Source organism: Ruegeria sp. CDSB136, assembly GCF_059610965.1.
Genome location: NZ_JBXWOP010000014.1, coordinates 1 through 55,828 on the forward strand (window position 1 = coordinate 1; position 55,828 = coordinate 55,828).

General features: G+C 58.1%; 57 protein-coding genes and 1 pseudogene (1 of these 58 cut by a window edge). 34 read left to right on the plus strand and 24 right to left on the minus strand.

Features of this window, described 5'->3' with window-relative positions; all coding sequences use genetic code 11:
• Together AC2FIR_RS15155 and AC2FIR_RS15160 are read right to left on the minus strand one after the other, a co-directional pair.
• Positions 1–219: pseudogene (locus tag AC2FIR_RS15155) on the minus strand (hypothetical protein); the annotation flags it as partial.
• A 54-nt stretch (positions 220–273) separates the two neighbouring features.
• Positions 274–915, minus strand: coding sequence for a uroporphyrinogen-III synthase (locus AC2FIR_RS15160; protein ID WP_496746955.1), 642 nt, complete (start codon positions 913–915; stop codon positions 274–276).
• Positions 916–1,084: 169 nt separating this feature from the next.
• On the opposite strand from AC2FIR_RS15160, the gene tsaD reads away from it, so the two are divergent.
• The 5 genes from tsaD (at position 1,085) to AC2FIR_RS15185 (ending at position 5,318) form a co-directional block, all read left to right on the plus strand.
• A complete protein-coding gene (gene tsaD / locus AC2FIR_RS15165) occupies positions 1,085–2,182 on the plus strand; it encodes a tRNA (adenosine(37)-N6)-threonylcarbamoyltransferase complex transferase subunit TsaD (RefSeq protein WP_496746957.1) in 1,098 nt (365 codons plus the stop codon).
• Entirely contained in the window at positions 2,179–3,141 is a 963-nt protein-coding gene (locus AC2FIR_RS15170; protein ID WP_496746958.1) for an NAD(P)H-dependent glycerol-3-phosphate dehydrogenase, read from the plus strand. Before tsaD ends, AC2FIR_RS15170 begins: the two co-directional genes overlap by 4 nt.
• Before the next feature lies 1 nt (position 3,142).
• Positions 3,143–3,412 (plus strand): YciI family protein, encoded by a 270-nt coding sequence (locus AC2FIR_RS15175; RefSeq protein WP_496746960.1) that lies wholly within the window; start codon positions 3,143–3,145, stop codon positions 3,410–3,412.
• Positions 3,412–3,834 carry an EVE domain-containing protein gene (locus tag AC2FIR_RS15180; protein ID WP_496746961.1) on the plus strand — a complete coding sequence of 141 codons (423 nt, stop codon included), beginning with the start codon at positions 3,412–3,414 and terminating at the stop codon, positions 3,832–3,834. The genes AC2FIR_RS15175 and AC2FIR_RS15180 overlap by 1 nt, the downstream gene beginning before the upstream one ends.
• Before the next feature lie 440 nt (positions 3,835–4,274).
• Positions 4,275–5,318 (plus strand): hypothetical protein, encoded by a 1,044-nt coding sequence (locus AC2FIR_RS15185; RefSeq protein ID WP_496746962.1) that lies wholly within the window; start codon positions 4,275–4,277, stop codon positions 5,316–5,318.
• Positions 5,319–5,559: 241 nt separating this feature from the next.
• Here AC2FIR_RS15185 and AC2FIR_RS15190 read toward each other — a convergent pair whose 3' ends face one another.
• Positions 5,560–5,901 carry a DUF2853 family protein gene (locus tag AC2FIR_RS15190; RefSeq protein ID WP_170807098.1) on the minus strand — a complete coding sequence of 114 codons (342 nt, stop codon included), beginning with the start codon at positions 5,899–5,901 and terminating at the stop codon, positions 5,560–5,562.
• A 191-nt stretch (positions 5,902–6,092) separates the two neighbouring features.
• Between AC2FIR_RS15190 and AC2FIR_RS15195 the strand changes: the two genes are divergently transcribed.
• Positions 6,093–6,740, plus strand: coding sequence for a DUF899 family protein (locus tag AC2FIR_RS15195; RefSeq protein ID WP_496746964.1), 648 nt, complete (start codon positions 6,093–6,095; stop codon positions 6,738–6,740).
• Positions 6,741–6,791: 51 nt separating this feature from the next.
• Here the strand turns inward: AC2FIR_RS15195 and ahcY are convergent, their stop codons facing one another.
• Both ahcY and AC2FIR_RS15205 read right to left on the minus strand, forming a co-directional pair.
• On the minus strand, positions 6,792–8,180 hold the full coding sequence (gene ahcY, locus AC2FIR_RS15200; protein ID WP_496746965.1) for an adenosylhomocysteinase: 1,389 nt from the start codon (positions 8,178–8,180) through the stop codon (positions 6,792–6,794).
• A gap of 101 nt (positions 8,181–8,281) precedes the next feature.
• A complete protein-coding gene (locus AC2FIR_RS15205) occupies positions 8,282–8,596 on the minus strand; it encodes a hypothetical protein (RefSeq protein ID WP_170612824.1) in 315 nt (104 codons plus the stop codon).
• 206 nt (positions 8,597–8,802) lie between these two features.
• Between AC2FIR_RS15205 and AC2FIR_RS15210 the strand changes: the two genes are divergently transcribed.
• A complete protein-coding gene (locus AC2FIR_RS15210; RefSeq protein WP_496746966.1) occupies positions 8,803–9,396 on the plus strand; it encodes an HD domain-containing protein in 594 nt (197 codons plus the stop codon).
• Between the two features lie 28 nt (positions 9,397–9,424).
• On the opposite strand, the gene AC2FIR_RS15215 is transcribed toward AC2FIR_RS15210, so the two are convergent.
• From AC2FIR_RS15215 to AC2FIR_RS15230, 4 genes are all read right to left on the minus strand, one after another.
• Positions 9,425–9,820: a DUF805 domain-containing protein gene (locus tag AC2FIR_RS15215; protein ID WP_170612820.1), complete on the minus strand. Its 396-nt coding sequence runs from the start codon at positions 9,818–9,820 to the stop codon at positions 9,425–9,427.
• Between the two features lie 84 nt (positions 9,821–9,904).
• On the minus strand, positions 9,905–10,399 hold the full coding sequence (locus tag AC2FIR_RS15220) for a lactoylglutathione lyase family protein (RefSeq protein ID WP_170612818.1): 495 nt from the start codon (positions 10,397–10,399) through the stop codon (positions 9,905–9,907).
• A gap of 131 nt (positions 10,400–10,530) precedes the next feature.
• Positions 10,531–11,085 carry an ActR/PrrA/RegA family redox response regulator transcription factor gene (locus tag AC2FIR_RS15225; RefSeq protein WP_170612816.1) on the minus strand — a complete coding sequence of 185 codons (555 nt, stop codon included), beginning with the start codon at positions 11,083–11,085 and terminating at the stop codon, positions 10,531–10,533.
• A 76-nt stretch (positions 11,086–11,161) separates the two neighbouring features.
• Positions 11,162–11,782, minus strand: a complete 621-nt coding sequence (locus AC2FIR_RS15230; RefSeq protein WP_496746968.1) for an SCO family protein — start codon at positions 11,780–11,782, stop codon at positions 11,162–11,164.
• Between the two features lie 91 nt (positions 11,783–11,873).
• Between AC2FIR_RS15230 and regB the strand changes: the two genes are divergently transcribed.
• From regB to AC2FIR_RS15280, 10 genes are all read left to right on the plus strand, one after another.
• The gene (gene regB / locus AC2FIR_RS15235) at positions 11,874–13,271 is read left to right on the plus strand and encodes a sensor histidine kinase RegB (protein WP_170612813.1); all 1,398 of its coding nucleotides are present in this window, start codon (positions 11,874–11,876) and stop codon (positions 13,269–13,271) included.
• 64 nt (positions 13,272–13,335) lie between these two features.
• The gene (locus AC2FIR_RS15240) at positions 13,336–14,844 is read left to right on the plus strand and encodes a PAS-domain containing protein (RefSeq protein WP_170619066.1); all 1,509 of its coding nucleotides are present in this window, start codon (positions 13,336–13,338) and stop codon (positions 14,842–14,844) included.
• Positions 14,845–14,885: 41 nt separating this feature from the next.
• Positions 14,886–15,359: a tRNA (adenosine(37)-N6)-threonylcarbamoyltransferase complex ATPase subunit type 1 TsaE gene (gene tsaE, locus AC2FIR_RS15245; RefSeq protein WP_170612809.1), complete on the plus strand. Its 474-nt coding sequence runs from the start codon at positions 14,886–14,888 to the stop codon at positions 15,357–15,359.
• Positions 15,356–16,360, plus strand: coding sequence for an aminoglycoside phosphotransferase family protein (locus tag AC2FIR_RS15250; RefSeq protein WP_480912198.1), 1,005 nt, complete (start codon positions 15,356–15,358; stop codon positions 16,358–16,360). The genes tsaE and AC2FIR_RS15250 overlap by 4 nt, the downstream gene beginning before the upstream one ends.
• Complete coding sequence (locus tag AC2FIR_RS15255) at positions 16,357–17,043, plus strand: nucleotidyltransferase family protein (protein ID WP_170612805.1); 687 nt, start codon at positions 16,357–16,359, stop codon at positions 17,041–17,043. Before AC2FIR_RS15250 ends, AC2FIR_RS15255 begins: the two co-directional genes overlap by 4 nt.
• Positions 17,036–19,963: a double-strand break repair protein AddB gene (gene addB / locus AC2FIR_RS15260; protein WP_496762626.1), complete on the plus strand. Its 2,928-nt coding sequence runs from the start codon at positions 17,036–17,038 to the stop codon at positions 19,961–19,963. The genes AC2FIR_RS15255 and addB overlap by 8 nt, the downstream gene beginning before the upstream one ends.
• Positions 19,960–23,319, plus strand: coding sequence for a double-strand break repair helicase AddA (gene addA / locus AC2FIR_RS15265; protein ID WP_496746972.1), 3,360 nt, complete (start codon positions 19,960–19,962; stop codon positions 23,317–23,319). Before addB ends, addA begins: the two co-directional genes overlap by 4 nt.
• 60 nt (positions 23,320–23,379) lie before the next feature.
• Positions 23,380–23,700: a thioredoxin gene (trxA, locus tag AC2FIR_RS15270; RefSeq protein WP_170612799.1), complete on the plus strand. Its 321-nt coding sequence runs from the start codon at positions 23,380–23,382 to the stop codon at positions 23,698–23,700.
• Positions 23,701–23,969: 269 nt separating this feature from the next.
• Positions 23,970–24,320, plus strand: a complete 351-nt coding sequence (locus AC2FIR_RS15275; protein ID WP_496762631.1) for a Lin0512 family protein — start codon at positions 23,970–23,972, stop codon at positions 24,318–24,320.
• Positions 24,317–24,679: a Lin0512 family protein gene (locus tag AC2FIR_RS15280; protein WP_170612795.1), complete on the plus strand. Its 363-nt coding sequence runs from the start codon at positions 24,317–24,319 to the stop codon at positions 24,677–24,679. The genes AC2FIR_RS15275 and AC2FIR_RS15280 overlap by 4 nt, the downstream gene beginning before the upstream one ends.
• A gap of 57 nt (positions 24,680–24,736) precedes the next feature.
• Here AC2FIR_RS15280 and AC2FIR_RS15285 read toward each other — a convergent pair whose 3' ends face one another.
• Positions 24,737–24,931 (minus strand): DUF1127 domain-containing protein, encoded by a 195-nt coding sequence (locus tag AC2FIR_RS15285; RefSeq protein ID WP_170612793.1) that lies wholly within the window; start codon positions 24,929–24,931, stop codon positions 24,737–24,739.
• Positions 24,932–25,130: 199 nt separating this feature from the next.
• Between AC2FIR_RS15285 and hslV the strand changes: the two genes are divergently transcribed.
• A complete protein-coding gene (hslV, locus tag AC2FIR_RS15290; RefSeq protein ID WP_170612791.1) occupies positions 25,131–25,688 on the plus strand; it encodes an ATP-dependent protease subunit HslV in 558 nt (185 codons plus the stop codon).
• Here hslV and AC2FIR_RS15295 read toward each other — a convergent pair.
• Together AC2FIR_RS15295 and AC2FIR_RS15300 are read right to left on the minus strand one after the other, a co-directional pair.
• Positions 25,680–26,921 carry an MFS transporter gene (locus AC2FIR_RS15295; protein WP_170612789.1) on the minus strand — a complete coding sequence of 414 codons (1,242 nt, stop codon included), beginning with the start codon at positions 26,919–26,921 and terminating at the stop codon, positions 25,680–25,682. The genes hslV and AC2FIR_RS15295 overlap by 9 nt on opposite strands.
• 116 nt (positions 26,922–27,037) lie before the next feature.
• Entirely contained in the window at positions 27,038–27,439 is a 402-nt protein-coding gene (locus tag AC2FIR_RS15300; RefSeq protein ID WP_170612787.1) for a DM13 domain-containing protein, read from the minus strand.
• Between the two features lie 199 nt (positions 27,440–27,638).
• Between AC2FIR_RS15300 and hslU the strand changes: the two genes are divergently transcribed.
• The 3 genes from hslU (at position 27,639) to AC2FIR_RS15315 (ending at position 31,360) form a co-directional block, all read left to right on the plus strand.
• Positions 27,639–28,946: an ATP-dependent protease ATPase subunit HslU gene (gene hslU / locus AC2FIR_RS15305; protein ID WP_170612785.1), complete on the plus strand. Its 1,308-nt coding sequence runs from the start codon at positions 27,639–27,641 to the stop codon at positions 28,944–28,946.
• Positions 28,947–29,042: 96 nt separating this feature from the next.
• Positions 29,043–30,143 carry an alpha/beta hydrolase gene (locus tag AC2FIR_RS15310; RefSeq protein WP_496762635.1) on the plus strand — a complete coding sequence of 367 codons (1,101 nt, stop codon included), beginning with the start codon at positions 29,043–29,045 and terminating at the stop codon, positions 30,141–30,143.
• Positions 30,140–31,360 (plus strand): MFS transporter, encoded by a 1,221-nt coding sequence (locus AC2FIR_RS15315; protein WP_496746974.1) that lies wholly within the window; start codon positions 30,140–30,142, stop codon positions 31,358–31,360. Before AC2FIR_RS15310 ends, AC2FIR_RS15315 begins: the two co-directional genes overlap by 4 nt.
• On the opposite strand, the gene AC2FIR_RS15320 is transcribed toward AC2FIR_RS15315, so the two are convergent.
• Genes AC2FIR_RS15320 through AC2FIR_RS15330 form a run of 3 tightly spaced genes read right to left on the minus strand, consistent with a single transcriptional unit; the run spans position 31,357 to position 33,637 of the window.
• Positions 31,357–31,944, minus strand: a complete 588-nt coding sequence (locus AC2FIR_RS15320; RefSeq protein WP_480907324.1) for a Smr/MutS family protein — start codon at positions 31,942–31,944, stop codon at positions 31,357–31,359. The two genes, AC2FIR_RS15315 and AC2FIR_RS15320, sit on opposite strands and share 4 nt — an antisense overlap.
• The gene (gene mltA / locus AC2FIR_RS15325; RefSeq protein WP_496746975.1) at positions 31,944–32,984 is read right to left on the minus strand and encodes a murein transglycosylase A; all 1,041 of its coding nucleotides are present in this window, start codon (positions 32,982–32,984) and stop codon (positions 31,944–31,946) included. The genes AC2FIR_RS15320 and mltA overlap by 1 nt, the downstream gene beginning before the upstream one ends.
• Positions 32,981–33,637 (minus strand): Tim44/TimA family putative adaptor protein, encoded by a 657-nt coding sequence (locus tag AC2FIR_RS15330; RefSeq protein ID WP_170612777.1) that lies wholly within the window; start codon positions 33,635–33,637, stop codon positions 32,981–32,983. The genes mltA and AC2FIR_RS15330 overlap by 4 nt, the downstream gene beginning before the upstream one ends.
• Before the next feature lie 108 nt (positions 33,638–33,745).
• On the opposite strand from AC2FIR_RS15330, the gene AC2FIR_RS15335 reads away from it, so the two are divergent.
• Together AC2FIR_RS15335 and secB are read left to right on the plus strand one after the other, a co-directional pair.
• The gene (locus AC2FIR_RS15335) at positions 33,746–34,246 is read left to right on the plus strand and encodes an FxsA family protein (RefSeq protein WP_496746976.1); all 501 of its coding nucleotides are present in this window, start codon (positions 33,746–33,748) and stop codon (positions 34,244–34,246) included.
• A gap of 54 nt (positions 34,247–34,300) precedes the next feature.
• The gene (gene secB / locus AC2FIR_RS15340) at positions 34,301–34,798 is read left to right on the plus strand and encodes a protein-export chaperone SecB (protein WP_170680123.1); all 498 of its coding nucleotides are present in this window, start codon (positions 34,301–34,303) and stop codon (positions 34,796–34,798) included.
• A 27-nt stretch (positions 34,799–34,825) separates the two neighbouring features.
• On the opposite strand, the gene dnaQ is transcribed toward secB, so the two are convergent.
• Genes dnaQ through AC2FIR_RS15360 form a run of 4 tightly spaced genes read right to left on the minus strand, consistent with a single transcriptional unit; the run spans position 34,826 to position 37,560 of the window.
• Positions 34,826–35,548, minus strand: coding sequence for a DNA polymerase III subunit epsilon (gene dnaQ, locus AC2FIR_RS15345; protein WP_496746978.1), 723 nt, complete (start codon positions 35,546–35,548; stop codon positions 34,826–34,828).
• The gene (gene coaE, locus AC2FIR_RS15350; RefSeq protein WP_496746980.1) at positions 35,541–36,134 is read right to left on the minus strand and encodes a dephospho-CoA kinase; all 594 of its coding nucleotides are present in this window, start codon (positions 36,132–36,134) and stop codon (positions 35,541–35,543) included. Before coaE ends, dnaQ begins: the two co-directional genes overlap by 8 nt.
• The gene (locus AC2FIR_RS15355; RefSeq protein WP_496746981.1) at positions 36,131–36,964 is read right to left on the minus strand and encodes a shikimate dehydrogenase; all 834 of its coding nucleotides are present in this window, start codon (positions 36,962–36,964) and stop codon (positions 36,131–36,133) included. The genes coaE and AC2FIR_RS15355 overlap by 4 nt, the downstream gene beginning before the upstream one ends.
• Positions 36,961–37,560: a Maf family protein gene (locus AC2FIR_RS15360; protein ID WP_496746982.1), complete on the minus strand. Its 600-nt coding sequence runs from the start codon at positions 37,558–37,560 to the stop codon at positions 36,961–36,963. The genes AC2FIR_RS15355 and AC2FIR_RS15360 overlap by 4 nt, the downstream gene beginning before the upstream one ends.
• Before the next feature lie 403 nt (positions 37,561–37,963).
• Here AC2FIR_RS15360 and AC2FIR_RS15365 point away from each other — a divergent pair, with 403 nt between their 5' ends.
• The 7 genes from AC2FIR_RS15365 (at position 37,964) to AC2FIR_RS15395 (ending at position 45,332) form a co-directional block, all read left to right on the plus strand.
• A complete protein-coding gene (locus AC2FIR_RS15365; RefSeq protein ID WP_496746983.1) occupies positions 37,964–38,413 on the plus strand; it encodes a CopD family protein in 450 nt (149 codons plus the stop codon).
• A gap of 122 nt (positions 38,414–38,535) precedes the next feature.
• Positions 38,536–39,807, plus strand: a complete 1,272-nt coding sequence (rho, locus tag AC2FIR_RS15370; RefSeq protein ID WP_170619061.1) for a transcription termination factor Rho — start codon at positions 38,536–38,538, stop codon at positions 39,805–39,807.
• A gap of 30 nt (positions 39,808–39,837) precedes the next feature.
• Positions 39,838–41,124, plus strand: coding sequence for a tRNA uridine-5-carboxymethylaminomethyl(34) synthesis GTPase MnmE (gene mnmE / locus AC2FIR_RS15375; protein WP_496746984.1), 1,287 nt, complete (start codon positions 39,838–39,840; stop codon positions 41,122–41,124).
• Positions 41,125–41,136: 12 nt separating this feature from the next.
• On the plus strand, positions 41,137–43,005 hold the full coding sequence (mnmG, locus tag AC2FIR_RS15380) for a tRNA uridine-5-carboxymethylaminomethyl(34) synthesis enzyme MnmG (RefSeq protein WP_496762640.1): 1,869 nt from the start codon (positions 41,137–41,139) through the stop codon (positions 43,003–43,005).
• Positions 43,002–43,622, plus strand: coding sequence for a 16S rRNA (guanine(527)-N(7))-methyltransferase RsmG (rsmG, locus tag AC2FIR_RS15385; protein ID WP_496746988.1), 621 nt, complete (start codon positions 43,002–43,004; stop codon positions 43,620–43,622). The genes mnmG and rsmG overlap by 4 nt, the downstream gene beginning before the upstream one ends.
• Positions 43,615–44,418, plus strand: a complete 804-nt coding sequence (locus AC2FIR_RS15390; protein WP_321249902.1) for a ParA family protein — start codon at positions 43,615–43,617, stop codon at positions 44,416–44,418. Before rsmG ends, AC2FIR_RS15390 begins: the two co-directional genes overlap by 8 nt.
• A gap of 20 nt (positions 44,419–44,438) precedes the next feature.
• Positions 44,439–45,332: a ParB/RepB/Spo0J family partition protein gene (locus tag AC2FIR_RS15395; protein WP_480912234.1), complete on the plus strand. Its 894-nt coding sequence runs from the start codon at positions 44,439–44,441 to the stop codon at positions 45,330–45,332.
• On the opposite strand, the gene AC2FIR_RS15400 is transcribed toward AC2FIR_RS15395, so the two are convergent.
• Genes AC2FIR_RS15400 through rph form a run of 4 tightly spaced genes read right to left on the minus strand, consistent with a single transcriptional unit; the run spans position 45,322 to position 48,147 of the window.
• Positions 45,322–45,675 carry a YbaN family protein gene (locus tag AC2FIR_RS15400; RefSeq protein WP_170612749.1) on the minus strand — a complete coding sequence of 118 codons (354 nt, stop codon included), beginning with the start codon at positions 45,673–45,675 and terminating at the stop codon, positions 45,322–45,324. The genes AC2FIR_RS15395 and AC2FIR_RS15400 overlap by 11 nt on opposite strands.
• Before the next feature lie 3 nt (positions 45,676–45,678).
• Positions 45,679–46,833 carry a radical SAM family heme chaperone HemW gene (hemW, locus tag AC2FIR_RS15405; RefSeq protein ID WP_496762642.1) on the minus strand — a complete coding sequence of 385 codons (1,155 nt, stop codon included), beginning with the start codon at positions 46,831–46,833 and terminating at the stop codon, positions 45,679–45,681.
• A complete protein-coding gene (gene rdgB, locus AC2FIR_RS15410; RefSeq protein ID WP_480912240.1) occupies positions 46,823–47,437 on the minus strand; it encodes an RdgB/HAM1 family non-canonical purine NTP pyrophosphatase in 615 nt (204 codons plus the stop codon). The genes hemW and rdgB overlap by 11 nt, the downstream gene beginning before the upstream one ends.
• Positions 47,434–48,147 carry a ribonuclease PH gene (rph, locus tag AC2FIR_RS15415; RefSeq protein ID WP_496746990.1) on the minus strand — a complete coding sequence of 238 codons (714 nt, stop codon included), beginning with the start codon at positions 48,145–48,147 and terminating at the stop codon, positions 47,434–47,436. The genes rdgB and rph overlap by 4 nt, the downstream gene beginning before the upstream one ends.
• A 112-nt stretch (positions 48,148–48,259) precedes the next feature.
• On the opposite strand from rph, the gene hrcA reads away from it, so the two are divergent.
• A complete protein-coding gene (gene hrcA / locus AC2FIR_RS15420; protein WP_170612741.1) occupies positions 48,260–49,324 on the plus strand; it encodes a heat-inducible transcriptional repressor HrcA in 1,065 nt (354 codons plus the stop codon).
• Between the two features lie 10 nt (positions 49,325–49,334).
• A complete protein-coding gene (locus AC2FIR_RS15425; protein WP_480912243.1) occupies positions 49,335–49,898 on the plus strand; it encodes a nucleotide exchange factor GrpE in 564 nt (187 codons plus the stop codon).
• A 57-nt stretch (positions 49,899–49,955) separates the two neighbouring features.
• Here the strand turns inward: AC2FIR_RS15425 and mutS are convergent, their stop codons facing one another.
• A complete protein-coding gene (mutS, locus tag AC2FIR_RS15430) occupies positions 49,956–52,571 on the minus strand; it encodes a DNA mismatch repair protein MutS (protein ID WP_496747048.1) in 2,616 nt (871 codons plus the stop codon).
• 162 nt (positions 52,572–52,733) lie between these two features.
• On the opposite strand from mutS, the gene AC2FIR_RS15435 reads away from it, so the two are divergent.
• Both AC2FIR_RS15435 and AC2FIR_RS15440 read left to right on the plus strand, forming a co-directional pair.
• Positions 52,734–54,989 carry an NADP-dependent malic enzyme gene (locus AC2FIR_RS15435; protein WP_170680152.1) on the plus strand — a complete coding sequence of 752 codons (2,256 nt, stop codon included), beginning with the start codon at positions 52,734–52,736 and terminating at the stop codon, positions 54,987–54,989.
• 3 nt (positions 54,990–54,992) lie between these two features.
• Positions 54,993–55,828, plus strand: partial view of a ribokinase gene (locus AC2FIR_RS15440; RefSeq protein ID WP_496746991.1) — the 5' portion only. It continues 37 nt past the right edge of the window; only the first 836 of its 873 coding nucleotides appear in the window; it begins with the start codon at positions 54,993–54,995; its stop codon lies beyond the right edge, outside the window.

Below are 55,828 nucleotides of genomic sequence, written 5' to 3' on the forward strand. Positions count from 1 at the left end.
TTCGGCTTCGGCTTCGGCTTCGGCTTCGGCTTCGGCTTCGGCTTCGGCTTCGGCTTCGGCTTCGGCTTCGGCTTCGGAAACTACGTCGTTCGGCTGGTCAGCCGCGTCAAGGGGCTTACTGTCCGGTTGATCTGTGGCTTCAGTTTCGACGCTGTCGGCAATATCTTCCGACTTAGGGTCTTTCTCCGGCTCCTGATCGGATTTCTTTTTACCAGCCACCGTCACATTCCCCTTATCGATTCCAAAAAATCCTGAACAACAGACCTGACCAAGTTAATCCGTGCTCTCTTTTCCCTCAACCCGCATCGCGTGTTTCACAAGCTTTTTCACGGCTTTCCGCATTTTCCCGGGCGTCGGTTGTTTCGCAACCTTCAGCCGGGCATAGTCCAATGCATAAAGCGGTTCAGCCGTCGCTTCGCTGATTGCCGCCAGCCATAAAGGGGCAGAACCGGACCAGATATCGGCAAATTGTCGCGCCGAGCGGGGGGAAAACAACGGCGCAATGATCGGATCATCGTTGTGCACCATTTCCTCGGCCTCGGACGACAGCGGCAGCAGCTTTTGCTGATAGACCGGCTGCTCATGCACGGTCAGGCCGGATTCGGTCAGCCGCTCGGCGATATTGCCCCGGCTGTGTTCCCCTCGAAGGTGCAGCAATGGGGTCTGCGGCCTGATTTGCAGCAGATATCCCATCAATTCCTCTGCCGTCTGCCCCGCCATCCGGGCAGTCCATCCTGCGGACAGGGCCGCGGACGTTGTTGCGGGACCGATGCAAAAGGCGGGAAGGTTCCGCGTTACGCCCAGCGACGCCGCAGCATTGACCCCGTTTGCGGAGGTGAAGATCAACCCGCGCATTCCCTTTGTGTTAACCTGAACGGCAAGCGGCCTGATATCCAGAATCGGGGAGTAAATCACTTGAACCCGCGATCTGACGCGGTTTGGCAACTGCGCAACAAACCTTTCGGATGCGGCGTGAGGGCGGGTCATCAACAAATACAACTATCGGCGCCTTCGGCCTTGGGATTGTTTGCGTCCGCGCAGGGTGATACCCCGCTTTGCAATCATGATGCAACGGATCAGGCCAATGGTGCAAACACTTACCGTTCTGGGGCTGGAAAGCAGCTGCGACGATACGGCCGCCGCCGTGGTGCGCCAGACGGAGGGTGCGCGGGCCGAAATCCTGTCCTCTGTCGTGCATGGCCAGACAGAGCTTCACAGCGCCTTTGGCGGCGTCGTGCCGGAAATCGCCGCGCGGGCCCATGCTGAAAAGCTGGATGTTTGCGTGGCGCAGGCCCTGAACGAATCCGGCCTGAACCTTCGCGATATGGACGCGATTGCGGTGACGGCCGGCCCGGGACTGATTGGCGGGGTAATCTCGGGTGTCATGTGCGCCAAGGGGTTGAGTGCTGCAACCGGCATACCCCTGGTTGGGGTCAACCACCTTGCCGGGCATGCTCTGACACCGCGCCTGACCGACGGCATTGCATTTCCCTACCTGATGCTGCTGGTGTCGGGCGGGCATTGCCAATATTTGATCGCCCATGGCCCTGACCAATTCACCCGTTTGGGCGGCACGATCGATGATGCGCCAGGGGAAGCGTTCGACAAGACCGCCCGATTGCTGGGACTGCCGCAACCCGGCGGCCCCTCGGTCGAGGCTGAAGCCCGTATGGGCAACCCGGACCGGTTCCGCTTTCCCCGGCCCTTGCTGGATCGTCCGGGCTGTGATCTGTCATTCTCGGGCCTGAAAACCGCATTGATGCGCATGCGGGACCAGATCGTAAGTGAAAAAGGCGGCCTGACCCGTCAGGATCGCGCCGACCTGTGCGCGGGCTTCCAAGAGGCCGTCGTCGATACTCTGGCGGAAAAGACCCGTCGGGCGATTACCCACTATCTCGACGAAAAGCCATCTGAACCTGTCATTGCAGTGGCAGGGGGTGTGGCGGCCAACAGGGCAATTCGGGCAACGTTAGAGACTGTTTCCGCGGAAACCGGCGCCCGGTTCACGGCACCCCCAATGAACCTGTGCACGGACAACGCGGCCATGATCGCCTATGCCGGGCTGGAACGGTTCCGCAGTGGCGCACTTGACGGAATGGACCTGACCGCCCGCCCGCGGTGGCCATTGGACCAAACCAGCCCGGCCATGCTGGGAAGCGGCAAGAAAGGCGCCAAGGCATGAGCGTTTCAGTCCTTGGATCGGGCGCGTTTGGTACAGCGCTGGCCGTGTCACTTGCCGGGAATGGCCCTGTGACGCTCTGGTCGCACTCGCAGGATCAGGCGCGGGCCATGCAGGACGGGCGCGAGAACGCGAAACGCCTTCCCGGCATTCAGCTCGGCCCGAATATCGCCGTGACGTCGGATATCAAAGTCGCTGCCGGCAACGATGTTCTGTTGCTGGCCGTACCCATGCAGCAGCTTCGCGCAGTCATCACGGAACATGCACCTTTGTTGCGGCACAAGACGCTTGTGGCCTGCTGCAAGGGGATTGAACTGACAACCGGACTTGGACCGGTTTCGGTCACCCGCCAGACCGCCCGCGATGCAAGACCCGCTTTGCTGACTGGTCCCAGCTTTGCCGACGACATCGCGCGCGGCTTGCCCACCGCGCTGACGCTGGCCTGCGATGAGGATGAACCGGGCCAGCACCTGCAACACGCGCTTACAACGACCAACCTGCGCCTGTATCGGACAACTGATCTGATCGGCGCCGAATTGGGTGGGGCGCTAAAGAACGTGATGGCCATCGGTTGCGGGGCCTGTATCGGCGCCGGTCTTGGCGACAGTGCTCGCGCGGCGCTGATGACACGGGGGTTCGCGGAAATGCAGCGCTTCGCGGCCATGCGCGGCGCACGGCCCGAGACCTTGATGGGCCTGTCGGGATTGGGGGATCTGGTCCTGACATGTTCATCCGAGTTGTCGCGAAACTATCGTTTTGGCCTTAGTTTGGGCCGAAACGACAGTTTCGACCCCGGAACAACCGTGGAAGGTGTGGCCACTGCAAAAGCCATGTCCGGCATTGCCCAGGCCGAGGGGCTGGACATGCCCATCAGTACAACAGTGGCGGAACTCAGCCATGGTGAATACAGTGTAACCAAGGCGATTCAATCGCTGCTCAATCGCCCTTTGAAGGAGGAATAATATGCTGATCGCTCTGATCGCCCGCGACAAGGACGGGGCGCTGCAAACGCGACTGGACAATCGTGCTGCGCACCTGGCCTATATCGAAGAAACCGGCGTTGTGGCCCAGGCCGGTCCGCTTATGAACGGCGACGCGATGATTGGTTCGCTGATCATTCTGGAAGTTGAAGATCTGGCGGCCGCGCAAAGCTGGGCCGACAACGATCCCTATGCCAAAGCCGGGTTGTTCAAATCGGTCGAACTGGTTCCCTGGAAGAAGGTAATCGGCTGATGGCGTATTGGCTGTTCAAATCCGAACCTTCCACCTGGAGCTGGGATCAACAGGTCGGCAAGGGCGAGACCGGCGAGGAATGGGACGGCGTGCGCAACTACCAGGCCCGCAATTTCATGCGTCAGATGGCCTTAGGCGATCGCGGCTTTTTCTATCATTCGCAGAAAGACAAGGCCATTGTCGGCATCGTCGAAGTCTGTGCCGAGGCGCACCCCGATAGCACGACGGATGACGACCGTTGGGATTGCGTAGATATCAAAGCCGTTCGCCCTTTCGAGACTGCAGTCACACTGGATCAGATCAAGTCGGATGAGCGTCTGGCCGAAATGGTTTTGGTCAAAAACTCCCGACTTTCCGTGCAACCGGTCACGGAATCGGAATGGGACGCCATTTGCGCGTTGGGGCAAACCCGCCCTGATTGAAACGCTTCTTGGGCCTAAACCTTCTCAAGCGACCTCCAAAATGCTATAACCCAATGGAATTCGCCTGTTGGGGGCATCTCGGTTGTGGTTTTGGCGATACCTTAATTTCTGGTGTTGTTTGTTCATAGTTTGATCTTGTTCGAAAGTCTGAGCCCATGTCTGACGCCAGAGGCAGTACTGGGAAGTCCAAGCCGCGAAACCCAAAAAATTGGGAGGCGCGACTTGAAGAGGCGCGAAAGCAGCGGCGGAAGGCGCTGGCGCGTACGAATGGGTCAGCCCCCAGGAATGGCGTAGCCAAAATTCCAACTGTCGCACGATCAAAGGATATTGCGCAGGCAATCCCGGAACCTGCGCCCGATCCAGCGGTTTCGGAACCTGTCCATCCGGAAGTTCGACCAAATAAGAAACGCAATCGCGGCACGACAAGGCTCCTGCTTGTTGTGCTTATCGCAATGACATGCGGCGCGGCCCTGCAATGGGGCGGCGCCAAGGTCACCACCAAATGGTCTCAGGCTGCTGAAGATGAAGCCATTCTGGACGCGGCGCTGGGCGATCCCGATTTGCCCGCTGAGGTTGCTGCCCCCGAGAATGAGCCTCCGGTCAGGATTGCCGCACCGGACACTATTGCAACTGAACCGCCGGCCTCCCGAAAAAAGGTGTACCCGCGAAGCCAAGTGGCCAGCATCAACCTTCCCGGAGCGGAACTGATGCCCCTTCAACGAGGGAGCCCTGCCTTTTCCAACAGTGTTGCACAGCTGGATCCCAAGTTGTCTGCCCTGTCTGAAGAAGCGCAAAGCGTGCCTGCGCCTCAGGAAGACCAGAGTCCCCCGACCGATCAAGTCGAAGCAGTCGTGGTCGAAACCCCGGTCGTCGAAGACGCCATTGTAGAAGCCGCAGTTATCCAAGACGCAGTTGTTGAAGACCCAGTGGTTCAAGACGCAGTTGCCGAAGATGCAGTTACCCCAGACGCAGTTATCGATGATGCTGAAATTGCAAAAGCAGAGGTTGAAAGCCTGCCCGATGAACCGCAGGTCAGCTTGGTGGCGTTGAACCCTGATCCGCCAGTCAGCACGATTGCCGAGCCTGCATTGCCCGATGAAGTACTGCCTGATTCAAGACCTGAACTGGATATCGAGGTCGCGCTGATTGTGCCGACCCGAGTGTCAGAGGATGCGCGAAACGTGGCGCTGAAAGTTCTGGCCGACGGTGAAGCCAATGTGGTGGCGTCCGCCCGGGTGGGATATTCTGTCAAGGAAACCCAGGTTCGGTTCTATCACCCGAACGATGCGGAAATGGCGGCACTGACTGCGAAAGCCTTGGGTGCAATTTCCCGAGACTTTACGGATTCCAACGTTAAAACCAGGCCCGGACGCATTGAGGTGTATCTGGCTGGACGTGGCGGCGGCAGCAGTAAAAGCGACGGCGACGAAAAACAAACCAGATTTGACCAGTTCATCGCCCGCCTGTTGGGCGGCGCAAACTAAAATATGCGGGAAGGTTCCGACGATGCAGAACCTTCCCTACCCCACGTGCTCCCAACTCACCACACGTGTATAGAATTCTTGGCTCTGACCGTCCTGGTCCTGAACTGAACTGAACCTACTCGGTTTCTTGCAGGTCGTTCAACAATCAAGTGTTTAGAATATAAGTAAAACTAAGCACACCCGCCGTAAGATCAGCGGGTGTCGATTCCCGTTCAGGCGCAATCAGATTCGGAATCCGGGATCAGCCGTAGACCGACTCTTTGCCGAAATGCTTGGTCAGCATGTAATAGACGACGGCTCGGTATTTGTTGCGCTCGGACATGCCATAGGTTTCCATGGCCTTGTTGATCGCTTCCATCAGTTCCGGACCATCGGACAGGCCAAGTTTCTTGATCAGGAAATTGTTCTTGACTGTTTCCAACTCGCTTTCCTGGCTGGCAGCCACGGTCGCGGCGTCTGCGTCATAAATGGCGGGACCACATCCAATCGTAACCTTGGTCAGCAGGTCCATGTCCGGGTCCATGCCGCATTTGGATTTCAGGTCATCGGCATACTTGGCGATCAGGTCGTCGCGTTTTCCCATTTTCGTCTCCTGTTAGATGTTCATGTCCTGTCCATTCAGCACAGCACATACGGTAGCGGGCGTGGAGATTTGCACAAAGGGAAAAAAACCGCGCTTTCCCCCCTAAGGTAAACGCCGTTGGATGAGCAGGGGTTGATCGAAACGCGGCTTTTATTTAACATGTCTGTTAAATAATGAAAGCGGAGGTAGCAATGACCGTATCCCTGCCAAACGAAAGTTCCGAATATCGCAATGCCAGGAATGCTTTGTTGACGGCTGAAACCGAGCTAAGAGCGCAGATCGAATCCGTCGCCGCCATGCGACGCGGCCTGCCAAAAGGCGGGCAAGTTCCAGACGACTATGCGTTCAGGTCGTTGGACGGTGAAGCCACGAAGATGTCTTCATTGTTTGGCGAACATGACACACTTGCCATCTATTCTCTGATGTACGGGCCGAATGCCACCAGCCCTTGCCCGATGTGCTCGGCATTTCTGGATGGGCTGAACGGGCAAGTCGCCCATATCCGAAGGAAAATATCGATTCTGGTCGTAGCCGAGAATACGCCTCAGAAGCTGGCAGCGTTAAAGACGCAGATGGGCTGGAATGACCTGCCCTTGTTTTCAGCGCTTGGTACGGGATACCAGCGTGACTATCTGGCTGAAACGGAAGACGGTAATCAACTGCCGATCCTGAACGTGTTTCAACGGGATCAGGACGGAATTCATCATTTTTGGGGATCCGAGCTGTTCTTTGAGCCCAGCGACTGGCATCCGCGGCACATAGATGCGGCATGGCCGCTTTGGAACATCCTGGATTTCACACCGCAGGGTCGCGGAGATTTCATGCCGCCACTACGCTGAAACAAAAGACGGCGGCCGGATCGACCGCCGTTTTCCTGAGTTTCGCCGCAATCAGTAGCGGTAATGCTCGGGCTTGTAGGGGCCTTCCGGCTTTACGCCGATATACGCCGCCTGCTCGCTGTCCATCTGGGTCAGCTTCACACCGATCCGGTCCAGATGCAGGCGCGCAACTTTCTCGTCCAGATGCTTGGGCAGGATGTAGACTTCGTTTTTGTATTGGTCACCCTTGGTGAACAGTTCGATCTGCGCCAGAACCTGGTTGGTGAACGAGGCCGACATCACGAAAGACGGGTGGCCGGTGGCGTTGCCGAGGTTCAGCAGGCGACCTTCGGACAGCAGGATGAGACGGTTGCCCGAGGGCATCTCGATCATGTCCACCTGTTCTTTGATGTTGGTCCACTTGTGGTTTTTCAGGCTGGCCACCTGAATTTCGTTGTCGAAGTGGCCGATGTTGCCGACGATGGCCATGTCCTTCATCTCGCGCATATGCTCGATGCGGATCACGTCCTTGTTGCCGGTGGTGGTGATGAAAATATCTGCCGATGCAACTTCGTCTTCCAGCAGGGTCACTTCGAACCCGTCCATGGCGGCCTGCAGCGCGCAGATCGGATCAACTTCGGTGACTTTCACACGGGCGCCTGCACCGCGCAGCGAAGCCGCCGAACCTTTGCCTACGTCGCCATATCCGCAGACCACGGCGACCTTGCCGGCCATCATGGTGTCGGTGGCGCGGCGAATGCCGTCGACCAGCGATTCCTTGCAGCCGTATTTGTTGTCGAACTTCGACTTGGTGACCGAGTCGTTCACGTTGATCGCCGGGAACGGCAGATGGCCGTCTTTCACCAGCTGATACAGGCGGTTCACACCAGTGGTGGTTTCTTCGGACACGCCCTGGATCTGGTCGCGCATCTTGGTGAACCAGCCCGGGCTTGCCGCCATACGCTTGGCAATCTGCGCCTTGATGACTGCTTCCTCTTCCGAACCCGGAACCGGGATGATGTCCTCTCCCGCTTCGGCACGGGCGCCCAGCAGGATGTACAGCGTCGCATCGCCGCCGTCATCCAGGATCATGTTGGGGCCGTCTTCGAACAGGAAGGATTTGTCCAGATAATCCCAGTGCTCCTCCAACGTCTGACCTTTGATGGCGAAGACGGGGATGCCCGCCTCGGCAATCGCGGCGGCCGCGTGATCCTGGGTCGAGAAGATGTTGCACGATGCCCAGCGCACATCGGCGCCCAGCGCAACCAGCGTTTCGATCAGAACGCCGGTCTGAATGGTCATGTGCAGCGAACCGACAATGCGCGCACCGTTTAGCGGCTTGGCTTCGCCATATTCCGCACGCAAGGCCATCAGGCCCGGCATCTCGGTTTCGGCAATATCCAGCTCCTTGCGGCCAAACCCGGCCAATGAAATGTCTTTGACGATATAGTCCCCGGCCATCAGGTGCTCCACTCCGGTAAATCACGAACCGGAGTGCCCTAGCATTCCTTTATGCAGGTGGCAACTTGGATAGCCGGAAACAGGGAGTTATGCCGTCAAAATCAGCTTGGCGTACCCTCAGGCTTGATAATCGGGATCGCCTCGAAGAAATCTGTGCCAACGGCGACAATACAGGTAATGCCATTGGCCTGTGTCACCAGAACGGTATAGCTGCCTGTTTCCTTTGAGGTCCAGACCTCCATGACCGATTGCGCACCGCGCGATTTCTGCAAACCGCCAAAGGCGAGTTCCTCGGCATATTTGTCCTGCAGATTGGAAATCACGTGTTCGCGCACTGCGCAGCTTTGGGCCAACACCGGCGGCGCTGTCGCGGCCATGCCGAATGTCAGGGCTATTGAGAACAATCGCTTGAACATGACAAGCTCCTTTCGTTACGGGTTTCGTTACGAGAGGGGCACACCGGGAGGAGCGCGTGCCCCCCTCAGTTCTTTATGTCGGGATTGACTGTCATTCCTTCAAAGCACGAATGCTCAAGAAAACGTTGGCAGCCAGTGATCCAGACAGGTACATCATACCCTAAAAATGAGGCGCAATCGCGGCGGGTCGCGAGAGGTATGGTATAATGGCAACACAACCCCGGGCATGGCAGAGGATGCTGTCAGGTCGGCGTCTGGATCTGTTGGATCCGACGCCCGTGGACATCGAAATCGAAGATATCGCCCACGGACTTGCGTTTGTGGCCCGCTGGAACGGGCAGACGGACGGAGATTTCGCTTATTCCGTGGCCGAACATTCGCTGTTGGTCGAAGAGTTATTCGGCCGGATTGTCCCCAAGGCACCGGCAAAATGGCGGCTGGCTGCTTTGTTACATGATGCGCCCGAATACGTGATAGGAGACATGATTTCCCCGGTGAAATCTGCCGTAGGGCCGGATTACGGCGCGCTGGATGATCGACTGGCTGCTGCCATCCACATCCGGTTCGGCCTGCCTGCCGAGGTGCCGAAAACAGTGAAACGGCAGATCAAACGGGCGGATAAGATCAGCGCCTGGATGGAGGCAACGCAGATCGCGGGATTTTCCGAGGCTGAGGCGACGAAGTTCTTTGGACGACCGGACAGGGCGGTCATAGAAGGTTTGGAAATCCGGTTGCGCCCGCCGGTTGAGGTTCGGCGGGCGTATTCTGCGCGTCACGAGGAACTTTTAAAGAAACTGTAGCCCAAATCCCCGTATTCCACCTGGAACTTCAAGGGAAAGTGTCAGGTTCTCCAAACTGGTTTAAACCACTCTCGCTTGGCTGAATGTAGAAGTAGATCAAAACCAAGGTTCCGATTAGCGGAATGAAGGCAATCAATAACCACCAAGCGGTTCGCCCGATGTCGTGCAAACGTCTGGCCCCGATCGCCACATTGGGAAGCAACAGCCCAAGTGACACCAAAACTGAGAGCGGCTGGCCCGCGCTCGGTTCAAACGCGCCAAATCCAAGCATCGGCGCGATCAATGCACCATCGACAATTCGCGTCACCAAAAGAACAAGAAATACGGCCAGGACCCACCACCAAAAGGTCGCGCGCGAAGCGCGACCGTGGAAGTTGGCGTAATTTGACAGTGCCCGCCGAAATGCCGTCGAAAGATTATTCATGCCGCCCTCCGCAATTGGACGGTATTCACATATCACTTTTTCTTGTTATTTGATATGCAGACGTCTGTGCGGCCGCCGACAAACCTATACGTACGCGCCCGCCGAATAAGTCAGTTCGTACGAGTGGCTATAAAGTTCAAATACGTTCCCAAACGGGTCTTCCATGTAGACCATTCGATAAGGCTTTTCGCCAGGATAGTATTTTCGGATCTGGCTCATGCGTTGTTTTCCGCCTAACTCTTCTATGATCTTAACCCGCTCTTCCAGATTGGCGTCTTGCACGCAGAAATGAAAAAGACCGCGACGCCAATACTCAAACGGCCGTTCCTCTTCGATCGTGTTCGGAAACTCAAAGAGTTCAATGCCGGTTCCATCCCCCATCGACAGGTGGGCAATGCGGAATGAACCCCAGCCTTCACCAAAAACATCGTCACACATCTGGCCTATGGCGCTGTCGTCATGCAGCACTTCGGTGGGTTCCATGAGGACATAAAGCCCAAAGGCCTTGGAGTAGAACTCGACCGCTTTTTCAAGGTCCGGAACGGTTATTCCGATGTGGGAAAATGTTAGTGCAGACATCTTTGGAAACTCCTCGTTCAACAGCAAACAAGAGGAAGGGTATCAGCAGCCCTTGCCAATACCTTCCGAAATAGTGCGCTTGTTTGAATTTCCACATCCAGAGAAGGGCGAATGCCAGCTTAGGTTCGATCTTAACGCGGGCTGCGCTTCGCCAAAATCCGCTGCAACGTTCGGCGGTGCATGTTCAGCCGCCGTGCTGTCTCGGAAACGTTCCGGTCGCACAGTTCATACACCCGCTGGATATGCTCCCAGCGGACGCGGTCCGCGCTCATGGGGTTTTCCGGGGGCGGGGGCAGTTCGTCGCCCTTGGCCAGCAACGCGTTGGTGATGTCGGTAGCATCGGCAGGTTTCGACAGGTAATCGGTCGCGCCGATCTTCACAGCGGCCACTGCAGTCGCGATCGCACCATATCCGGTCAGCACCACGACCCGGCTGTCGGGGCGCTTTTCACGCAGCACTTCAACCACATCCAGGCCGTTGCCATCCTCGAGCCGCAAATCGACCACGGCATAAGCCGGGGGCCGAGCGGTGGAAATGGCGCGCCCTGCCGCGACCGAGCCTGCGGTTTCAACTTCGAATCCGCGTTTTTCCATTGCTTTGGCCAGACGTCTCAGGAACGGCTCGTCATCATCGACCAGAAGCAATGATTTATCGGGCCCGATATCATACTGAGGACTGTCCGCCATATTCCGCTCTTTCCGCTGTTTCCTGCCTTCGGCCTAGCACTAAGTCATAGCAGCGCCATGACAAAGGTCAAACCGATCACGTCTGATCCAGAAAGCAGCCGACCTTGTCAGCAATCTGCTCCGCAGTGTCGTCACGTTTGAAAAACTCAAGGAACCCGTCCTCGGGCGTGACCAGATAGGTGAAGGTCGAGTGGTCGACCAGGTAATACTCGTCACTTTTGTCCTGCGCCTTGTAATAGGTCTTGTAGGCCTTGCTGGCGGCCTTGACCTGTTCGGGCGAGCCGGTCAGCGCGATCATCCGTTCATGCAGGTTAAAGGCATAATCCCCGACCACTTCGGGCGTGTCGCGATCCGGGTCGATCGAGATGAACAGGGGTGTCACAGACTGCCCGCGCTCGGCCAGAATGTCGATCGCTTCGGCATTGCGTGACATGTCAAAGGGGCAGACATCGGGGCAGAACGTATAACCGAAATAGACCAGTGTCGGTTCGGTGATCACGTCCTTGTCTGTGACAGTAGCGCCATGCGCGTTCACCAATTCAAACGGCCCGCCAATGGCTGCTGCGCCACTGGCGATCTGGCTGGACCGGCATTGGGCAAACTTGTCGTCCGACGCTGAACCCTGCACCAGCAGCCAGACGGCGCCCAATCCAACGGCAAGAATGACGGTAGCGAGAATGGCGTAAAGGCGGATCATGACGTTATCCTGATACCAGAGGGGTTGTTGATCGTTTCGGTCGGGACACCTATCAACATGAGGAACCGGTGCAATAGGACATAATTGACCCATGGCAGATTCCAACATCACCTTTTGGCATGGTCAGGAACGCAGCAGCTGGATCCGGTTGCGCACCCTGATACTGTTGCGCTGGGTCGCCATCGTCGGACAGATCACGGCGATCACCGTGGCGCAGCAAACCTATCATGTGCAGCTCGAGGCCGGTTTGTGCTACCTGGCCATAGGCGTTTCGGTCATGGGCAACCTGACCGCCATTCTTCTGTTTCCCCGCAGCAAACGCCTGTCGGAGTTTGAGAACTTTCTGATGGTGCTGTTCGATCTGCTGCAACTGGCCTTCCTGTTGTACCTGACCGGCGGGCTGAACAATCCGTTCGCCTTGCTACTGGTCGGCCCGGTGACGATCTCGGCCAGTGTCATGAGCACCCGTTCCACCCTGATTGTCGGGGCCGTGGCAATCGTCCTGACCACGCTGCTGGCCGAGTTTCACCTGCCCTTGCGCACCAATCTGGGGCTCGAATTGCGAATCCCCGATATCCTGCTGTTCGGCAACTGGGCGGCGATCGTGATCGCCATCGTTTTTCTTGGCGCGTATTCGCACCGGGTCAGTTCCGAGGTGCAGTCCATGTCCGAGGCGCTTTCGGCCACGCATATGGCCCTGGCGCGTGAACAAAAACTGACGGATCTGGGGGGTGTCGTGGCTGCTGCGGCGCATGAGCTGGGTACGCCGCTTGCCACAATAAAACTGACCAGTTCCGAGCTTTTTGAAGAGCTCGACGACAGGCCGGATCTCAAAGAAGACGCCGCCCTGATCCGCGAACAGGCCAACCGGTGCCGCGATATTCTGCGCAATATGGGTCGGGCAGGCAAAGACGACCTGCATCTGCGCCAAGCGCCGCTTTCGACCGTCACTTTTGAAGCGGCCGAGCCACATATCAACCGGGGCAAACAAGTACATTTTGCCGAAGGCCCTGCGCAGGGTGGCGATGTCCAGCAGCCCTCGATCCTGCGAAAGCCCGAGATCATCCACGGATTGCGCAACCTGATTCAGAACGCAGTGGATTTCGCCCGCGCCAATGTCTGGGTCGAGGCCGAGTGGACCGAAGACAGGATTACCGTCAACATCATGGATGACGGGCGCGGATACCCCTCGCAGATGATCGGACGCATCGGTGATCCGTTCATGCGGCGGCGCAGGACCGAAACCGATCAGCGGACCCGCCCGGAATACGAAGGGATGGGCCTGGGTCTGTTCATCGCGAAAACCCTGCTTGAGCGCAGTGGGGCGGAGCTGGAATTTGCCAACGGATCCGACCCCTACCAGTCGCTGACCGACAATCCCGAACGGCGGGGTGCCATCGTCAAAGTATCGTGGCCGCGCAACCTGATTGACGCGCAGACCGGGGATACGCCGGTACCGTCCGGGCTCAACCAGCCGATCGAGGTGTGAGTTAAGAAACCGTTAACCAATCAAGACCATAGTCCGGCCCAACTTTACTGGTGTCGGAGATCATATGGCCGACTGGATCATCCTTGTCGCAATCAGTCTGGTTTCATCCTGTTTCGCAGTGCAGTGGCTGTTGCCCCGCAAGGCGCAATACGATGCCAGTTTCGGACTGGCTTCGCCTTCGTCTTTGTTCGACACCGTCTTCCTGTTTGACGAAAGTCGCCTGATCAGCCACTCGGACATCGCTTTGACAGGGTTCGACAAAGTCGCCGAGTGGGGCGATCTGCGCCGGTTGCTGCATCGGGATTTCCCAACCTTTCCCGAAACGCCGGATTGCGTCCGAAGCGCCGGGACGCTGGTGGTCCCGGCGATCGATTGCACGGTCGGGCGCGAGGTGGTGTGTGAATGGATCGACGGCGTTGTGCGGGTTCAGTTGCGGGAACAGTGCAATGCCCCCACCCATGTAAGACGCGACGCCAATGACCCGATCCGACTTGCCATGGATCAGGCCCCCTATCCGGTTTGGCTGCTGGATCATCAGGCCAGCGTCCGGTGGTGCAACGCAGCCTATGTTTCACTGGTTCGAAAAGTGCGCGGACAGGACGCCGATTTAACAGACCCTCTGTTTCAAACGCTGGCCGATGATATGCGCCTGAATACCAGGATCCGGGTTTCTGCAGACGTCAAAGAAAGTGACAGCAAACTTTGGTTCGATCTGACGCTGGTCGATCACGCCGAAGGGCGGCTGTGCTATGCCGTTGACATAAACGCCATTGTCGCCGCCGAAAACACGCAGCGCAAATTCGTTCAGACGATGACCAAGACCTTTGCCCAGCTGTCCATCGGTCTGGTCATCTTCGACCGCAACCGGCAACTGGCCCTGTTCAATCCGGCCCTGATCGACCTGACCACCCTGCCCCCGGATTTCCTGAGTTGCCGCCCCAGCCTGTCAAGTTTCTTTGACCGACTGCGCGATCAACACATGATGCCCGAACCCAAGAATTACCGCAGCTGGCGCCGCCAGATGAATGATCTTCTGGAAGCCGCCGAGGACGGGAATTATCAGGAAACATGGTCTCTGCCCTCCGGGTCCGTCTATTCGGTCAGCGGGCGGCCTCATCCTGACGGGGCGGTTGCGTTTCTGTTCGAGGATATCACCGCGGAAATCACGTTGACCCGAAGGTTCCGTTCGGAAATGGACCTGATGCAATCGATCCTGGACAAGCTCGCAGATGCAATTGCGGTGTTTGCCGATGACGGGACGCTGGCCTGCACGAATGATGCCTATCGCGTGTTGTGGCAGGACACAGGCCAGACCGGATTCGAACCGGAATCGGTTCTTGAGGTCACACGGCGATGGCAACAACGCTGTGCTGCAACGCCCTTGCTGGGCGAGATCCGTGATTTTGTTGAAATGCGAGACAATCGGGCCGAATGGTCCGGCGAGCTGTTCATGCGCGACGGAACGCACATCCTTTGCACCGTCAGTCCGATGCAGAATGGCGCAACCATCGTGCGCTTTGCGGACGGGAAAACCGTCAGCAAGCCTATGGTGCGACAACAGATCAGCGCCTGAACCGGGTTGCAGCCGAACGGGCGCAGGTTCATTGTGGCGCCATGACACGAACCCCACTCTCGATCACCTTGAATTCGCCGGAAGAAACTGCGGGCTTCGCAACCCGGGTCGCAGCCGGCTTGGCGCCGGGCGACACCCTGTTGCTGGAAGGTGAGATTGGCGGCGGCAAGACTCATTTTGCCCGCAGTCTGATCCAGTCCTTGATGGATGTACCCGAAGACGTACCCTCGCCGACTTTCACGCTGGTTCAGGCCTATGACACCCCGGCCGGAGAAATCTGGCATTGCGATCTGTACCGGTTAAGTGCCGTGGAAGAGATCGAGGAGCTGGGCCTGACCGAGGCATTCGACACTGCAATCTGCCTGATCGAATGGCCCGAGAAACTGGGTCCGCTTATGCCTGACGCGGCCCTTGCGTTGAAATTTCGCACCGACCCTGATTTACCCGACACAAGACACCTGACCCTGTCCTGGTCCGACCCGAAATGGGCACCCAAACTGGAGACCGCTGCATGACCAACCGCGCAGTGCTGGCCAAAGCGCTGATTGAGCAAACACCCTGGGCCAACGCCTCACGCGCAGCATTGGCAGGTGATGCGTCAAATCGCCGTTATGAGCGCCTGACAGACCCGGATACCGGGCGCACGGCCGTATTCATGGACGCCCCGCCGGACAAGGCCGAGGATGTCGCGCAATTCGTGCGCGTCGCGGAATATCTGAGGTCAAACGGTCTGAACGCACCCGAAATCTATGCCGAAGACATGGAGTTCGGGTTTCTGCTGCTCGAGGATCTGGGCGACGATCTGTTCGCCCGTGTTCTGGAAAAGAACCCCAAACAGGAACTTGCCTTGTACGAGGCCGCAACCGACGTTCTGATCCATCTTCACAACGCGCCGACACTGTCTTTGCCGTCGTACGGGCCTTCGCTGATGACCGAGCTGGCCGCGTTGTCCTTTACCAAATATGCACAAGGCATTCTGGGTTCGCATGACGAAGACGCGCGCGACCTGTTTGAACGCCGGTTCCAGGATATCCTGCACCGCGAAACTTCGGGCGCGAAAGTTGTTGTGTTGCGGGATTATCATGCAGAAAACCTGATCTGGATGCCCGATCGGGACGGTTTGCACAAAGTGGGTTTGCTGGATTTCCAGACCGCCATGCTGGGCCATCCCGCCTATGATCTGATGTCGCTGTTGCAGGATGTGCGCCGTTCAGTCTCGCCGGGTACCGAAATGCGCATGGTCAACCGGTACATCGCCGCAACCGGAATGGATGATCACGATTTCCGCACCGCGTACAGCGTTCTGGGGGCACAGCGGAACCTGCGCATTCTGGGCGGGTTCGCGCGTCTGGCGACCGAATATGGCAAACCGCACTATGTCGATCTGATCCCGGCCACGTGGTCGCATCTGATGCGGGACCTCGAGCACCCGGCGCTGGTATCAGTGGCTGATCTGGTGCGCGAATCCCTGCCCGCGCCGACACCCGAAAACCTGGCCAGGCTAAGACCGCAATGACCCGACCGCCCGAAGCTGTCATGCTGTTCGCCGCCGGGTTTGGTACCCGTATGGGGGCATTGACCAAAGACCGGCCCAAACCGCTGATCGAAGTTGCCGGCAAACCGCTGATCGATCACGCACTGGATCTGGTTAACGATCTTGGCCCTCAGCGTGTCGTTGCCAATCTGCACTATCATGCGGATCAGCTCGCGGCGCACCTGGCTCCTCGGGGGGTATTATTGTCGCGGGAATCGCCAGAAATACTGGAAACCGGTGGCGGATTGCGGGCGGCTTTGCCTTTGTTAGGGTCTGATCCGGTCTTTACTCTGAACACCGATGCAATCTGGTCGGGGCCGAACCCGCTGACATTGCTGCGCGCAGCATGGGACCCTGACCGAATGGACGCTCTTTTGATGTGTATTCCGATCGCGCAGACAATCGGACATTCTGGATCGGGCGATTTTGCGGCAGACGAAACAGGACGCATCACGCGCGGCGGAGGGCTGGTATATGGGGGTGCTCAGATCCTTCGAACGGACGGTTTGCACGGGTTTCAGCAACCGGCCTTTTCGCTGAACCTGTTGTGGGATCAGATGCAACAGCAGGATCGTCTGTTCGCCCTGACCTATCCTGGTCGCTGGTGCGACGTTGGCCGCCCCGAAGGCATCGCAATGGCCGAAGGGTTGCTGGACAATGTTTGAACCCGGCATCCTGCCCCGTGTTTTTGCGGTTCCGCCCGGGGCAGACTTTCCAAAAGTTCTGGTGCAGGGGTTAAGGGCGCGCAGTGCGGATCTTCCGCCCGAAGCGCTGGCGCGGGTGCAACTGGTGGTGAATACCCGCCGCATGGCCCGCCGCGTGAGGGACTTGTTCGATCAGGGACCGCCCTGCCTGTTGCCAAGAATCTCGCTGGTGACAGATCTGGGGGAATCGGTTGATCTGGCGCAGGTGCCTCCGGCCATTCCAGCGCTGCGTCGGCGACTGGAACTGACCCAGCTGGTGGCGAAACTGCTGGACCAACAACCCGATCTGGCGGCAAGGTCTTCCATCTTCGATCTGGCGGACAGTCTGGCCAGCCTGATCGACGAAATGCAGGGCGAAGGCGTTTCGCCCGACGCCATCCGGCAACTGGATGTCAGCGACATGTCCGGCCATTGGGCCCGCGCACAGCAATTCTTTGGCATCGCCGATCGATTCATCAACACCGGCGAAGACACCCTGGACGCGCAGGCACGGCAACGGCGCGTCGTCAATAACCTGATTGACCGCTGGCGGAACGACCCGCCCGAACACCCCATCATTCTTGCCGGGTCAACCGGATCGCGTGGCACGACCCTGATGCTGATGGAAGCCGTCGCAAGGCTGCCACAAGGCGCGCTGATCCTTCCGGGCTTCGATTTCGATCAACCGAATGAAGTCTGGGAAGGACTGGATGAGGCGCTGACCTCGGAAGATCACCCCCAGTTTCGGTTTCGAAAGCTGATGACCCTGCTGGGTTTGACACCCGGCCAAATCACCAGTTGGACCGCCGACCAGCCACCCTCACCCGCGCGCAACAAGCTGATTTCACTGGCATTACGCCCGGCACCCATCACCGACGCGTGGATGACAGAGGGCCCGCGACTGACCGATCTGGCCGGTGCAACACGGGATTTGACCCTTGTCGAGGCCGCATCCCCCCGGTGCGAAGCATTGGCCATCGCGCTGCGGTTGCGCGAGGCGGCGGAAACCGGCCAGACCGCCGCCCTGATCACACCTGACCGAATGCTGACCCGTCAGGTCAGTGCCGCGCTGGACCGCTGGAACATCCTGCCGGATGACAGCGCCGGCCTGCCCCTGCAACTGTCGCCGCCCGGTCGGTTTCTACGCCACGTTGCCGGATTGTTCGTCCGACGACTTGAGGGTGAGGCCCTCCTGACCCTGCTCAAACACCCGCTGTGTCATGACGGCGCCGAGCGAGGGGCGCATTTGCTTCATACCCGCGATCTGGAACTGGATCTGCGGCGGTACGGCCCGCCGTTCCCCGACAGTACAAGTCTGAGCGCATTTGCGATCCGCAAGGATGTTTCGGACGACTGGGTGCTCTGGGTCACCACTCATTTCTGCGATCAGGTGGTTGCAGGTGAGCGTCCGTTGGCGGAATGGGTGGAAAACCTGCGCGCACTTGCCGAAGCGATTTCTGCGGGCAGTAAGGGCGACCCAGGCACATTATGGGACAAGAACGCTGGCCAAAAGGCCTTGTCCGTTTTGACCGCGCTGGAGAACGAGGCCCCATATGGCGGCCAGATGAACGCCCATGATTTCGCCGATCTTCTGGGCGCGTTGCTGGCAACGGAAGAGGTGCGCGACCGGGACGCGCCGCACCCTCATATCATGATCTGGGGCACCCTGGAGGCACGCGTGCAAGGCGCTGACCTGCTGATCCTTGGCGGGTTGAACGAAGGCAGCTGGCCCGAGGCCGCCGCCCCTGATCCGTGGTTAAACCGGCAAATGCGTAGTCAGGCCGGTCTGCTGCTGCCCGAGCGTCGCATTGGACTGTCAGCCCATGATTTCCAGCAGGCCGTCGGCGCGCCCGAAGTGTGGCTGACCCGGGCAACCCGGTCGGATGACGCGGAAACCGTCCCGTCGCGCTGGCTGAACCGTCTGACCAACCTGTTGCAGGGCCTGCCGGATCAGGGTGGGCCCGATGCCCTGTCCGAAATGCGGGCGCGCGGCCAAAGCTATCTGCGTTGGAGCGAAACGCTGGAACGCGCGCCCGATATCGCTTCGGCGCATCGCCCCTCGCCACGTCCCCCGGTTGCCGCACGTCCGCGCCGTTTGAGCGTCACCGAAATCAAGCGGCTGATCCGCGATCCTTATGCCGTGTACGCCAAACACGTGCTGCGGCTGAGGCCGCTGGACCCACTGGTACAGGCTCCGGACGCGTTGTTGCGCGGCATTGTCATTCACGAAATCCTGGAGCATTTCATCGAAGACAGTGTTCTGGATTCCGCCTTGCTGACGCGCGAGAATTTCCTCAAACGCGCAGCGACGTTGCTGGACCGGCACGTCGCGTGGCCGACTGCGCGGAAACTTTGGCTGGCGCGTCTGGAAAGGATCGCCGACGCATTCCTGCTTGCCGAAACCGGGCGGCGAAGCGATGGCGGACCAGTGGCCTTCGAAACGGCAATGAAGCTGGTTCTTGCACCGCTGGACTTCACGATCGCCGGGCGCGCCGACAGGATTGATCGCAACAGCCGCGGCGCCCTGCGCATCATCGACTACAAAACCGGTGTGCCGCCGACCGAAAGCCAACAGGCCAAATTCGACAAACAGCTTCTCATCGAGGCCGCAATGGCCGAGCAGGGCGGCATCGAAGGATTCGACCCCTTGCCAGTGGCCGAGGCGGCGTTCATCGGTATGGGCGGCACCTACAAAGAGGTGCCCGCGCCGCTGGCCAAGGAACCTGCCGACAAGGTTCTGGCCGAGCTGAAAGAGCTCATTTCAGCTTATTTAGAGCCTGATCAGGGCTTCTCGTCGCGCCGGATGCTGCACAAGGACACTGATATTGGCGACTATGATCATCTGGCGCGGTTCGGGGAATGGGATCGCACTGACGAAACGGTGCCCGAGGACCTGACATGAAAGCCCGCAACGATGCAACCGAACGGCAGGTGCAGGCCGCGCGACCCGATGCCTCGACCTGGCTTGCGGCCAACGCGGGGTCCGGCAAGACGCGGGTTTTGACCGACCGGGTGGCGCGGTTGCTGCTAGGCGGCGTGCAGCCGCAGCATATCCTGTGCCTGACCTACACCAAGGCCGCCGCCAGCGAGATGCAGAACCGGTTGTTCAAACGCCTTGGCGAATGGGCGATGTTGGGCGATTCGCAGTTGTTGGCGCAACTGACCGAACTGGGGGTTCCGGGCATCATTGACCCCGGGCGGCTGGCGCAGGCCAGAACCCTGTTCGCGCGTGCCATCGAAACACCTGGCGGGTTGAAGATACAGACGATCCACTCATTCTGCGCATCGCTTCTGCGGCGCTTCCCGCTTGAGGCTGGCGTCAGCCCCCAGTTTGCCGAAATGGAAGACCGCGCAGCCGCCCTTTTGCGGGAAGAAATCATCGAGGACTTCGCAGAAGGTCCACAATCCGGGTTGGTCGAAGACATTGCCCGGTTTGTCACGGATACTGGTTTCGACAAGTTGACGGCCGCCATCACGCAAAAGAGGAACCTGTTTTCTCATCCTCTGAATTGGGACGCGCTGCTGAAACGCTTTGACCTGCCGCCTGGTTTCGACGACGACGCCCTGTCGCGCAGCGTCTTTCTGGGCGGTGAGGTCGAGCTGATCCAGTCACTACTGCCTGCGTTGACCGAAAGCGGCGGCAACAATGCCAAGGCGGCGGCCAAGCTTACAGGATTCACCGAGGCGCGGATTGGGCATCTGCCGCTACTGGAATCCGTTTTGGTGACGGGAAAAGGCGCAAAGGAGCCCTTTACCGCCAAAATCAACAGCTTCCCGACCAAGGCTCTGCGCGAGGGCGCCCTTGCGGACCGGATGCCACAGCTTGAGGCGCTGATGCTGCGTGTCGAAGCCGCGCGGGAAAAGCGGCTGGCATTGACGGCGGCGCAGAAATCGCGGGTTCTGCATCGTTTCGCGTCCGCTTTTCTGCCGGAGTACGAAAGACGCAAGCAATTGCGCGGCTGGCTGGACTTTGATGACCTGATCCTGCGCGCGCGCCATGTGCTGAACGATCCGGCCGTGGCGGAATGGGTGTTGTATCGATTGGATGGCGGCATCGACCATATCCTTGTGGACGAGGCACAGGACACAAGCCCGGATCAATGGGATGTGGTTGAAAAACTGGCACAGGAATTCACCAGCGGGGAAGGGGCCCGGTCCGGGGTCGAACGTACGATTTTTGTAGTCGGTGACAAGAAACAGTCGATCTATTCCTTTCAGGGCGCCGACCCGCAGGCCTTTGACCGGATGCAGGCGGAATTTGGGCGAAAACTCCAAGAATCAGGCTCTAAACTGTGGGATTCAACACTTGAATTCTCGTTCCGGTCCTCCAGCGCCATTCTGACGCTGGTCGATATCCTGTTTAAGAACAAGACCGATGCAGGGTTTCACAAGGACTCGCTGCACCGCGCCTTCAAGGCAGATCTTCCCGGTCGCGTCGATCTGTGGCCGGTCGTGGAAAAGGTCGAGGATGAAGAGGACGGCGACTGGACCGATCCGGTCGACCGGCCCGGCGCACGCCATCACACAGTCATTCTGGCGGAACAGGTGGCACATTCGATCAAAGGCATGATTGAAAGTGGTGAAACCATTCCGGAAGATGGCGAAGACCCAGGCAGCTTTGTACGTCGACGGATTGAACCGGGCGATTTCCTGATCCTGGTGCAGCGCCGCTCGGACCTGTTTGCCGAAATTATCCGCGCCTGCAAGGCACAGGGCTTGCCCATCGCCGGGGCAGATCGGCTGAAGGTCGGGGCGGAACTGGCGGTCAGGGACCTTGCCGCGTTGCTGAGTTTTTTGGCCACGCCCGAAGACAGCCTGTCACTGGCCACGGTTCTGAAATCCCCGTTGTTTGGATGGTCGGAACAGCAGCTTTTTGATCTGGCGCACCGCCGGTCCGAGGAGTTTCTGTGGGCAGCGCTTCGCAGGCGGGCAGATGAGTTTCCCGAAACCTGTGCCGTTTTGAACGATCTTCGGGCTCAGATCGACTTTCTGCGCCCCTATGACCTGATCGAGCGTATCCTTACTCGCCATGACGGACGGCGCAAACTGCTGGGCCGTCTGGGGGCTGAAGCCGAGGACGGTATCAACGCGCTTTTGTCGCAGGCGCTGGCCTACGAGCGGACGGACATTCCCAGCCTGACCGGATTTCTGGTCTGGATGCAGACCGACGATCTGGAAATCAAGCGCCAGATGAGCGGTGTGGGCAACATGATCCGCGTTATGACCGTTCATGGCTCAAAAGGGCTGGAAGCCCCCATCGTGATCCTGCCGGACACCGGCAAGCGGCAACCGCCACGCGATGCCGAGATCATGGTTGCGGATGATTTGCCCTTGTGGAAAGTCCCCTCGGACGCATCGCCTGTGCTGATCTCCCAGGCGCGAAACACGGCTCGGGAACGGGAAGAAAACGAACGGCTGAGATTGCTGTATGTGGCTCTGACACGGGCCGAAAAGTGGCTGATAGTGGCTGCGGCTGGCGATGTGGGACCGGCGGACGGCAGTTGGTATCAAATGGTCAAGGGCGCAATGGAACAGGCGGGCGCCACCCGACTGCCGGGAACAGACACACTCAGGCTGGCGCATGGCGACTGGGACGGACTGGCTCTGACGGAACAGGAGCAGTACGTGGCAAGCACAACGGACTTGCCGCAGATGTTTCTGCAGCCCGCCGGGGAAGCACCCAAAACAGCGGAGACAATAAGCCCTTCTGATCTGGGCGGTGCCAAGGCTTTACCCGGTGATGCTGGTCTGGACGAAGACGCCGCCAAGCTGCGCGGAACGCAATTGCATATGCTGCTCGAACACCTTCCATCCGTTTCTCAGGAACGCTGGGCTCAGCTTTGCGCCCGCCTACTGCCTGATATGCACGAAGCGGAGAGGCTGGAGCTGATGGCAGAGGCAACGCGCGTGCTGACCTGCGACCAGCTATCCTTGGTGTTTGCGCCAGATACATTGGCCGAAGTTCCGATCTCGGGCGAATTGAACGGCCAACGGATGCACGGTGTCATTGACCGCCTGATCGTGACGGAAGCCGAAGTTCAGGCGATTGATTTCAAATCGAATTTCACTGTCCCTGACACTGCAGAGCAATGCCCCGAAGGCCTGTTGCGCCAAATGGGCGCCTATGCCTGCGCGCTGTCGCAGATTTATCCCGGGCGCACTATCCGTACCGCGATCCTTTGGACCCGAACCGCCCGGCTCATGTGGCTGCCACACGATCTTGTGACAGATGCTCTGACCCGCTCCCGCGTATCTTGACGTTGCCTGCATCGGCCCCTACGTTCTCAGCCCGAGTTTACCCCATTCAGGAGACAGAATATGTCGACCGTTGCCGTTACTGACGAGACCTTTGACGCCGAAGTCAAGAATTCGGATATCCCCGTTGTAGTAGATTTCTGGGCAGAATGGTGCGGACCCTGCAAGCAGATCGGTCCGGCCCTGGAAGAACTGGCTGCAGAATATGGCGGCAAGGTAAAAATTGCCAAAGTTGACGTGGACAGCAACCCGAACGCTGCCGCCGCCATGGGCGTGCGTGGTATTCCGGCCCTATTCATTTTCAAGGACGGTCAGGTGGTGTCCAACCGCGCTGGTGCGGCACCGAAGGCGGCGCTGCAAAGCTGGATCGACGAATCCATCTGACCCTGTGAATTTCGGCAAAAGACGCCCCGTTTCCGCGGGGCGTTTTTTTTGGCCATCTGGTCAGAAGGGGCTGCGAATTTACCAGTATTCCCTGGACTGCCCGACATCGCACGACTGGATATTTGACCCAAGCCCCGCAACTGTCACCAAAGGGCCATTGCACAACACCTGCATCACTTGTCCTTACCTGAAAGGGCGTATTTCAATGCGTTAGCGCATCCGGTTTTCAGGGTGCCCTGGCCAAATGTCTGACAGGAGGGTCGTCAAATATGGCAAAAACTCGGGTTCTGGTTGAATTCGGCATGGGGACGTCTTTGCGGCGCGAGGACTATACCGAGGCTGCGTTGCGGGCCATCAAGGATGCATTGTGGCACAACTCCGTCAATATGGCCGAGCTGTTTGATTTCCCAAAGCAAGCAATGATCATCGATGCGCAAATCGGTGTGCAGCAGCCGGACAAGGTCAACACCCAGATTCTGAAAGACGTGTTCCCTTACGGGCAGCCCAATATCACGGTGATACATGGCGGTCTGGACATCGACAAACCGAATTCCGATGGCTGCACGGTCATCGCCAACGCGGCCATCATCGTTTCCTTCGATATGGAGCCTGCGCAATGACCGAAAAACGCATCATTCTGGAAATGGGAACCGGAAATGACCTGTACGGTCAGGATTACACCAAGGCTGCGCGCCGGGCGGTTCAGGACGCGTTGCATCATTCTTCGATCACGCTGTTTTCGAAGCTGGGTATCGATCACTCGGAAATGCGGGTCCAGGTGACAATCGGCGTTCAGAACCCAGATCTGGTGGATTGCGATCTGGTCGCCGCCGATCTGCCTCGGGGGCGGGCGCAGGTGCGCGCCGTCAAGGGCGGACTGGATATCGAAGACAGCGACGCCGGCACCCGGCATGTTGTTGCGACCGCCGCCATCGAGGCCTTTTTGCCGGATCAGTCGGGAAAGTTCGTGCAGACCTGAAAAAGAAAAAAGCCGCTCGGTCGAGCGGCTCATCTCATGGTCTGACTTGCCTTGAAATCAGAGGTTTTTGATGTCGGCGCGGGTCAGGCCGATATCATCCAGCTGGGCGTCGGACAGAACTGACAGCGCCTTGCGGGTCTTGCGGGATTCGTTCCACTGTGCGGCAGCTTCGAAAGCTCCGGTGAATGCGTCCACTACGTGCAGGATGGTAGCTGCTCCGAGCGGCGCATGGATGTTTGCGGTGGTTGCCATTTGCGCATTCCTTCTAACAGAAACAGCCGACCCGTTGTCGGTTGTGATCCTCATCTAGTATGCCCGGCACGGACTCACAAATGCTGGTCTGGTAAACCCGCAATGCATTTTGTGCATATCAATTAGGCACTTCGGGAAGCGGTTGCGCATAACATCAGCGCAGCCCATATATGAGCCCGGACAACAAACGGAGACTTTCATGGCGGACAGCGACTTTCCCGGATGGCACGGCACAACGATCATCGGCGTCAAAAAGGGCGGAAAGGTTGTCATTGCCGGTGACGGGCAGGTCAGCCTGGGGCAGACCGTGATCAAGGGAACGGCCCGCAAGGTGCGTCGTCTGTCGCCCGGCGGGTTCGAGATTGTTGCAGGCTTTGCCGGTTCCACCGCAGATGCCTTTACCCTGCTCGAGCGGCTGGAGACCAAGCTTGAGGCGACGCCGGGCCAGCTGGCGCGCGCCTCGGTCGAGCTTGCCAAGGACTGGCGGACAGACAAATATCTGCAGAAGCTCGAGGCGATGCTGATTGTCACCGACGGCAAGGATCTGTTCGTGATCACCGGGGCAGGGGATGTGCTTGAGCCTGAACACAACGTGGCAGCCATTGGATCAGGCGGAAATTTCGCTCTGGCCGCTGCACGCGCGATGATGGACAGCGACAAGTCGGCGGAAGACATCGCCCGGCAATCCATGGCGATTGCGGCGGACATTTGTGTGTACACCAACGGCAAGCTGACTGTTGAAACGATCTCAGGCTAACAGGGCTGAGATCTCTTTCCCCTTCCAGCGGCGGTGCATTCCGATCAGGCCCAGTATCGCAGCAATGACCACGATGTAATAGGGCACGCGGATGTCGATGCTCATCAAGCCGCCGCCGACCAGCGACATGATCCCTCCGGCCAGGCAGAATACTGCGGTGGTCACGCCCATGACCCAGCCCTGATCCGTTTCGCTGACCGATGAAGAGAATAGGCCCAGCATGGTCGGATAGGCCACGCCGAACAGGAAGTAGAAGAAGAACACTGGCACATAGCTGAATACACCGCTTGGGCTGAACGCAAAGGCAATGCCGCAGATGATCATGACCACAAGCGATGTGTAGATAATGCTGTGTTTGCTGAATCTCTCCTGTGCTGGTTTCACAAGGAACGTGCTTGAGAACGCCAGCGCGAAGCCGATAACCACCATCGCCATACTGCCGCCAATCACGCCGTAGCCGAAAGCGCTGGTCAGGAAATTATCCACGAACACATAGAACGTGACGTTGGCAATCATGAAGAACGAATAGACCGGCAGGATCTTCAGCACCATGGGATGCCCGCGGACTGCAATCAGGCTGTCGGTGACGTCACGGGGACGGAAAACAAACGCCGTGCGTTCGGTTCTTGTGTCCTTGAAATAGAACAGCACCAGGAAAATCGCGATCAACACCAGAACGAAGGCTCCATAGAACGGCGTTTTGAGTGTGGCCGCACCACCCAACAGAGCAGCATCCGAAAGAACCGCACCAATAATCGGGCCGCCCACCAAACCAAAGCTGACTCCGGTCACGATATAGCCCATGTTGCGGTCCCGATCCGCCGCATCCGTACTGCCATCAATCATTGCCGCCTGTGCAATGGGCTGGTTTCCGGCAGTAAAGCCGGTGATCGACCGGCCGGCAATCAGAAGCAGCAAACTGTTGAGGTAAAGCGCTGCGATGGTGATGGCGTACCCCGCTAGCGCTCCGCTCAGACAAACCAGCAATGCGTTCTTGCGCCCGATCGAATCCGAGACTTTGGACACGTAGACAACGCCCAGAAACCAGGACAGGAAAAAGCAGCCAATCACCAGACCATAGTAGAAATGCCGCCGACCGACCGGCGTATTTTCCGGCAGAAACCCGGACTTCGTCTCCATGATCAGCGAGTTGATGATGGGAAAGACCAGTCCCTGTCCGATCAGATCTACAAATACAACAAACAACAAAGTGATTTTGGCAATCTTCGTCATGCAACCCGCCCCGTTTCTTCAAATGGGGTGAGTGTAGCAGACAGGTGTCCTGACACCTAACACCATGCAAAAGGCCGGATTTTACCCGGCCCCCGGCAGTCCTGATCGCGTGCGGATCAGTTCAGCGACGCCACGCCCAACGGCACGCCCGCGACCTCACACCAGATGTAAACTTCGTTGTAGCCGGAAACGTCCATGGTCGGCGGAACGGCATAGGATTGTTTGCCGGTCAGGTTCAGCAGCGCACCCAGCTTGCTGTCAGGATCATATGATCCGTCCTTGCCGAAAGCGACACGCGGGTCGGGCCCGCCATCCAGCGAGAAATCGTCGCCCAGTTCGACAATGTAGCGGTCTCCATTCTTGACCAGCTTCACCGAACCCGAGGTGATGTGCTTCGAACGGCCCTCGAACGTGCCTTTCTTTTTGGCACCGCCAGCCAAGGCGACATTGGCACTGGTCAATGTCAGTACCGCGCCGGCTGCAGCGGCTTTCACAAAGAGCGAGCGACGAGTCATCATGATGAGTTTTCTCCATTGGTAGACACGGACTGGTTTGCCCGATGTTGTCCGTTATGCCGCAGGCCTCGCCGCATACTCCAATCACTTCGGGACGAATTTCTGTGTGCGCGCCGTGTGTTGGCGTGATGTTTTCGTGATCGGCTTGTGTTTTCGCGCCTTATGATTAGGTTCCGCTTCGAAACAAACGGATTGAGTGCATATGACCGACCTGACCCCGCGCGAGATTGTCTCGGAACTGGACCGCTTCATCATTGGCCAGAAGGATGCCAAACGCGCGGTTGCCGTCGCGCTGCGAAACCGCTGGCGGCGCAAGCAGTTGCCTGACGACATCCGGGACGAGGTCTATCCGAAGAACATCCTGATGATCGGCCCCACCGGCGTCGGCAAGACCGAGATCAGCCGTCGTCTGGCCAAACTGGCCCGCGCGCCTTTCATCAAGGTCGAAGCCACCAAGTTCACCGAGGTCGGCTATGTCGGGCGCGACGTAGAACAGATCGTGCGGGATCTGGCGGACGCCGCCATCCTGCAGACCCGCGAGTTCATGCGCGAAGACGTCAAGGCGCGCGCCCATCAGGCTGCCGAAGACCGGGTCATTGCCGCCATAGCCGGGGAAGACGCGCGCGAAGGCACGCGCGAGATGTTTCGCAAAAAACTGAAATCCGGTGAGCTGGACGATACGGTGATCGAGCTGGAACTCTCGGACACCTCGAGCCCGATGCCGATGTTCGACATTCCCGGCCAACCCGGCAGCCAGATGGGGATGATGAACCTGGGCGACATCTTCGGCAAGGCCTTTGGCGGACGCACGGTCAAACGCAAGATGACTGTCGCCGAAAGCTACGATGCCCTGATCGGGGAAGAGGCCGACAAGCTGCTGGATGATGAAACGGTCAACCGCGTGGCGCTGGAATCCGTCGAACAGAACGGCATCGTGTTTCTGGATGAGATCGACAAGGTTTGCGCGCGCTCTGACGCACGCGGCGCTGATGTCAGCCGGGAAGGGGTTCAGCGGGACCTCTTGCCCTTGATCGAAGGCACAACCGTGTCCACCAAGCATGGCCCCGTCAAAACAGACCACATCCTGTTTATCGCCTCCGGGGCGTTCCACATCGCCAAGCCCTCGGACCTGTTGCCGGAACTTCAGGGGCGTCTGCCGATCAGGGTAGAACTGCGCGCCCTGACGGAAGAAGACTTTGTGCGCATCCTGACGGAAACCGACAACGCCCTGACTCTTCAGTATACCGCGCTGATGGGGACCGAGGATGTTACTGTCCGGTTCAGCGAAGATGGCATCGCGGCGCTTGCCCGCATTGCGGCGGATGTGAACCAGAGCGTCGAAAACATCGGTGCGCGGCGGCTCTACACCGTGATGGAACGCGTGTTCGAAGAATTGTCTTTCGCCGCCCCCGACAAAGCCGGAACGGAAATCACGGTCGACGCGGAATTTGTCAGCAGCAATCTGGGTGAACTGACCAAATCCACCGATCTCAGCCGTTACGTTTTGTAACACGCTCAGCCGGATTTTGCCTTTCTTCTGCCCCGCGCCGCTGGACGTGGGGCGAGAATTCGATAGCTTGGCGCAAACCTGATCCGGGGATTGTCCGTGTTGCGCCATCTGATCCTGCTGCTTGCCTGTCTTTCACTCAGCGCCTGTGTCGACAGAACGGTATCTGAAATCGTGCCTTCGGCTGCGGTTGTCGGCACGCCCAAAACGATCCTAGCAACCACGACCCGCGCCAAAGAGGCGAATGGGTCATACGGGTTCCGTCGCGGTGAATCCTTGCGCTACCTGGAAACCACGGTTTCGATTCCGCCAAATCACACCCCGGGAACCCTGAAGTTCTCCTACGCCAACCCAAATCCGAAGAAAGAGTTCGTGTTGGCGAACGTCACCGAACTGGATGGGCCGCAGGACCTGAAAACCCATTTGCGCGGCAAGGAAGACGTCACAATTTTTGTGCACGGATACAACTCGACCCAGACCGAGACCTTGTTTCGGGCCGCACAACTGCCCCACGATATCGGCCTGCCCGGAAACACTCTGGTCTATTCATGGCCCAGCCGTGCGACAGGCTTTGGCTATGCCTACGATCTGGACAGCATGCTGTTCGCCCGTGACGGGCTGGAACAGACCATTCGCTCTTTGAAATCAATGGGGGTCAAGCGGGTCATTCTGGTCGCGCATTCCATGGGCAGCGCCCTGACAATGGAGATGATGCGTCAGGCCGAGTTGCAGGAACCGGGCTGGGCCAAGGGGAACCTGGAAGGGGTGGTTCTGATTTCACCGGATCTGGACGTGGATTTGTTCCGCTCGCAGATGGAGCGGATCAAGTCCCCGCCGGATCCGTTTCTCGTCATGGTTTCGCAAAAGGACAGGATTCTGAACATCTCGGCCCGTTTGCGCGGAACGGATGAGGGTGAGCGGTTGGGCAACATCAGCTCGATCGACAGTCTTGAAGAATTTCCGATCAGCGTGATCGACACCACCGCATTCAACAGCGATGCAGAATTATCGCATTTCGTGGCTGCGACTTCTCCGGCGCTGCTGGCGATCCTCAGCTCGCTCAGACGCGTCAACAACACGTTCGGGCCGGAAGATAGACCGGCTATCGACATCCTTGTCCCGCCAAGCCAACGGAACCCGGACGGTGCAACCGAAATAGTCCTGACAGAAACAGGGCAGGCCGAGGTTACGACTCCGTGAACCCGGGCGGCCTGCGTCGGTATCTTGTCCAGAACGCAAGCTGGCTGAGCGCGGGGGCGCTGCTGACCTTTCTGTCGAGTTTCGGGCAGACCTTCTTTATCTCGATATTCTCGGGCCAGATCCGGTCCGAATTCGGCCTGAGCCACGGTGCATGGGGAAGCCTTTATTCGCTGGGTACCCTGATGTCTGCGGTAGTGATGGTCTGGGCCGGAGGGCTGACCGATATCTTTCGCGTGCGGGCGCTGGGCCCGGCGGTTCTGACGGGGCTGGCGGTGGCGACAGCGGCGATGGCGCTGAACCAGTTGGTTGTTCTGCTGCCATTGGTCGTTTTCCTTCTCCGCCTGTTTGGACAGGGGATGAGCACCCATCTGGCGCTGGTCGCGATGGCGCGATGGTTTACCGCAACGCGGGGCAGGGCGCTTGCCATCGCCTCGGTCGGGTTTTCCATCGGCGAGGCTCTTTTGCCCCTGATCTTTGTCGCCGCAATGGCCCATTTCGACTGGCGAACACTGTGGTTGGTTTGTGCTGCCGTCTCTGCGTTGGGAATACCGATCCTGATCCGACTGCTACGCCAGGAACGAACACCTCAAAGTCTGGCCAGTGAATATACCGCGACCGGCATGCAGGGCCGTCACTGGACCCGCCGGGACGCGCTTTTGCACCCCCTGTTCTGGTTCATGGCGCCTGCATTGTTGGGTCCGTCCGCCTTCATCACGGCCTTCTTTTTTCATCAGGTTCATCTGGCCGAGGTCAAAGGCTGGCTTCATATCGAACTGGTGGCCCTGTTCCCGGCCTTCACCGCAGTCGGCGTGCTGTCTATGTTTGCGGCGGGCTGGGCGTTGGACAAATGGGGTACGGCGCGCATTATGCCGTTTTACCAGCTGCCCATGGCGCTGGGGTTTCTTGTTCTGTCCTTCACCGGTTCGATTGGTGGCGCCCTGACCGGTCTGGTCCTTCTGGCGCTGACCGTCGGGGCCAACAGCACGCTGCCCAGCGCATTCTGGGCCGAGTTTTACGGAACGCGCCACATCGGTGCGATCAAGGCATTGGCAACAGCAATCATGGTGCTTGGGTCGGCCATCGGCCCCGGACTGACGGGCGTTCTGATTGATACCGGCATTCCACTTGCGACCCAGTTTCTCTGGATCGGAGGATTTTTCATTCTGGTCTGCGGAGTGACTTGGGTCGGTATCACACAAGCCGCACGCACACTTTAACGCGTTCGGCGCAGATACACGTAGTAAGCTCCGTCGCCCCCGTGGCTGATATGTGCGGGTGTTATCTGAAGGACGGCCTGCGCCAGTGGCGGCAAAGACAGCCATTGCGGAACCTGATTTCGCAGGACACCCCGCGGCGTCGGGATCGGTCCGGGCTCATCCCTGTCCTTGCCTTTGCCGGTGACAACCAGAACCAGACGCTTGCCAGAAGCCTGCGCAGTCAGAACAAACCGCACCAGAGCCGGATGTGCCGTGTCCACGCGCATTCCGTGCAGGTCCAGCTTGCCTTCCGGCTTCAGCTTACCGCGCTTCATTCGCGCAAAAGCCTTGGTGTCCATCTGCACCGGACTTGCCCGCAGACTGTCTCCAATTGCGGGTTTCAGGGCGTGTTGCGCCGGCTTTGTCGGTGCTTTCTGCCCCAGTTCAAACTCGTCAAATCTCGGTTTTGGCTGCCGGTTCGGCTTGGGTTTCGGCAAAACGGTCGGGTGGACCGTCTGCGGAATCTCGGGGTGCAAACGCTCGGCCCGTTTCGCGACCTTTCGCCACAATTCCACCTCTTCTGCGGTGAGCTTTCGGCGGGACATCAGAACTCATCCGGCGACATGGCATAAGCGCGCTGAATCGGCAGCAACACAACCATGCGGCCCGGATCCTTCAGCCGCCCGGCGGCCTGACCGGCGGTGTCGCCGGTTCCGAAAAAGATATCGGCGCGCTGCGCGCCCTTGATGGCCGCACCAGTGTCTTGCGCGATCATCAGGCGGCGCAGCGGATTTGCCCCATCCTTTTCCAACCAGACCGGTGCCCCCAGCGGCGTATAGGCCGGGTCCGTCGCAATACTGCGCATGGTCGTGACCGATCGGTTCATGGCACCCAGCGGTCCCCGGTCAGGAGCAACCCGTGTGACTTCGCGGAAGAACACATAAGACGGGTTGTGAAACAGCAGTTCCGCACCAGCCTCGGGGTTCTTGCGTACCCAGGCCCGGATCATCTGGGCGCTGACCTCGTGTGCGCCAAGAACACCGCGCCTGATCAGTTCGACCCCGATCGACCGATAGGGGTGGCCGTTCGCGCCGCCATATCCGACGCGCAAGGCGCTGCCATCGGGCAGACGAATTCGCCCCGATCCCTGAATCTGAAGAAAGAACAGTTCAACCGGATCGTCGACCCACGCAATCTCAAGCCCGCGCCCCGCCATGGCCTCGCCAGTCAGGATTTCGCGGCGGCTCAGCCATTTGTCGGCAGCGCGTGCCTCGGGCGGAACTTTGTACAGCGGATATCTGAATCGGTCCGATCGGGTTCTGGACCCGTCCAGTTCCGGCTCGAAATATCCGGTGAACAAAGCCTCCTTGCCGTCTTCGACAAGAACCGGGCGAAAGAACAGTTCAAAGAAGGCCCGGGCTGCGTCAGGGGAATAAGTCTGGGCCACACCGCACAGCGCCCGCCAGTCCGGGTCATTCAGATCGTTGCAGGTGTTCAGAAAAACCGAAAGGGCCGCCCCGTGATCGTCGGCGACCCAGCCATCCAGATCGTCGAATGACAGGATGGATCGCGTCGCCTCGGCTCCGGCGGCGCTGGCGGCGGTCATCGCGCCCACCAGTAAGAGCGACCGGAGCGTGGCAATCATGCGTCCGTGGCGACAAGCAGCCAGTTCGGATCATCCGAGCCCATGACGCGGGCAAAGGTCCAGCTGTCCTTCTGGCGTTTGACGGTGTTGGGGCTACCTTCGATGATGTCCCCGCCACGATCCCGCACGACCGAAGTCAGTTCACCCACAAACTTCATGGTGATCTCGGCCTGATTGGTGTCCTTGTCGAAATGGGCATCGGCCAGCGCGGTTTCACGCACACCGATGAATTCGGCTTCGATGGTCAGGCCCCGGTCTTCGCGGTCGGCCACAACGGAAACGAAAGTGTCAAAGACCTCTTCCGACAGGAAAGGTTGGATTTCGTCCAGGTTACCCTTTTCGAACCCCATAACGATCATCTCGTAAGCGCCGCGCGCGCCCTGCACGAATTCGGTGACGGAAAATCCGGGCTCGATCCGTTTCATCGCCGCCAGTGTCTGGGCCTGCTCGCTGTCTTCGGGAACGTGGTCGGTGATGTCATGATCCGGGCCGCCGTCGATCACTTCAAAATCGCGGCGTGCCTTGTTGGAACCGGGCTGCTGCAGAGGAGGTTTTTCGAAACCTTCACGCGTACCCAGAACGCTTTTCAGGCGCAGGATCAGGAAAACGGCAATTCCGGCCAGGACCAGCAGCTGGATCATGGGTTCGTTCATTTCATCCTCTTTTCAGAACCGCGACTTTGTATACGCGGCCTCATGTCACTATGTAGGTGACAGTTTAGGGCAAGTCCACTGCCCTGCACACGCGAAAGGATGACGAAAATGTATCTGTTTCTGGCATTTCTGTTGGTGCCGATCATCGAGATTGCCCTGTTCATTCAGGTTGGCGGTCTGATCGGACTTTGGCCGACACTTGCAATCGTTGTCCTGACAGCCTTTCTGGGCACCGCTTTGGTGCGGACGCAAGGCCGCATGGCGCTGGGTGAATTACAGAGAACATTCAACAATCTCGATGACCCGACCGAGCCCCTGGCCCATGGCGCCATGATCATTCTGTCAGGCGTATTGTTGCTGACGCCCGGCTTTTTTACCGATGCCGTGGGCTTTGCGCTGCTTATCCCCGGCGTAAGGGTTGCCGTGTTCCGGTATCTGAACTCCAAAGTAACGGTGACGCATTTTCAGATGGGCACCGGTGCACAATTTCACCAGGGCAATGATCCCTTTGGTCAGGATGACGTGATCGATGGCGAATTTACCGAGGTTCACCCCCGCAAAGAACCAACAAAACCGTCGAAATGGGTGGATGGTCCGCACGAGCATTGAGGTGCCGCGCCCAACTTGATAAGCAGTGGCGAAATTCAATTTTGGAGTAGATCCATGGCCGAAGAAAAAGCCGCAGACAACGCTGCGGCACAAACCGCCCCGCAGGTTCAGATGCGGGTTCTGGGGCAATTCATCCGCGATATGTCCTTTGAAAACGTGATGGCGCAAAAGGGTGTATCCGGCGATGTGCAGCCCGAGATTGCCGTACAGGTCAATCTGGACGCGAAAAAGCGCCCGGCAGACCACCAGTTCGAGGTTTCGATCAAGCTGAACCTCACCTCGAAAGCCAAGGGCATGGAAGACATCCTGTTCCTGTGCGAAATCGACTATTGCGGACTGTTCCACGTGGAAGGTGTGCCCGAGGATCAATTGCACCCGTTCCTGATGATCGAATGTCCGCGGATGTTGTTCCCGTTCCTGCGCCGCGTTGTCAGCGACATCACCCGCGACGGTGGTTTCCCGCCGGTCAACCTGGACACAATCGACTTTGTCGGCCTCTACCGTAACGAGTTGATGCGCCGCCAGGCCGAAGCCCAGAAGGCCGAAGCCTGATCAATCTGACCCGCGCCGGACATTGGTTCAGGCGCGGGTCCAAAGGGCGTTTTCGCCCAGTTTTTCCACAAATTCCTGATGTGCGGCGCGTTCATCTTCGGTGATCCGCGGCGCAAGCGGTGTTGCGCGCGGCGTCGGACGCCAATCCTCGCTGCCGCCGGAGGCATTTGCGGTAGACGCCGACAGGCCGAAATCGGGTTGCCGCCCGCCGATCAGTTCCAGATACACCTCGGCCAGAATCTCCGAGTCGAGCAGAGCGCCGTGCAGAACACGGTTCGAGTTGTCGATGCCGAACCTGCGGCACAGTGCATCCAGCGAGGCGGGCGAGCCCGGAAACCGTTTTCGTGCAATGGCCAGCGTATCCAGAGCCTGATCCATCGGAATCGGGGCCAGGCCCATCCAGCCCAGTTCGGCGTTCAGGAATTTCATATCGAAGGATGCGTTGTGGATCACCAATCGCGCATCGCCCACAAAATCGCGGAATCCCTGGCCGACCTTGGCGAATACAGGTTTGTCCTTAAGCGTCACCTGGCCTTTTTCTGGCTGGCGGGGCGGTTCCAGCAAATCCGGACCGATCCCGTGCACACCAAATGCCTCCTCCGGCATCGAGCGCTGGGGGTTGATGTAGACATGATAGGTTTCGCCCGTCGCGACGTGATTCCACAGCTCGACCGCGCCAATTTCCACGATCCGGTCGCCGCTTTCGGGATCAAAGCCCGTGGTTTCGGTATCGAGAACGATCTCACGCATTTGCCAGTCCTGCCCTGATCTGCCTGACCACATCCTGCACCTGCGCGCGGGCATGGTCCAGCGTATCGGTGACAATCACGAAATCCGACCGCGCACATTTTTCTTCATTCGGCATCTGCTTGGCACGAATTTGCTCGAACTGCGCTTCGGAAATCGTTCCGCGGGCCATCACGCGGCGTTTTTGTTCCTCGGCCGGTATCGAGACACAGGCAACAGCATCCATCGCGACGTCTCCGCCCGTTTCGAACAGAAGCGGAATGTCGAACACCAGAATATCCTCGGCCGCGGTTTCCCTGAACCTGGCTCGATCCGCAGCAACCAGCGGGTGCACTATGCTTTCTATGGTTTTCAGAACGGAAGGATCAGAGGTGATGATCCCTTTCAACGCATCCCGGCTGACAGCGCCGTCAAGGACAGCCTCGGGAAACACAGCAGCCATCGGCGCAACTGCCGCCCCACCTGCGGAATAAATTTGGTGGACTGCCGCGTCCGCGTCCCACAACCCGCAGCCTTCGGCCACGAACATCTGCGCCGTCGTGCTTTTGCCCATGCCGATCGAGCCGGTCAGGCCAAGGGCAAAACTCATGCCAGGGCCGCCGCGCGGGTTTCTGCGGTGACCTCGGGGCGCACTCCGAACCAGCGCTCAAAACCCGGAACCGCCTGATGCAACAGCATGCCCAGACCGTCCACCGTTGTGCATCCGGCTTCTTCAGCCTGTTCCAGCAAGCGGGTGCGCAGCGGGGCGTAGACCAGATCATTCACCACGGTGCCGGGCTGCAAGCCATCCAGCGGCACGCGCAGTTCGGGCTGACCCTGCATTCCCAGCGAAGTTGTGTTCACCACAAGCTCGGCCTCTTCAATGACATTTCCGGCCTGCACCCAGTCAATCACGGTAATGCGCTGGCCGAACTCTTCTTTCAGATGATCGGCACGAGTGCGGGTTCGGTTGGTCAGCAGGATCTCGGGGACGCCAGCATCCGCCAGGGCGGACAGAATGGCGCGTGCTGCACCACCAGCGCCAAAGACCACGGCCGGCCCGTCCTGCGGGTTCCAGTCGGACGCGCCTGTGCGCAGGTTCTCCATAAAGCCATACCCGTCTGTGTTATCGGCATGGATCGAGCCATCGTCGCGAAACACAAGCGTATTCGCTGCCCCGATGACCGAAGCCCGGTCAGACACATGATCGGCCAGGCGCAGTGCGGCTTCCTTATGCGGAACCGTTACATTCGCGCCCACAAACCCGGCTTTCGGCAAACTCCGCAAAACTGTTTCCAGATCCGCGGGCGTGACATCCATGGGAACATAATGCCCGGCCAGACCATAGGTCTGTAGCCAATGACCGTGCAGCTTGGGCGACCGGGAATGCGCCACCGGGTGCCCGATCACCCCGGCCAGAGGAATACGATGTTCCGTCATTGATCGATCACCCCTTTTACGGCCAGATAATTGAGCAACTCCAACAGGGGCATACCCAAGACGTTAAAATAGTCGCCGTCAATGGTGGCGAACAGCCGCGCGCCTTCTTCTTCCAGCTTATAGGCACCTACGGCGTATCGGATACTGTTCCAATTGCGCGCCACATAATCCGTCAGATAGGCATCCGAACTGGCCCGCATCCGCAGACGAACCTGCCCCACATGTCGCCAGATCGGTTCCCCGTTCTGATAAATGACGGCAGCCGACAGCAACATGTGCCGTTTCCCCCGCATCGCCTTCAACTGTACCAGTGCGTCTTCGGGCGTCTCCGGCTTGGACAACAAACGGCCTTCGAAGTCCAGAACCTGATCGCATCCCAGAACCATGGCCCCCGGGTTCTTATCGCTGATTTTTCGCGCCTTCATCTCGGCCAGCGCATCGGCAATGTCAAGCGGTGAGGCCTCTTCCGCCAACAGCGCGTGTTTCATGCTGTCTTCATCCACGCGCGCGACCTGAACGGAAAACGGGACGCCTGCGTTCTCCAGAAGTTGCGCCCGGATGGCCGAGCCCGAAGCGAGTATGATGGGGACAGGCATGTGGAAAACCCCGTGGGCAAAGCGTTGAGTGATCTGGGACGTTTTGTATGGTTTTCAGGTTGACACGCAACCCCGCGATTTCGGCGCGGATCTTCCCCGAGTCGCCCGAAAACTGTCAAAGCAGGACAAGAATAACTTTGGAAATCGGGAAAACCGCGATGTCCCCAGTTCGCCATCGAGTTATCCACAGTGAAGGTCGCGGAATATTATACTACCATATGAATTTAAACAATAAATTATTATACTAACAAGATCATCGGCATCGCGGTAAACTCTATCCACCTCGGGAAAAGTGGAGGGTAAAAAAGTAATCCACGGATTCTTCTCTCCCTACAAAACCATCATCCTTTCTCTTTTCTTATTTTTTTATTAGGGAGAGTTCCGAGCAACGCCCGGAGCCAAAATGACCGATCTTCTTTTCACGATTTACCCGTGGGTGAAGTCTTTACATATCATGGCCGTGATCTCATGGATGGCAGGTTTGTTCTATTTGCCCAGACTGTTCGTCTATCACGTGGAAAAGGCACAATCCGTCGAGGGAGCGGAACCCATTTTCTTTGAAATGGAAGACAAGCTGCTGCGTGTGATCATGCGTCCTGCGATGATCGTGGCGTGGGTTTGCGGGCTGATCATGGTGTTCACACCGGGCATCGTCGGCTGGGATTGGTCCTGGCCTTGGGTTAAGGGCGCAGCGGTGATCGGTATGACCTGGTTCCATCACTGGCTGATGGCACGTCGCAAGGACTTTCTTGAAGGCCGAAACAAGCTCACAGGGCGCCAGTATCGCATGATGAACGAGGTACCGACCGTTTTGATGGTTGCCATCGTTCTGGCGGTCATTCTGAAGTTCTGAAGGCCTGTTTGACTCCGCCAGCCGTCGCGCTTATGTAGGGAGCAACACGCCCGTCCGGGCGGCGTATCTTCCGTACTGAAATTCCACTTCGTGCCGCGATGCCAGCGGTGAAGGTATATATCATGACAACTGAAGCCCTGAATCTGGCCGACCTGAAAGCCAAAAGCCCCAAAGATCTTCTGGCGATGGCCGAAGAACTGGAGATTGAAAACGCCTCGACCATGCGGAAAGGCGAGATGATGTTCCAGATTCTGCGCGAACGCGCGGATGATGGCTGGACCGTTGGCGGTGATGGCGTGCTTGAAGTGCTGCAGGACGGATTCGGCTTCCTGCGCTCGCCCGAGGCGAACTATCTGCCGGGTCCGGACGATATCTATGTCTCGCCTGACATGATCCGCCTGCACTCACTGCGGACCGGGGACACGGTTGAAGGCGAGATCAAGGCACCAGATGAGAACGAACGTTATTTTGCGCTGACCAAGGTCACCAAGATCAACTTCGAAGATCCTGAGAAGGCCAAGCACAAAATCCTGTTCGACAACCTGACGCCGCTGTATCCGGATGAGCGTCTGAAGATGGAAATCGAAGATCCCACCATCAAGGACAAATCGGCGCGTGTCATCGACCTGGTGTCCCCCATCGGTAAGGGTCAGCGTTCGCTGATCGTGGCGCCGCCACGGACCGGTAAGACGGTGATCCTGCAGAACATCGCGCATTCGATCGAACAGAACCATCCTGAATGTTATCTGATCGTCCTGCTGATCGACGAACGCCCGGAAGAGGTGACCGACATGCAGCGCTCGGTGAAGGGCGAGGTTGTATCCTCGACCTTTGACGAACCGGCGACTCGCCACGTCGCCGTGTCCGAGATGGTCATCGAAAAAGCCAAGCGTTTGGTCGAACATAAACGAGATGTTGTTATTCTTCTCGACTCGATCACAAGACTTGGTAGGGCATTTAACACAGTAGTGCCATCCTCAGGTAAAGTTCTGACCGGTGGTGTGGATGCAAATGCTCTGCAACGTCCCAAGCGATTCTTTGGTGCGGCGCGGAACATTGAAGAGGGTGGTTCGCTGACCATCATCGCAACCGCCCTGATTGATACCGGCAGCCGGATGGACGAGGTTATCTTTGAAGAATTCAAAGGTACAGGCAACTCGGAGATCGTTCTGGATCGCAAGATCGCAGACAAGCGCGTGTTCCCGGCGATCGACATCCTCAAGTCGGGTACTCGGAAAGAGGACCTGCTGGTCGACAAGGGCGATCTGGCCAAGACATTTGTTCTGCGACGCATCCTCAACCCGATGGGCACCACCGACGCGATCGAATTCCTGTTGTCGAAGTTGAAGCAGACCAAGACAAATGGCGAGTTCTTCGACTCGATGAATACCTGACACAGGTCTTAACCGACGCGAGGCCTTCGAATGGATACGATATTCGCCTTGGCCAGCGCGCAAGGCAAAGCAGGGGTGGCGGTCATCCGCCTCTCTGGTCCACAGGCGCATAAGGCCGCGGCAGAACTGACCCGCGGTACATTGCCTTCCCGCGGCATGCACCTCCGATCCCTGTATGCGCAGGACGGTGGGCGGTTGGATGATGGCCTTGTCCTGACCTTCGAAGGACCGGCCAGCTTTACCGGCGAAGATGTGGCTGAGCTGCAGATCCATGGCAGTACGGCTTCAGTGAAAGCCGTTTTGCGCTGTCTGTCTGATATGGAAGATCTGCGGCTGGCTGAACCCGGAGAGTTTACGCGCAGAGCGTTGGAAAACGGCAAGATGGATTTGACGCAAGTCGAAGGTCTGGCCGATCTGATAGACGCGGAGACCGAAGCTCAGCGTAAACAGGCGCAAACGATTTTGGCCGGTGAATTGGGTGTTCTGGCCGAGCGCTGGCGTCGGGACCTTATCCGCGCCGCGTCCTTGTTGGAGGCGGTTATCGACTTTGCCGATGAAGAAGTGCCGACAGATGTTACGCCTGAGGTGCGGTCGCTTGTATTGGGTGTCATGGATGACCTACGCCGGGAAGCGGAAGGCGTAAAAATAGCCGAACGAATCCGAACAGGATTTGAGGTGGCCATCGTTGGTCTGCCGAATGCGGGCAAATCCACTTTGCTGAATGCCTTGGCCGGGCGGGAAGCTGCAATAACCTCGGAATTTGCCGGAACAACCCGTGATGTGATCGAGGTTCGCATGGATCTTGCCGGGTTGCCGGTCACATTGCTGGACACGGCCGGGTTGCGCGAAACCAAGGACCACGTAGAAAACCTAGGGATCGAACTGGCGCGAAAACGCGCCGAAGCTGCTGATTTGCGAGTATTTTTGGCTGATTCTCCGCAAGATCTGGGTGTTCCGATGAGCAAAGGAGATATCCAGGTCTTTCCTAAATCCGACCTGCGTTCACATTCAAAAGGAGGAATATCAGGGAAAACCGGGGAAGGGATAGATCAGCTAATCTCCCAGATATCGTGTGTCTTGGCGCAGCGATCTACCAGCCATGGTATCGCCACGCGCGAACGGCACCGTGTATCGCTGAACAAAGCTCTGCAATCCTTGTCCGACGCAACAAGCGTTCTTGAATCAGGCCCGGATCTGTATGATATCGCAGCCGAGGAACTACGCTCAGCCATACGCGCCCTTGAATCACTGGTCGGCAGAATAGATGTAGAAAACCTGTTGGATGAAATATTCTCCAGCTTCTGCCTTGGTAAGTAGGGAGTGTTTCACGTGAAACATTCAATGTTTGATGTCGTCGTAATTGGTGCCGGTCACGCCGGAACCGAAGCCGCACATGCCGCAGCCCAGTTGGGTGCCACTACCGCATTGGTCACCTTGTCTGAAACGGATATCGGGGTAATGTCCTGCAATCCGGCAATCGGCGGGCTGGGCAAAGGGCATCTGGTTCGGGAAATTGATGCCCTGGGGGGCGTCATGGGTCAGGTCGCCGATCAGGCTGGTATTCAATTTCGCCTGCTTAATCGCCGCAAGGGTCCGGCCGTGCAGGGGCCCCGAACACAGGCTGACCGCGCGTTGTATCGGTCCGCCATGCAAGCGACAACGAAAAGACAGGAAAACCTGTCCGTGATTACCGGGGAAGTCGTCGATTTCCTGATGGATGGATCACGAGTTGCCGGAGTTCAGCTGGCTGATTCATCAGAGATTCACGCAAAAACTGTTATTCTGACCTCAGGTACTTTTCTTCGGGGCGTGATACATATCGGAGATGTGTCAAAGCCCGGAGGTCGGATGGGGGACCGGCCATCGGTGAAACTGGCGGAGCGCCTGGACGGATTTGATCTTCCGATGTCACGTCTCAAAACCGGGACACCACCGCGATTGGACGGCAGAACCATCGATTGGTCGGGACTGGACGAGCAAAAGGGTGATGAAGATCCAACATTCTTTTCGTTTCTGACAAAAAGGGCTGCTGCTCCACAGATTTCATGCGGGATCACCCATACCAACGAACGTACCCACGAGATAATTCAAAACAATCTGTCCCGTTCGGCGATGTATGGCGGTCACATAGATGGCGTTGGGCCCAGATATTGCCCGTCGATCGAAGATAAAATCGTTAGGTTTGCTGACAAGGATTCCCATCAGGTTTTCCTTGAACCAGAAGGTGTGAAAGACCACACAATCTACCCGAATGGAATTTCGACATCTCTGCCTCAGGATGTTCAACTGGCCTATGTGCGGTCCATAAAGGGACTTCAGGCCGCTGAAATACTACAACCTGGATACGCGATCGAATATGACTACGTGGATCCACGTGTTCTGACGAGTTCACTGTCTTTGCCTGATGTACCGGGTCTATATCTTGCGGGTCAGATTAACGGTACCACAGGATATGAGGAAGCGGCGGCACAAGGTATGGTCGCAGGTCTGAATGCGGCCTTGGAAGCGCAAGGGCGGGATCCGGTACACTTTACAAGGGCCGACAGCTATATCGGTGTCATGATCGACGATCTAACAACGCGTGGTGTGGCAGAACCCTATCGAATGTTTACATCCCGGGCAGAATTCAGGCTGTCCCTTCGTGCTGACAATGCAGATCAACGGTTGACACCCATTGGGATGAAACTGGGTTGCATCGATGAACGTCGAAGAATCCAGTTTGAAGAAAAAGTTCAAAAATTGGATCAGGTTAAGTCGCGCCTGAAAGAACAAAGCTTCACGCCAAAGGAAGTGCGAGCTGCGGGAATCGATGTCAACCAGGACGGAAACCGCAGGGATGGAATGGCAATCCTAGCCTTCCCAGATGTCAGTTTTCAGGGCTTGATCCCGCTACTCCCGGATCTTGAACAGGTCGAAGATGAAATTCGGTTGCAGGTCGAGCGAGACGCGCTTTATGCGAATTATATCGCGCGCCAGCAAAGGGATGTCGAAGCTATGAAGCGGGATGAATCCTATGAAATCCCACGAGATTTCGACTATTTCGGGATGGACGGGCTTTCTTCAGAGATGAAGCAAAAACTCTCGTCAGCAAGGCCCGAAAATATCGCACAGGCCAGCCGCGTCGAAGGCGTTACTCCTGCCGCTCTGGCACTGGTTCTTGCAAAACTAAGGCGCAGCCTGAAGGCCCGGAAAGCATGAGTTCAGAGTTTGCCTTGTTTGACGGGCTGAATGTTTCACGTGAAACATTTGCTCGGTTTGAGACCTACGTAGATTTGGTGAATCGCTGGAACCCTAAGATCAACCTTGTTTCGAAAAACAGTCTTTCGGATATCTGGACACGCCACATCCTGGACTCCGTGCAGGTATTCCGTTGTGTCGAGAGCTTTGGGCATTGGGTGGATCTGGGTAGCGGAGGGGGCTTCCCGGGCATGGTTTGCGCACTTATGGCTATTGATGAAGCACCTGATACCAGATTTACTTTCCTGGAAAGCGATCAGCGAAAATCGGCTTTCTTGCGAAACGTAGCCCGCGAATGCGGGGCAAATTGCACTGTAGTTTCTGAGCGGATCGAGTTGGCGGAACCTACCGGGGCAGATGTGCTATCCGCCAGAGCATTGGCCGATCTGAGCAAGTTATTGTCGTTCTGCGACAGGCATTTAGCCGATTCCGGCGTAGCGCTGTTCCCAAAAGGCGTAAACTGGAAAAAAGAACTGGAAGAAGCGCGAGAGGAATGGAATTTTGGTGTTGAGCCAATTAGAAGTTTAACCGAACCCCAAGCCGTTATCCTTAAGGTCAAAGGAGTATCACGTGGTTGATCTGTCTCGCCCGATAGGGCCTCGGATAATTGCGGTTGCCAATCAAAAGGGTGGGGTAGGGAAAACCACAACAGCGATCAACTTAGCGGCAGGCCTCGCCGAAGCGGGGTGTAAAGTTCTGGTTGTGGACCTTGATCCGCAAGGGAACGCATCAACCGGTCTGGGCGTCGAGGATCGCGACTGGACGACCTATGACCTGATTCTTGACGATGCTCCGCTGGAGGCGGTGATCCAGGAAACGGAGATTGACGGGTTGTTTGTTGTCCCTGCCACTGTCGATCTGAGTTCAGCCGACATTGAGCTTATTTCCAATGAAAAACGCAGCTATCTGCTTCACGATGCGCTACGTCAAACCGCAATTGACAAATTTGAGTTGGATTATGTGCTGATCGATTGCCCGCCGTCCCTGAATTTGCTGACGGTCAACGCCATGGTTGCGGCCCATTCGGTGCTGGTTCCGCTGCAAAGCGAGTTCTTCGCACTTGAGGGGCTGTCTCAGTTGATGCTGACTATTCGAGAGGTTCGCCAGACCGCAAATCCGGACCTGAGAATCGAAGGTGTTGTGTTGACCATGTATGACAACCGCAACAACTTGTCCCGCCAGGTTGAAAAAGACGCGCGTGACAATCTGGGTGAGATGGTATTTAAAACCAAGATACCCAGAAATGTTCGGGTCAGCGAAGCGCCGTCTTATGCGTTGCCGGTCTTGCAGTACGACTCGGGGTCTCTGGGGGCGATGGCCTACCGTCATCTGGCCCGGGAAGTCATGCAAAAAAATAACAGAGCCGCAGCCTAAGTAGCAGTGAGGAGGCCGACGTGAACGTCAAAAAAACAAAATCCCGGGGATTGGGGCGGGGATTGTCGGCCCTTATGGCTGATGTCGCAACTGAAACAGATGGGCGCGGCTTTTCTGAATCCCGCCGCCCTGATCTCAAGGTTCCGATCGAAAAACTGCGTGCGAACCCGAACCAGCCACGCCGGACTTTCTCAACCGATCAATTGGATGAACTTGCGGCGTCGGTTAAAGAAAAGGGCATCATCCAGCCGCTGATCGTGCGCCAGATCAATGGTAGCGAGTATGAGATCGTTGCGGGTGAGCGACGGTGGCGGGCCGCACAGATGGCGCAGCTGCACGACATCCCGGTCATTGTTCGGGACTTTGACGATACCGAGGTTCTGGAAGTTGCCATCATTGAAAACATCCAGCGCGCTGATCTGAACGCGGTGGAAGAGGCCGCTGGCTATAAACAGTTGATGGATCGCTTTGGTCACACGCAGGAAAAGCTTGCAGAAGCCTTGGGCAAAAGCCGCAGCCACATTGCCAACCTTCTACGCCTTCTGTCTCTGCCAAATGATGTACAAACCCTTGTTATTGAAGGGAAATTGTCCGCAGGACATGCAAGGGCGCTGATCACGGCCGAAAACCCGTCTGAATTGGCAAAAATTGTCGTCCGAGATGGGTTGTCTGTACGAGCAACCGAAGCTTTGGTCAAAAAGAAGCAAGACGGTCCGGCAACAACGACACCCAGGGCCAGAAATCTGGATGCGGGCAAGGATGCGGACACCCGAGCGCTGGAAAAGGATCTTTCGGCAATCCTTGCGATGAAGGTGTCCATCAATCACAAGGCCGGAACGGAATCGGGTCAGGTTGTCTTAACCTATGAAAACCTGGATCAGTTGGACGATTTGTGCGCCAAGCTCAGCCGTTAGGCCGGGTCCAGATGAAACCCATCACTCCGCCCAGAACCAGGGCCTGAATGATCAGGACGTGGGCTGGCAGGGAAAGCAGAACAGACAATCCAAACACGGCGGCAACCGACAAAGTTGCCGCCTTTTTCGCGGCCGGGCGGATGGCACCGGAGCTTTGCCAATCCAGAATCATTGGGCCAAAGGTCCTGTGGGTGATCAGCCAATTGTGCAACCGGGATGAGGAGCGCGCGAAGAAAAACGCTGCAAGCAGCAAGAACGGCACCGTTGGAAGCAACGGCAGGACAATCCCCACAACCGCCAGTGCCACGCATAGCAACCCCAGTCCGGCCCAAAGAAACTGCATGCGCTACTCCAACAATTCGCGGATCACGGCGTTCAGCACCGCGCGACCGTCTTTGGTTGCAAAAAGTCGGTTTTGATCACGTCTGATCATCCCGTAGGACTCGAGCTCATCCAATTTGTCCGGATTCAACGGGGCTTTGGAAAGGGTTGCGAACCGGTCCATGTCCAGCCCCTCGGCAATGCGCATCCCCATCAAAAGGTATTCATTTGCCTGATCTTTTGATGACAGGGCGGTTCGGGACTTTTCGCCATTGCCGCTCAAAGCAGCCGTCAGCCACCTGGTCGGAGACAAATAGGTTTCTGTCGCCATCTTTTGCCCAGATAGCGTCAGGCGCCCATGTGCACCGGGGCCAATGCCGACGTAATCTCCGTACCGCCAGTATATAAGGTTGTGTCGGGATTCCGCGTCTGTGCGGGCATGATTTGAAATCTCGTATGCCGGCAGACCATGAGCTTCGCAAATCTCCTGCGTGGCCAGATACATGTCTGCCGCACTGTCATCTTCCGGAAGCCCGCGTAGTTTGCCGACTGCATAGCGGTCACCGAAAGCCGTGCCTTCTTCGATTGTGAGTTGATAAAGCGACAGGTGGTCCACCGCCATATTCAGTGCTTCGGTCAACTCCGATTTCCACGCCTCCAGCGTTTGGTGCTGGCGGGCATAGATCAGGTCGAAGCCGACGCGGTCAAAACAATGACGGGCAATGTCGAACGCCGCTTGCGCTTCGGCTACTGTGTGAATGCGCCCCAACCGGCGCAGATCATCATCGTTCAGGGCCTGAATGCCCATCGAAATGCGATTGACCCCGGCGTCACGATAGGCGGCAAAGCGTCCGACCTCGACCGAACCGGGATTGGCTTCCAGTGTAATTTCAAGGCTGTTAGACGGGCGCCACAGGCTGCGCGCCTGCTCGATCACACCAGCAACGCTTTCCGGCGCCATCAAAGATGGTGTTCCGCCGCCAAAGAAGATCGTGTTCAGAACCCGGCCTGGCGTTTCGGCGGCCGAGCGGGTCAGCTCAGCAAGAAACGCCTCAAGCCATTGTTTTTGATCTATATTTCTAGAAACATGGCTGTTGAAGTCACAATAGGGGCATTTGGCCTGGCAAAAAGGCCAATGCACATAAAGGCCAAAGCCCCCGTTGCGCCAATCATCCGCCAAAGCAGCCTTTCACGAACATCTCCACCGCGCGCCCACGATGGCTGATCTTGTTCTTTTCCCAACGGTCCATTTCGGCAAAGGTAATGTCGTATCCGTCGGGGACAAACATCGGGTCATACCCAAATCCGCCTTCGCCACGGATGGGCCAGACCAGGTGGCCGGGTGCGATACCTTCGAACACTTCATCATGTCCGTCGGGCCAGGCCAGAACCAGCGTGCTGCGGAATTGCGCGATCCTGGGGTAGGGCGCGTTTTTTTCCTCCAGCTCGTTATGCGCGCGGGTCATCGCCATAAGGAAGTCGCGTCCGTTGCCGGTTTCGGCCCAATCGGCGGTGTAGACGCCCGGCGCGCCGTCCAGCGCGTCGATGGTAATTCCGGAATCGTCCGACAGGGCAGGCAGGCCGGTGGCCTTGGCAGCGGCATGAGCCTTGATCCGGGCGTTGCCGACGAACGTGTCCTCGGTTTCTTCCGGTTCGGGAAGATCCATTTCACCGGCGCCCACGACGGACACTCCAAAGGGTTCGAGAAGATGCGCCATCTCCTCGAGCTTGCCTTTGTTATGCGTGGCCACCAGCAGCCTGTCGCCGTCGAACTTGCGGGTCATGCGGCGGCGGCCTTTTGTGCTGGAGCCAATTCAGCCACGCCCTTTTCCGCCAAATCCATAAGCTGGTCCATCTGAGTGCGACTAAAGACAGACCCTTCGGCACTCATCTGTACTTCAATCAGTTTGCCCGACCCGGTCATGATAAAGTTGCCATCGACGCCGGCTTCGCTGTCCTCGGGGTAGTCCAGATCCAGTACCGGCTGGCCTGCGTATATACCGCAAGAAACAGCCGCGACAGGGTCCACCAGGGGGTCCGAGATCACATCGCCAGTTTTCATCAGTTTGTTGACTGCCAAACGCAAGGCGACCCATCCACCGGTGATCGAAGCGCAGCGAGTGCCGCCATCGGCCTGGATCACATCACAGTCCACGGTGATCTGACGCTCGCCCAGCGCAACCCGATCCACACCGGCGCGCAGGGCGCGGCCGATCAGGCGCTGGATTTCCACGGTGCGCCCGCCTTGCTTGCCCGATGCCGCCTCGCGCCGCATTCTTGTATTGGTAGCACGGGGCAGCATGCCGTATTCGGCTGTGACCCAGCCAAGGCCCGAGCCTTTGATAAAGGGCGGCACACGATCCTCGATCGTGGCGGTACACAACACATGGGTATCGCCCATCTTGATCAGACAGGAACCTTCGGCATGTTTGGTAAAGCCCGTTTCAATTGAAACCGGCCGCATTTCGTTTAGATCACGTCCAGAGGGTCGCATTGAAAATCCTTTGTTTGCTGGCTTGGGGATAACGCCCCCTTGGCTTACGATGCAACCCCGATTGACCTTTCAATTGCCTGCGATTTAATGACGACCCAGCAGGGGACCGCCGATGAGCGAAGCAAGTAAAATTCTGAACGAGATGAATGACCGATCGCGCGAAGTGTTCCGGCTGATCGTTGAGAGTTATCTGGACAGTGGTGAGCCCGTAGGCAGCCGGACCCTGACTCGCACCCTGTCGGAAAAAGTCAGCGCCGCGACCGTGCGCAACGTGATGCAGGATCTGGAGTTTTTGGGCTTGCTCGACAGCCCGCATATCAGTGCTGGTCGGGTGCCCACGCAAATGGGCCTGCGGATGTTTGTCGATGGTCTGCTTGAGGTTGGCGATCTGAGAGCGGATGACCGGCAAAAGCTGGATGAGACATTAGGCTCTAACGCGGGTGATGTAGGGGGAATGCTGGACCGGGTCGGCTCCGCCTTGTCACACGTGACACATGGCGCATCACTGGTTTTGACCCCAAAGCACGAATCCGAGATCAAGCATATCGAGTTTGTATCGCTGGCTCATGACCGGGCCCTGGTGGTTCTGGTTTTTGCGGACGGACATGTTGAGAACCGGCTGTTCACACCACCGCCCGGTCAGACACCCAGTTCGATGCGGGAGGCTGCAAATTTCCTGAATGCGCTGATTGAGGGCCGGACGCTGAGCGAAGTGCGGCGCCAGATGCAGACCCAGATCGATGCGCGGAAGCAGGAAATCGATGTGCTGGCGCGCGGGATGGTCGAAAGCGGCATGGCCGCCTGGGACGGCGATGCGGGCGACTCGGCCCGTTTGATCGTGCGGGGGCGGGCGAATCTGTTGGGGGAGACCGGCGCGACCGAGGAACTGGACCGCATTCGAACGCTGTTTGATGACCTGGAACGCAAGCGGGACATCGCGGAATTTCTGGAACTGACCGAAGAAGGCGAGGGTGTGCGCATATTTATCGGCTCAGAGAACAAACTTTTCTCACTTTCGGGTTCCTCTTTGGTGGTGTCTCCATATATGAACGCTGATCGTAAGATAATTGGTGCGGTCGGGGTCATCGGGCCCACGCGTCTGAATTATGGACGGATCGTGCCGATCGTGGATTATACGGCGCAACTGGTCGGCAAGCTGATATCCGACCGGAGCTAGAGGGTAAGAGATGGCAGAGCCCAAGAACGAAGAATTTCTGGATGATATCGCAACCGCCGAGGCGGAAGAACTTGCTGAGGAGCTGATGGATATCAGCGAAGAGGCGCTGGAGATCGATGCGCTGCGCGCTGAGCGGGACGATTTCAAGGACAAGTTCATGCGCGCCCTGGCGGATGCAGAAAACGCGCGCAAGCGGGGCGACAAGGCGCGCCGCGATGCGGAACAGTATGGCGGTTCGAAACTGGCCCGTGACATGCTGCCGGTATACGACAACATGAAGCGCGCGCTTGAGACTGTGACGGATGAACAGAAAGAGGTTGCCGCCGGTCTGATCGAAGGCGTTGAACTGACCATGCGGGCCTTGAAGGACGTGTTCCAGAAGCACGGAATCGAAGTGATCACGCCCGAGGTTGGCGACCGGTTCGATCCGAATGTGCATGAAGCGATGTTCGAAGCCGCGGTGCCGGGGACTCGTGCGGGTGATATTATTCAGGTTTCGGCCGAGGGGTTCATGCTTCATGACCGCCTGCTGCGTCCGGCGCAGGTCGGGGTATCGTCGATGCCTGCGAACTGATTGGCTTCTTTGAAGCCAAGCCTTCGGCGAGAGTATTTTGAAAAGATGAAGGGGCGGTCAGGATCTGGCCGCCTCTTTCAGTTTGTAGATCAGGTCGAGTGCGTCCCGCGGGGTCAGTTCGTCCGGCAGAACTTGATCCAGCAGGTCGGTAACGGGCGAGGCTTTCGGTGCCGGTGGCGGTGGAGGTGGCGCAGCCGAAAACAAAGGCAGGTCGTCGATCAGGGCCTTTTGTTTGCCGCCTTCGCGTTCGGTTTTTTCCAGCTGGTCCAGAACAATGCGGGCTCGTTCGACCACAGATGCCGGCAGTCCGGCGAGCTGCGCGACCTGAACTCCGTAGGATCTGTCGGCTGCACCCTTGTGAACTTCGTGAAGGAAGATGACTTCACCCTCCCATTCCTTGATGGCGACAGTCGCGTTTTCGACGCCTTCCAGTTGTCCGGCAAGAGCGGTCAGTTCGTGGTAGTGCGTGGCAAACAAGGCGCGGCACTGGTTGGCGGCGTGCAGATGTTCCAGCGTGGCCCATGCGATGGACAGACCGTCATAGGTGGCGGTGCCGCGACCGATTTCATCAAGAATGACCAGCGCGCGGTCATCCGCCTGATTGAGGATGGCGGCGGTCTCGACCATTTCGACCATAAAGGTCGAGCGTCCACGGGCCAGATCGTCTGATGCTCCGACGCGGCTGAACAACTGGCTGACAAGACCGATATGCGCCTGTTCAGCGGGGACATAGCTGCCCATCTGGGCCAGCAAAGCAATCAGTGCATTCTGGCGTAGAAACGTTGATTTACCGGCCATGTTTGGACCGGTCAGCAGCCAGATGGCCGCGCCGCCATTGGCGCTGAGATCGCAGTCATTCGCGATGAAGGCGTCACCGCTTTGCTGGCGTAATGCGTGCTCGACAACCGGATGTCTCCCCCCCTGTACATCGAATGTACGCGAGGCGTCGACTTGCGGGCGACACCAGTTTTCACCACGCGCAAGATCAGCCAGAGCTGTGGTCAGATCCAGTTCGGCCAGACCGCGTGCCGCCTGGTTCAGGCGCGTGGCTTTGTCCAAAGTTTCGTCAGAAAGCTTTTGATAGAGCCGCTTCTCGATCTCGAGTGCCAGATTTCCTGCGTTCAGGATGCGGGTTTCGATCTCAGACAGTTCAACCGTGGTGAAGCGTACTTGGTTCGCGGTCGTCTGGCGGTGGATATAGGTTTCACTGAAGGGCGGGTTCAGCATCTTCTGGGCATGGGTGGCCGTCGTTTCAATGAAGTAGCCCAGTACATTGTTGTGCTTGATCTTCAGAGATGTGATGCCGGTATGTTCCGCGTATTTCTGCTGAAAGCCCGCGATGACCGAGCGGCCTTCGTCGCGTAAGGTGCGGGCCTCGTCCAGCTCGGCGTCATACTCCGGGGCGATGAAACCACCGTCGCGGGCCAGCAGCGGGGGTTCTGCGACAAGGGCGTCATCGAGCAGGCTCAGTAGGTCATCGAAACCAACCAGATTTTGCAACGCCGTCGCCAGAAGGACAGGCAGGTCCCGGTCCGCACAAAGCTCGGCAATTGCCGCTGCCTGTGTCAGGCCGTTGCGAATGGCCGCGAGATCGCGCGGACCGCCGCGATCCAGTGACAGGCGAGACAAGGCCCGATCCAGATCAGGGGTTTTCCTCAGCGCCTCGCGCAGGTCCGAAGCGATCAGGCTGTCTTCGGCCGCAAAACTCACTGCGTCCAACCGCCCATGGATGACATTCAGATTGCGGGAGGGGCTGGAGAGGCGTTGTTCCAGCAGTCGAGCACCGCCCGGTGTCACGGTTCGGTCGACCACAGACAGCAGAGAGCCAGCGCGGCCTCCAGACATGGATCGGGTGAGTTCCAGATTGCGCCGAGTTGCGCTGTCGATCTGAACAACGCGGTCTTCGGATTCCTTGAGCGGGGTTTGCAGCAGCGGCAGTTTGCCCTTTTGTGTGATTTCCAGATAGGCGATCAGCGCGCCCATGGCCGAAATCTCTGCGCGCCCAAAACTGCCGAATGCGTCCAGGGCGCTTACGTGAAACAATCCGCAGATACGCTTTTCCGCCGCGGTGCTGTCAAAGCTGGCGCGCCCGATCGGGGTTAGCGAGACACCAAGATCACGGGCAGGTTCGTTCAGTTTGTCCTGAACTCCATCGGCCACGATCAACTCGGATGGTGCCAGCCGGGCCAGTTCAGGGCTAAGGCGCACCGAGGTCAAAGGCATCACGTGAAACGCCCCGGTCGAGATATCGGCCCAGGCCAAGGCGGCTTCATCCCGGACCTCGGCATAAGCGGCCAGAAAGTTGTGGCGGCGAGCCTCCAACAACGCGTCTTCGGTCAACGTGCCGGGTGTAACAAGACGCACAACATCGCGCTTTACGACCGATTTAGAGCCTCTTTTCTTCGCTTCCGCCGGGCTTTCCATCTGCTCGCAGACGGCGACTCGGAAACCTTTTCGGATCAGTGTCAGCAGATACCCTTCGGCGGAATGCACGGGCACGCCGCACATGGGGATGTCGGCTCCGTTGTGCTTGCCACGCTTGGTCAACGCGATATCCAGCGCCTCGGCGGCGTTGACGGCGTCTTCAAAGAACATCTCGTAAAAATCGCCCATGCGATAAAACAGCAGGGCGTCGGCATGGGCCTCTTTGATTTCGAGATATTGCGCCATCATCGGCGTGACTGTGGACAAGGCTGATCCCTTCTGGCGTATTCCGGACGCGACCTTACAAATCCCGCATCTTCTGTAAAAGCCGAAAACTCATTCCCGTTGAGGCGCGCGTTCTCCTGCGCTATGAGGCAATCGTCCCGCAGATGTAAAGAAACGACCCATCACATGCCCAAAGCGAAGATCACCAACGAAGAGGCGCTGGCCTTTCACCTGGAACCAACCCCCGGAAAGTGGGAGGTGCAGGCCACCGTTCCCATGACCACGCAGCGGGACCTGTCGCTGGCCTACAGCCCCGGTGTGGCCGTTCCCTGTGAAGCCATCGCTGAATCGCCCGAAACGGCCTATGACTACACCAACAAGGGCAACCTGGTGGCCGTGATTTCGAACGGGACCGCTGTGCTGGGTCTGGGAAATCTGGGCGCGCTCGGCTCGAAACCGGTGATGGAGGGGAAATCGGTCCTGTTCAAACGGTTCGCCGATGTGAACTCGATCGATATCGAACTGGACACCGAAGACCCGGATGAGTTCTGCCGCGCCGTGCGACTGATGGGGCCGACCTTTGGTGGCATCAATCTGGAAGACATCAAGGCGCCCGAATGCTTCATCATCGAACAGCGTCTGAAGGAAGAGATGGACATTCCGGTCTTCCACGACGACCAGCACGGCACTGCGGTGATCTGTGCGGCGGGTCTGCTGAATGCGCTACATATCTCGGGCAAGAAGATCGAGGACGTAAAGATCGTCCTGAACGGCGCGGGTGCTGCAGGGATCGCCTGTATCGAACTGCTCAAGGCGATGGGCGCGCGGCATGACAACTGTATTGTCTGCGACACCAAGGGTGTGATCTATCAGGGCCGGACCGAGGGTATGAACCAGTGGAAGTCGGCCCACGCGATTTCGACCGAGCTGCGTACGCTGGACGAGGCCATGAAGGGTGCCGACGTCTTCCTGGGCGTGTCGGTCAAGGGTGCGGTCACGCAGGACATGGTGGCCAGCATGGCCGACAATCCGGTGATCTTTGCGATGGCGAACCCCGACCCCGAGATCACTCCGGAAGAGGCGCACGAGGTTCGGGTAGATGCCATCGTTGCAACCGGTCGTAGCGACTATCCGAACCAGGTGAACAACGTTCTGGGTTTTCCCTACCTGTTCCGCGGCGCGCTGGACATCCATGCCCGTGCCATCAATGACGAGATGAAAATCGCCTGTGCCCATGCTTTGGCCAATCTGGCACGCGAGGACGTGCCGGATGAGGTTGCGATGGCCTATGGCAAATCTCTGACATTCGGACGGGATTACATCATTCCGACGCCGTTTGACCCGCGCCTGATCCACCGCATCCCGCCTGCCGTGGCCAAGGCTGGGATGGATACCGGTGCGGCCCGCCGTCCGATCATCGACATGGACGCCTATGAGCTGAGCCTGAAATCCCGCATGGACCCGACGGCCAGCATCCTGCGCGGTCTGAACGCTCGCGCCCGCGCCGCGCAAAGCCGGATGATCTTTGCCGAGGGTGACGATCCCCGTGTGTTGCGCGCAGCCGTGATGTATCAGCGTTCGGGTTTCGGCAAGGCCCTGGTCGTTGGCCGACCCGATGACGTCAAGAAAAAGCTCGAGGACGCCGGCCTCGGGGACGCAGTGCGTGAGCTGGAGGTGGTGAATGCAGCAAACACCACGCATCTCGAGACTTACAAATCTTTCCTGTACAATCGGCTTCAGCGTAAAGGCTTTGATTCCAAGGATATTCACCGCCTTGCCGCGCGGGACAGGCATGTGTTTTCATCCCTGATGCTGGCCCACGGCCACGCAGACGGGCTTGTGACCGGTGCGACGCGAAAATCCGCGCATGTTCTGGATCGTATCAATCACGTGTTCGATGCCGACGCCACTCATGGAGCGGCCGGGGTTACGGCGCTGCTGCATAAGGGGCGCATCGTTCTGATCGGCGACACGCTTGTCCATGAATGGCCGGACGAGAACGACCTGGCCACAATCGCCGAACGCTCGGCCGCCGTGGCGCGCCATATGGGGATCGAGCCGCGGGTCGCCTTTGTCAGCTTCTCAACCTTCGGGTATCCGGTCTCGGAACGGGCAGAAAAGATGCACCGCGCGCCAGCGGTTCTGGACCAGCGCGGCGTCAACTTCGAATACGAAGGCGAGATGACCGTGGATGTTGCGCTGAACGTGGATCAGCAGGCGGCCTATCCGTTCTCGCGCCTGACCGGCCCGGCCAATATCCTGATCGTGCCTGCGCGTCACTCAGCGTCGATTTCAACCAAGCTGATGCAGGAAATGGGCGGTGCGACGGTGATTGGCCCGATCCTGTCCGGGGTCGACAAGCCGATCCAGATCTGCTCGACCGTATCGACGGCGAATGACATTCTGAACATGGCCATCCTGGCCTCTTGCGATATCGGGTAAGTCATGACGATCTGGAACCTCGGTTCAATCAACGCGGATATGGTTTACGCCCTGCCGCACCTGCCTGCGCCGGGGGAAACTCTGGCCGCAAATGGGCTGGAGCGTTTTTTGGGTGGCAAAGGGGCGAACATGTCCGTCGCCGCTGCGCGGGCGGGCTCGCATGTCTGCCATATCGGGGCGGTTGGTCCCGACGGGCGCTGGGCAAAGGACCGGCTGACAGAATACGGCGTGGACACCCGCCACATTGCCGAAGTTGACACACCTACAGGCCATGCGATCATCGCGGTGGATGCGCAGGGCGAGAACCTGATCGTCCTGTACCCTGGCGCCAATCATGCGTTGCAGGCCGATCAGCTGGGCCAGGCGTTATCCGCCACCGATACCGGCGATCTGCTGGTGATGCAGAACGAAACCAACGCGCAGGTCGAAGCGGCCCGGCTTGGGCACGAACTGGGTCTGACCGTCTGCTACGCCGCAGCCCCGTTTCAGGCCGATGCGGTCAAGGCGGTTTTGCCTTACCTCGATTTCCTGATCCTGAACGAGGTGGAGGCCGAGCAGCTACAGAAGGAAACCGGTCTGAACGCCAATGATCTGCCCGTCCGGCATGTCATCGTAACCCTCGGATCAAAAGGCGCGCGCTACTATCAACGGGGTGCCGAACCACAGGACTTTCCAGCCCATGCGGTCAAGGCTGTCGATACAACAGGCGCGGGGGATACATTCACCGGCTACGTACTGGCTGGAATGGACCGGGGGCTGCCGATGGAGCAGGCCATCGCACAGGCGACCCGCGCCGGCGCCCTGATGGTCATGCGGCACGGGACGGCTGACGTTATTCC

Bases quoted from the DNA above. Each gene is read 5' to 3' on its own strand.
- AC2FIR_RS15215 (WP_170612820.1), bottom strand. From the start codon at position 9,820: ATGAATAATCTTTCGACGGCATTTCGGCGGGCACTGTCAAATTACGCC.
- AC2FIR_RS15355 (WP_496746981.1), bottom strand. From the start codon at position 36,964: ATGACGGAACATCGTATTCCTCTGGCCGGGGTGATCGGGCACCCGGTG.
- hslU (WP_170612785.1), top strand. From the start codon at position 27,639: ATGACCGACCTGACCCCGCGCGAGATTGTCTCGGAACTGGACCGCTTC.
- addA (WP_496746972.1), top strand. From the start codon at position 19,960: ATGAAAGCCCGCAACGATGCAACCGAACGGCAGGTGCAGGCCGCGCGA.
- AC2FIR_RS15400 (WP_170612749.1), bottom strand. From the start codon at position 45,675: ATGCAGTTTCTTTGGGCCGGACTGGGGTTGCTATGCGTGGCACTGGCG.
- AC2FIR_RS15280 (WP_170612795.1), top strand. From the start codon at position 24,317: ATGACCGAAAAACGCATCATTCTGGAAATGGGAACCGGAAATGACCTG.
- rsmG (WP_496746988.1), top strand. From the start codon at position 43,002: ATGAGTTCAGAGTTTGCCTTGTTTGACGGGCTGAATGTTTCACGTGAA.
- AC2FIR_RS15285 (WP_170612793.1), bottom strand. From the start codon at position 24,931: ATGGCAACCACCGCAAACATCCATGCGCCGCTCGGAGCAGCTACCATC.
- AC2FIR_RS15210 (WP_496746966.1), top strand. From the start codon at position 8,803: ATGGCAACACAACCCCGGGCATGGCAGAGGATGCTGTCAGGTCGGCGT.
- addB (WP_496762626.1), top strand. From the start codon at position 17,036: ATGTTTGAACCCGGCATCCTGCCCCGTGTTTTTGCGGTTCCGCCCGGG.
- AC2FIR_RS15170 (WP_496746958.1), top strand. From the start codon at position 2,179: ATGAGCGTTTCAGTCCTTGGATCGGGCGCGTTTGGTACAGCGCTGGCC.
- AC2FIR_RS15220 (WP_170612818.1), bottom strand. From the start codon at position 10,399: ATGTCTGCACTAACATTTTCCCACATCGGAATAACCGTTCCGGACCTT.
- rph (WP_496746990.1), bottom strand. From the start codon at position 48,147: ATGCGACCCTCTGGACGTGATCTAAACGAAATGCGGCCGGTTTCAATT.
- mnmE (WP_496746984.1), top strand. From the start codon at position 39,838: ATGGATACGATATTCGCCTTGGCCAGCGCGCAAGGCAAAGCAGGGGTG.
- AC2FIR_RS15425 (WP_480912243.1), top strand. From the start codon at position 49,335: ATGGCAGAGCCCAAGAACGAAGAATTTCTGGATGATATCGCAACCGCC.
- regB (WP_170612813.1), top strand. From the start codon at position 11,874: ATGGCAGATTCCAACATCACCTTTTGGCATGGTCAGGAACGCAGCAGC.
- AC2FIR_RS15175 (WP_496746960.1), top strand. From the start codon at position 3,143: ATGCTGATCGCTCTGATCGCCCGCGACAAGGACGGGGCGCTGCAAACG.
- AC2FIR_RS15190 (WP_170807098.1), bottom strand. From the start codon at position 5,901: ATGGGAAAACGCGACGACCTGATCGCCAAGTATGCCGATGACCTGAAA.
- AC2FIR_RS15230 (WP_496746968.1), bottom strand. From the start codon at position 11,782: ATGATCCGCCTTTACGCCATTCTCGCTACCGTCATTCTTGCCGTTGGA.
- mltA (WP_496746975.1), bottom strand. From the start codon at position 32,984: ATGATTGCCACGCTCCGGTCGCTCTTACTGGTGGGCGCGATGACCGCC.
- AC2FIR_RS15225 (WP_170612816.1), bottom strand. From the start codon at position 11,085: ATGGCGGACAGTCCTCAGTATGATATCGGGCCCGATAAATCATTGCTT.
- rdgB (WP_480912240.1), bottom strand. From the start codon at position 47,437: ATGACCCGCAAGTTCGACGGCGACAGGCTGCTGGTGGCCACGCATAAC.
- tsaE (WP_170612809.1), top strand. From the start codon at position 14,886: ATGACACGAACCCCACTCTCGATCACCTTGAATTCGCCGGAAGAAACT.
- AC2FIR_RS15195 (WP_496746964.1), top strand. From the start codon at position 6,093: ATGACCGTATCCCTGCCAAACGAAAGTTCCGAATATCGCAATGCCAGG.
- rho (WP_170619061.1), top strand. From the start codon at position 38,536: ATGACAACTGAAGCCCTGAATCTGGCCGACCTGAAAGCCAAAAGCCCC.
- AC2FIR_RS15255 (WP_170612805.1), top strand. From the start codon at position 16,357: ATGACCCGACCGCCCGAAGCTGTCATGCTGTTCGCCGCCGGGTTTGGT.
- AC2FIR_RS15180 (WP_496746961.1), top strand. From the start codon at position 3,412: ATGGCGTATTGGCTGTTCAAATCCGAACCTTCCACCTGGAGCTGGGAT.
- secB (WP_170680123.1), top strand. From the start codon at position 34,301: ATGGCCGAAGAAAAAGCCGCAGACAACGCTGCGGCACAAACCGCCCCG.
- AC2FIR_RS15320 (WP_480907324.1), bottom strand. From the start codon at position 31,944: ATGTCCCGCCGAAAGCTCACCGCAGAAGAGGTGGAATTGTGGCGAAAG.
- AC2FIR_RS15275 (WP_496762631.1), top strand. From the start codon at position 23,970: ATGGCAAAAACTCGGGTTCTGGTTGAATTCGGCATGGGGACGTCTTTG.
- AC2FIR_RS15360 (WP_496746982.1), bottom strand. From the start codon at position 37,560: ATGCCTGTCCCCATCATACTCGCTTCGGGCTCGGCCATCCGGGCGCAA.
- AC2FIR_RS15295 (WP_170612789.1), bottom strand. From the start codon at position 26,921: ATGACGAAGATTGCCAAAATCACTTTGTTGTTTGTTGTATTTGTAGAT.
- AC2FIR_RS15330 (WP_170612777.1), bottom strand. From the start codon at position 33,637: ATGAACGAACCCATGATCCAGCTGCTGGTCCTGGCCGGAATTGCCGTT.
- coaE (WP_496746980.1), bottom strand. From the start codon at position 36,134: ATGAGTTTTGCCCTTGGCCTGACCGGCTCGATCGGCATGGGCAAAAGC.
- AC2FIR_RS15250 (WP_480912198.1), top strand. From the start codon at position 15,356: ATGACCAACCGCGCAGTGCTGGCCAAAGCGCTGATTGAGCAAACACCC.
- AC2FIR_RS15205 (WP_170612824.1), bottom strand. From the start codon at position 8,596: ATGTTCAAGCGATTGTTCTCAATAGCCCTGACATTCGGCATGGCCGCG.
- dnaQ (WP_496746978.1), bottom strand. From the start codon at position 35,548: ATGCGTGAGATCGTTCTCGATACCGAAACCACGGGCTTTGATCCCGAA.
- trxA (WP_170612799.1), top strand. From the start codon at position 23,380: ATGTCGACCGTTGCCGTTACTGACGAGACCTTTGACGCCGAAGTCAAG.
- AC2FIR_RS15365 (WP_496746983.1), top strand. From the start codon at position 37,964: ATGACCGATCTTCTTTTCACGATTTACCCGTGGGTGAAGTCTTTACAT.
- ahcY (WP_496746965.1), bottom strand. From the start codon at position 8,180: ATGGCCGGGGACTATATCGTCAAAGACATTTCATTGGCCGGGTTTGGC.
- AC2FIR_RS15240 (WP_170619066.1), top strand. From the start codon at position 13,336: ATGGCCGACTGGATCATCCTTGTCGCAATCAGTCTGGTTTCATCCTGT.
- hrcA (WP_170612741.1), top strand. From the start codon at position 48,260: ATGAGCGAAGCAAGTAAAATTCTGAACGAGATGAATGACCGATCGCGC.
- tsaD (WP_496746957.1), top strand. From the start codon at position 1,085: ATGGTGCAAACACTTACCGTTCTGGGGCTGGAAAGCAGCTGCGACGAT.
- mutS (WP_496747048.1), bottom strand. From the start codon at position 52,571: ATGATGGCGCAATATCTCGAAATCAAAGAGGCCCATGCCGACGCCCTG.
- AC2FIR_RS15435 (WP_170680152.1), top strand. From the start codon at position 52,734: ATGCCCAAAGCGAAGATCACCAACGAAGAGGCGCTGGCCTTTCACCTG.
- hslV (WP_170612791.1), top strand. From the start codon at position 25,131: ATGGCGGACAGCGACTTTCCCGGATGGCACGGCACAACGATCATCGGC.
- AC2FIR_RS15335 (WP_496746976.1), top strand. From the start codon at position 33,746: ATGTATCTGTTTCTGGCATTTCTGTTGGTGCCGATCATCGAGATTGCC.
- AC2FIR_RS15300 (WP_170612787.1), bottom strand. From the start codon at position 27,439: ATGATGACTCGTCGCTCGCTCTTTGTGAAAGCCGCTGCAGCCGGCGCG.